51 protein-coding genes, 1 tRNA gene and 1 riboswitch (2 of these 53 only partly in view) are annotated in these 57671 nt (G+C 59.6%); of the genes, 29 read left to right on the forward strand and 23 right to left on the reverse strand.

Going from position 1 to position 57671, the window contains the following annotated elements; translation table 11 throughout:
- On the forward strand, window positions 1-881 hold the 3' portion of the coding sequence (locus GLS_RS07435; protein ID WP_041111741.1) for a TonB-dependent receptor. Its footprint begins 2008 nt before the window's first position; only the last 881 of its 2889 coding nucleotides appear in the window; its start codon lies off the left edge, out of view; the stop codon is at window positions 879-881.
- Window positions 881-3688 carry a glycoside hydrolase family 31 protein gene (locus GLS_RS07440; RefSeq protein WP_052327522.1) on the forward strand — a complete coding sequence of 936 codons (2808 nt, stop codon included), beginning with the start codon at window positions 881-883 and terminating at the stop codon, window positions 3686-3688. Before GLS_RS07435 ends, GLS_RS07440 begins: the two co-directional genes overlap by 1 nt.
- Here the strand turns inward: GLS_RS07440 and pnuC are convergent.
- Genes pnuC through GLS_RS07455 form a run of 3 tightly spaced genes read right to left on the reverse strand, consistent with a single transcriptional unit; the run spans window position 3674 to window position 7862 of the window.
- Complete coding sequence (pnuC, locus tag GLS_RS07445; RefSeq protein WP_041111742.1) at window positions 3674-4237, reverse strand: nicotinamide riboside transporter PnuC; 564 nt, start codon at window positions 4235-4237, stop codon at window positions 3674-3676. The genes GLS_RS07440 and pnuC overlap by 15 nt on opposite strands.
- A complete protein-coding gene (locus tag GLS_RS07450; protein ID WP_041111743.1) occupies window positions 4228-5382 on the reverse strand; it encodes a phosphotransferase enzyme family protein in 1155 nt (384 codons plus the stop codon). The genes pnuC and GLS_RS07450 overlap by 10 nt, the downstream gene beginning before the upstream one ends.
- A 2-nt stretch (window positions 5383-5384) precedes the next feature.
- Window positions 5385-7862, reverse strand: coding sequence for a TonB-dependent receptor (locus tag GLS_RS07455; RefSeq protein ID WP_041111744.1), 2478 nt, complete (start codon window positions 7860-7862; stop codon window positions 5385-5387).
- Window positions 7863-7954: 92 nt separating this feature from the next.
- A riboswitch (TPP riboswitch) is annotated at window positions 7955-8086 on the reverse strand.
- A 169-nt stretch (window positions 8087-8255) separates the two neighbouring features.
- Between GLS_RS07455 and GLS_RS07460 the strand changes: the two genes are divergently transcribed.
- The 3 genes from GLS_RS07460 (at window position 8256) to GLS_RS07470 (ending at window position 11669) form a co-directional block, all read left to right on the forward strand.
- Window positions 8256-9710 (forward strand): methyl-accepting chemotaxis protein, encoded by a 1455-nt coding sequence (locus GLS_RS07460; protein WP_226986543.1) that lies wholly within the window; start codon window positions 8256-8258, stop codon window positions 9708-9710.
- Window positions 9711-9840: 130 nt separating this feature from the next.
- Window positions 9841-11079, forward strand: a complete 1239-nt coding sequence (locus tag GLS_RS07465) for an MFS transporter (protein ID WP_041111745.1) — start codon at window positions 9841-9843, stop codon at window positions 11077-11079.
- Window positions 11070-11669, forward strand: coding sequence for a YdcF family protein (locus tag GLS_RS07470; RefSeq protein WP_226986544.1), 600 nt, complete (start codon window positions 11070-11072; stop codon window positions 11667-11669). The genes GLS_RS07465 and GLS_RS07470 overlap by 10 nt, the downstream gene beginning before the upstream one ends.
- Before the next feature lie 3 nt (window positions 11670-11672).
- On the opposite strand, the gene GLS_RS07475 is transcribed toward GLS_RS07470, so the two are convergent.
- Window positions 11673-12932 carry an AGE family epimerase/isomerase gene (locus tag GLS_RS07475; protein WP_041111746.1) on the reverse strand — a complete coding sequence of 420 codons (1260 nt, stop codon included), beginning with the start codon at window positions 12930-12932 and terminating at the stop codon, window positions 11673-11675.
- A 156-nt stretch (window positions 12933-13088) separates the two neighbouring features.
- Between GLS_RS07475 and rpe the strand changes: the two genes are divergently transcribed.
- The 3 genes from rpe to GLS_RS07490 are packed head-to-tail and all read left to right on the forward strand — an operon-like array spanning window position 13089 to window position 16559.
- Window positions 13089-13766 carry a ribulose-phosphate 3-epimerase gene (gene rpe, locus GLS_RS07480; RefSeq protein ID WP_041111747.1) on the forward strand — a complete coding sequence of 226 codons (678 nt, stop codon included), beginning with the start codon at window positions 13089-13091 and terminating at the stop codon, window positions 13764-13766.
- Entirely contained in the window at window positions 13763-15415 is a 1653-nt protein-coding gene (locus GLS_RS07485) for a heparinase II/III family protein (protein WP_041111748.1), read from the forward strand. The genes rpe and GLS_RS07485 overlap by 4 nt, the downstream gene beginning before the upstream one ends.
- Window positions 15416-15440: 25 nt before the next feature.
- Window positions 15441-16559, forward strand: a complete 1119-nt coding sequence (locus GLS_RS07490; RefSeq protein WP_041111749.1) for a glycosyltransferase family 4 protein — start codon at window positions 15441-15443, stop codon at window positions 16557-16559.
- 7 nt (window positions 16560-16566) lie between these two features.
- Here the strand turns inward: GLS_RS07490 and GLS_RS07495 are convergent, their stop codons facing one another.
- The gene (locus tag GLS_RS07495) at window positions 16567-18945 is read right to left on the reverse strand and encodes a flagellin N-terminal helical domain-containing protein (protein WP_041111750.1); all 2379 of its coding nucleotides are present in this window, start codon (window positions 18943-18945) and stop codon (window positions 16567-16569) included.
- 386 nt (window positions 18946-19331) lie between these two features.
- Between GLS_RS07495 and GLS_RS07500 the strand changes: the two genes are divergently transcribed.
- From GLS_RS07500 to GLS_RS07510, 3 genes are read left to right on the forward strand one after another with little or no spacing between them, the layout of a single operon-like run.
- A complete protein-coding gene (locus GLS_RS07500; RefSeq protein ID WP_041111751.1) occupies window positions 19332-20075 on the forward strand; it encodes a (Fe-S)-binding protein in 744 nt (247 codons plus the stop codon).
- Complete coding sequence (locus tag GLS_RS07505; RefSeq protein ID WP_041111752.1) at window positions 20072-21595, forward strand: lactate utilization protein B; 1524 nt, start codon at window positions 20072-20074, stop codon at window positions 21593-21595. The genes GLS_RS07500 and GLS_RS07505 overlap by 4 nt, the downstream gene beginning before the upstream one ends.
- Window positions 21592-22185 carry a LutC/YkgG family protein gene (locus GLS_RS07510; protein ID WP_041111753.1) on the forward strand — a complete coding sequence of 198 codons (594 nt, stop codon included), beginning with the start codon at window positions 21592-21594 and terminating at the stop codon, window positions 22183-22185. The genes GLS_RS07505 and GLS_RS07510 overlap by 4 nt, the downstream gene beginning before the upstream one ends.
- Here the strand turns inward: GLS_RS07510 and GLS_RS07515 are convergent.
- The 9 genes from GLS_RS07515 to GLS_RS07555 form a co-directional block, all read right to left on the reverse strand.
- On the reverse strand, window positions 22170-24695 hold the full coding sequence (locus tag GLS_RS07515) for an excinuclease ABC subunit UvrA (protein ID WP_041111754.1): 2526 nt from the start codon (window positions 24693-24695) through the stop codon (window positions 22170-22172). The genes GLS_RS07510 and GLS_RS07515 overlap by 16 nt on opposite strands.
- A gap of 66 nt (window positions 24696-24761) precedes the next feature.
- Entirely contained in the window at window positions 24762-25184 is a 423-nt protein-coding gene (locus tag GLS_RS13610) for a J domain-containing protein (RefSeq protein ID WP_052327523.1), read from the reverse strand.
- A 95-nt stretch (window positions 25185-25279) separates the two neighbouring features.
- Window positions 25280-25885 carry a response regulator transcription factor gene (locus tag GLS_RS07525; RefSeq protein WP_041111755.1) on the reverse strand — a complete coding sequence of 202 codons (606 nt, stop codon included), beginning with the start codon at window positions 25883-25885 and terminating at the stop codon, window positions 25280-25282.
- Window positions 25882-27006 (reverse strand): sensor histidine kinase, encoded by a 1125-nt coding sequence (locus tag GLS_RS07530; RefSeq protein WP_148295907.1) that lies wholly within the window; start codon window positions 27004-27006, stop codon window positions 25882-25884. Before GLS_RS07530 ends, GLS_RS07525 begins: the two co-directional genes overlap by 4 nt.
- Window positions 27006-27557: a hypothetical protein gene (locus GLS_RS07535; RefSeq protein ID WP_080691923.1), complete on the reverse strand. Its 552-nt coding sequence runs from the start codon at window positions 27555-27557 to the stop codon at window positions 27006-27008. Before GLS_RS07535 ends, GLS_RS07530 begins: the two co-directional genes overlap by 1 nt.
- Before the next feature lie 107 nt (window positions 27558-27664).
- A complete protein-coding gene (gene tyrS / locus GLS_RS07540) occupies window positions 27665-28915 on the reverse strand; it encodes a tyrosine--tRNA ligase (RefSeq protein WP_041111757.1) in 1251 nt (416 codons plus the stop codon).
- Window positions 28916-29021: 106 nt separating this feature from the next.
- A complete protein-coding gene (locus GLS_RS07545) occupies window positions 29022-30428 on the reverse strand; it encodes a hypothetical protein (protein WP_041111758.1) in 1407 nt (468 codons plus the stop codon).
- A complete protein-coding gene (locus tag GLS_RS07550; protein WP_080691924.1) occupies window positions 30425-31342 on the reverse strand; it encodes an ABC transporter ATP-binding protein in 918 nt (305 codons plus the stop codon). The genes GLS_RS07545 and GLS_RS07550 overlap by 4 nt, the downstream gene beginning before the upstream one ends.
- A gap of 118 nt (window positions 31343-31460) precedes the next feature.
- On the reverse strand, window positions 31461-32126 hold the full coding sequence (locus GLS_RS07555; protein WP_011252909.1) for an alpha/beta hydrolase: 666 nt from the start codon (window positions 32124-32126) through the stop codon (window positions 31461-31463).
- A 137-nt stretch (window positions 32127-32263) separates the two neighbouring features.
- Here GLS_RS07555 and GLS_RS07560 point away from each other — a divergent pair, with 137 nt between their 5' ends.
- From GLS_RS07560 to GLS_RS07580, 5 genes are read left to right on the forward strand one after another with little or no spacing between them, the layout of a single operon-like run.
- Window positions 32264-33364: a cysteine desulfurase family protein gene (locus tag GLS_RS07560; protein WP_052327525.1), complete on the forward strand. Its 1101-nt coding sequence runs from the start codon at window positions 32264-32266 to the stop codon at window positions 33362-33364.
- A 22-nt stretch (window positions 33365-33386) separates the two neighbouring features.
- Complete coding sequence (locus GLS_RS07565) at window positions 33387-34529, forward strand: cysteine desulfurase family protein (RefSeq protein ID WP_041112772.1); 1143 nt, start codon at window positions 33387-33389, stop codon at window positions 34527-34529.
- Window positions 34530-34551: 22 nt separating this feature from the next.
- The gene (locus tag GLS_RS07570; protein WP_011252912.1) at window positions 34552-34866 is read left to right on the forward strand and encodes a ferredoxin family 2Fe-2S iron-sulfur cluster binding protein; all 315 of its coding nucleotides are present in this window, start codon (window positions 34552-34554) and stop codon (window positions 34864-34866) included.
- Window positions 34867-34871: 5 nt separating this feature from the next.
- Window positions 34872-35957, forward strand: a complete 1086-nt coding sequence (gene mnmA / locus GLS_RS07575) for a tRNA 2-thiouridine(34) synthase MnmA (RefSeq protein WP_041111760.1) — start codon at window positions 34872-34874, stop codon at window positions 35955-35957.
- On the forward strand, window positions 35957-36604 hold the full coding sequence (locus GLS_RS07580) for a glutathione S-transferase family protein (protein WP_041111761.1): 648 nt from the start codon (window positions 35957-35959) through the stop codon (window positions 36602-36604). The genes mnmA and GLS_RS07580 overlap by 1 nt, the downstream gene beginning before the upstream one ends.
- 16 nt (window positions 36605-36620) lie before the next feature.
- Here GLS_RS07580 and GLS_RS07585 read toward each other — a convergent pair whose 3' ends face one another.
- The gene (locus GLS_RS07585) at window positions 36621-36833 is read right to left on the reverse strand and encodes a hypothetical protein (RefSeq protein ID WP_041111762.1); all 213 of its coding nucleotides are present in this window, start codon (window positions 36831-36833) and stop codon (window positions 36621-36623) included.
- A gap of 160 nt (window positions 36834-36993) precedes the next feature.
- Here GLS_RS07585 and GLS_RS07590 point away from each other — a divergent pair, with 160 nt between their 5' ends.
- The 4 genes from GLS_RS07590 to GLS_RS07605 all read left to right on the forward strand — a co-directional run bounded on the left by GLS_RS07590 (window position 36994) and on the right by GLS_RS07605 (window position 41272).
- Window positions 36994-38082: a DNA topoisomerase IB gene (locus GLS_RS07590; protein WP_041111763.1), complete on the forward strand. Its 1089-nt coding sequence runs from the start codon at window positions 36994-36996 to the stop codon at window positions 38080-38082.
- Between the two features lie 33 nt (window positions 38083-38115).
- Window positions 38116-39297: an SMP-30/gluconolactonase/LRE family protein gene (locus tag GLS_RS07595; protein WP_041111764.1), complete on the forward strand. Its 1182-nt coding sequence runs from the start codon at window positions 38116-38118 to the stop codon at window positions 39295-39297.
- Between the two features lie 147 nt (window positions 39298-39444).
- Window positions 39445-40704 (forward strand): cation:proton antiporter, encoded by a 1260-nt coding sequence (locus tag GLS_RS07600; RefSeq protein ID WP_041111765.1) that lies wholly within the window; start codon window positions 39445-39447, stop codon window positions 40702-40704.
- Window positions 40705-40837: 133 nt separating this feature from the next.
- Window positions 40838-41272: a hypothetical protein gene (locus GLS_RS07605; protein WP_041111766.1), complete on the forward strand. Its 435-nt coding sequence runs from the start codon at window positions 40838-40840 to the stop codon at window positions 41270-41272.
- Here the strand turns inward: GLS_RS07605 and GLS_RS13275 are convergent.
- Window positions 41243-41584 (reverse strand): hypothetical protein, encoded by a 342-nt coding sequence (locus GLS_RS13275; RefSeq protein ID WP_148295908.1) that lies wholly within the window; start codon window positions 41582-41584, stop codon window positions 41243-41245. The genes GLS_RS07605 and GLS_RS13275 overlap by 30 nt on opposite strands.
- 14 nt (window positions 41585-41598) lie before the next feature.
- On the opposite strand from GLS_RS13275, the gene GLS_RS07610 reads away from it, so the two are divergent.
- On the forward strand, window positions 41599-41796 hold the full coding sequence (locus GLS_RS07610) for an AbrB/MazE/SpoVT family DNA-binding domain-containing protein (protein WP_008851648.1): 198 nt from the start codon (window positions 41599-41601) through the stop codon (window positions 41794-41796).
- A 2-nt stretch (window positions 41797-41798) separates the two neighbouring features.
- Window positions 41799-42218 (forward strand): PIN domain-containing protein, encoded by a 420-nt coding sequence (locus GLS_RS07615; RefSeq protein ID WP_041111768.1) that lies wholly within the window; start codon window positions 41799-41801, stop codon window positions 42216-42218.
- 68 nt (window positions 42219-42286) lie between these two features.
- Here GLS_RS07615 and GLS_RS07620 read toward each other — a convergent pair whose 3' ends face one another.
- A complete protein-coding gene (locus GLS_RS07620; RefSeq protein WP_041111769.1) occupies window positions 42287-43507 on the reverse strand; it encodes an SMP-30/gluconolactonase/LRE family protein in 1221 nt (406 codons plus the stop codon).
- 353 nt (window positions 43508-43860) lie between these two features.
- Here GLS_RS07620 and GLS_RS07625 point away from each other — a divergent pair, with 353 nt between their 5' ends.
- From GLS_RS07625 to GLS_RS07640, 4 genes are all read left to right on the forward strand, one after another.
- The gene (locus GLS_RS07625) at window positions 43861-44256 is read left to right on the forward strand and encodes a plasmid mobilization protein (RefSeq protein WP_041111771.1); all 396 of its coding nucleotides are present in this window, start codon (window positions 43861-43863) and stop codon (window positions 44254-44256) included.
- A gap of 32 nt (window positions 44257-44288) precedes the next feature.
- Window positions 44289-46160: a hypothetical protein gene (locus GLS_RS13525; RefSeq protein WP_226986545.1), complete on the forward strand. Its 1872-nt coding sequence runs from the start codon at window positions 44289-44291 to the stop codon at window positions 46158-46160.
- 326 nt (window positions 46161-46486) lie between these two features.
- Window positions 46487-49039 (forward strand): hypothetical protein, encoded by a 2553-nt coding sequence (locus tag GLS_RS12980; RefSeq protein ID WP_052327527.1) that lies wholly within the window; start codon window positions 46487-46489, stop codon window positions 49037-49039.
- Window positions 48999-50444 (forward strand): hypothetical protein, encoded by a 1446-nt coding sequence (locus tag GLS_RS07640; RefSeq protein ID WP_041111772.1) that lies wholly within the window; start codon window positions 48999-49001, stop codon window positions 50442-50444. The genes GLS_RS12980 and GLS_RS07640 overlap by 41 nt, the downstream gene beginning before the upstream one ends.
- Before the next feature lie 223 nt (window positions 50445-50667).
- Here the strand turns inward: GLS_RS07640 and ftrA are convergent, their stop codons facing one another.
- Window positions 50668-51666 carry a transcriptional regulator FtrA gene (gene ftrA / locus GLS_RS07645; protein ID WP_041111773.1) on the reverse strand — a complete coding sequence of 333 codons (999 nt, stop codon included), beginning with the start codon at window positions 51664-51666 and terminating at the stop codon, window positions 50668-50670.
- 118 nt (window positions 51667-51784) lie between these two features.
- Between ftrA and GLS_RS07650 the strand changes: the two genes are divergently transcribed.
- The 3 genes from GLS_RS07650 (at window position 51785) to GLS_RS13280 (ending at window position 54327) form a co-directional block, all read left to right on the forward strand.
- Window positions 51785-52399 carry a glutathione S-transferase gene (locus GLS_RS07650; RefSeq protein WP_041111775.1) on the forward strand — a complete coding sequence of 205 codons (615 nt, stop codon included), beginning with the start codon at window positions 51785-51787 and terminating at the stop codon, window positions 52397-52399.
- Window positions 52400-52415: 16 nt separating this feature from the next.
- A complete protein-coding gene (locus GLS_RS07655; RefSeq protein ID WP_041112775.1) occupies window positions 52416-53102 on the forward strand; it encodes a glutathione S-transferase N-terminal domain-containing protein in 687 nt (228 codons plus the stop codon).
- Between the two features lie 217 nt (window positions 53103-53319).
- Window positions 53320-54327 (forward strand): hypothetical protein, encoded by a 1008-nt coding sequence (locus GLS_RS13280; RefSeq protein ID WP_148295910.1) that lies wholly within the window; start codon window positions 53320-53322, stop codon window positions 54325-54327.
- Between the two features lie 154 nt (window positions 54328-54481).
- On the opposite strand, the gene GLS_RS13530 is transcribed toward GLS_RS13280, so the two are convergent.
- From GLS_RS13530 to GLS_RS07680, 5 genes are all read right to left on the reverse strand, one after another.
- A complete protein-coding gene (locus GLS_RS13530; protein ID WP_041111777.1) occupies window positions 54482-56122 on the reverse strand; it encodes a DUF6538 domain-containing protein in 1641 nt (546 codons plus the stop codon).
- Window positions 56123-56213: 91 nt separating this feature from the next.
- A tRNA-Leu gene (locus GLS_RS07665) sits at window positions 56214-56299 on the reverse strand.
- 7 nt (window positions 56300-56306) lie between these two features.
- Window positions 56307-56990, reverse strand: a complete 684-nt coding sequence (locus tag GLS_RS07670; RefSeq protein ID WP_041111778.1) for a M48 family metallopeptidase — start codon at window positions 56988-56990, stop codon at window positions 56307-56309.
- Window positions 56991-56994: 4 nt separating this feature from the next.
- Entirely contained in the window at window positions 56995-57486 is a 492-nt protein-coding gene (locus GLS_RS07675; RefSeq protein ID WP_041111779.1) for a YcgN family cysteine cluster protein, read from the reverse strand.
- Window positions 57483-57671, reverse strand: partial view of a hypothetical protein gene (locus GLS_RS07680; RefSeq protein ID WP_041111781.1) — the end only. 219 nt of this gene lie beyond the right edge of the window; 189 of the gene's 408 nt are visible here — the last part of the coding sequence; its start codon lies off the right edge, out of view; its stop codon occupies window positions 57483-57485. The genes GLS_RS07675 and GLS_RS07680 overlap by 4 nt, the downstream gene beginning before the upstream one ends.

The following is a 57671-nucleotide window of genomic DNA, read 5'->3' on the forward strand; positions in this document are numbered from 1 at the left end:
CGTCGAGCAATTTTGCCCGCCGGAATGGCAGTTACATCAACCCGCTGCCGTCATTCGATATCGTTCATCATTTCCCGATGAGCATCAATCTGCACGCCTCCTACAGCCGCTCCATCGGCCGTCCGACACCGTCCAATATCGCGCAGGCCGAAAAGATGACCTGCGGTTCGAGTGACGAGACCAGTATTGCGACCTGCACGATCAGCATGGGTAATCCCAATCTGCGTCCCCGCAAGGCCCATAACTTCGATGTGGCGCTGGACAAGTTCTTCGATCATGGCAATGGCGTTCTGAGCGCGACCTTCTTCAGCAAGATCATCAGCGACGACATTTACAACCAGACCAGCATCTACTCGCAGGACGGCGAAATCTACGAGAGCACGACGCCGATGAACGCGACGAGCTCCATCCTGCGCGGTGTGGAGTTTTCGGCCCTCGACCGGTCCATCGCCGTCCTCGGGCAGGTTTTCGATCTGTCGGTCAATGCCACCTGGATGCAGGGGCACATGCACTACTACGAAAACGGTGTGCTCATGCGCACCAATCACCTGATCTATCAGCCCGATGTTCTGGTGAACGGTGCCGTGACCTGGCATATCCCTGCCATCCATGGCGGCCTGCGGGCGACTGCCAACTACAACGGCAAGTTCCTGACCGGTCTCGGCACGACGCCCAACGACAATACCGGACAGGGCGATACCTTCATGCTGAACATGGCGTTCTGGCATCGGGTCTACAAAACGGTCAGCTTCAAGTACGAAGTCCAGAACCTTACCAATACGCATTTCAATAACGTTACCGGCTCAAAACTTCAGTACACGGACAATACGAACTATCTGGGTCGTGGCGTCTATTTCCATCTCATCATGGATTATAATTGATGCCTGAAATGCTCGCGCGGCAATGGTTTTGTCCGCGTGTCAGGATGGTCGGGGTCTGGACGGCCCTGATGCTGTCTACCGCACTGGCGCACGCGGCAGGGCACGGAAAGCCGGCTTCGCCGGTGGCGGACGCCGGGGCGGTCGTCAGGTTCGGAAATGCCCGGTTTACTGTCCTGACCGACCGTCTTGTGCGGATGGAATGGCCTGCTGACGGACGGTTTGAGGACCGGGCGTCCCTGGCCTTCATCAACCGTCGTCTTCCAGTACCGCATTATACGCAGGAGCATCAGGATGGGGCGCTGGAACTTCGGACCGCCTGTCTGGTGCTGCGTTACCATCCGTCCGGCGATGGAAAACTGACGGCTGAAAATCTGTCGGTTGACGTTACATGCGGGACGGTCCGGCCGCACTGGGTGCCGGGACAGGCGGATGATGCGAACCTTCTCGGCACCACCCGCACGCTGGACGGCTCGAATGGTGCGAAGCTGAAGGAGCCGATGGAGCAGGGGCTGGTCTCCCGCAGTGGATGGTCTGTTGTCGATGATTCCAGCCGTCCGCTGTTTGACCGTGACTTTCCGGCGGCAAAAGCAGGGTCTGGCATAGGGACATCGCCGCTTTCATGGCCCTGGGCCGTAGCACGGCCGGATGGTCCGCGGCAGGACCTGTATTTTTTCGGGTATGGTCATGATTACCGGGCCGCGCTGGCCGATTTTACGCGCGTGGCTGGAAAAATTCCGCTTCCGCCAAAATTTGCGTTCGGGGTCTGGTGGTCGCGTTACTGGGCGTATAGCGATCAGGATCTTCTGGGGATGGTGTCTGCCTTCGCGCAGCACGCCCTGCCGCTGGATGTGGTTGTCGTGGACATGGACTGGCATGTCTCGCAGGACCAGCTGGTCGCGCGCGGTCTGAGTGACCTGTCGAAGAACAAGCTGGGCTGGACTGGCTATAGCTGGAACAGGATCCTGTTTCCCGATCCGGAAGGTTTTTTGCAGCGGATGCATGATGCCGGCGTGAAAGTTTCGCTGAACCTGCATCCGGCATCAGGCGTGCAGCCCTGGGAGGATCGCTACCGGGAGATGGAAACCGCGATTCGTCTTCCTGCGGATCACGGGCCGTACATTCCTTTTGCGCCGACGGATCCGCATTATGTGGACGCGTATTTTTCCGTGCTGCATCGTCCGCTGGAAACGCAGGGCGTGGATTTCTGGTGGCTGGACTGGCAGCAGCAGAACAGGACGGATCTGCCGGGGCTTAATCCGACATGGTGGCTGAATTATCTCCACTTCATGGAGCAGGCGTCCCAGGGCGCACGGCCGCTCGTTTTTCATCGCTGGGGTGGGCTGGGAAACCATCGCTATCAGATCGGCTTTTCCGGCGACACGCATGCGAACTGGGCCAGTCTGGTGTTTCAGCCGTGGTTTACGGCAACGGCGGCGAATGTGGGTTATGCCTACTGGAGCCATGATATCGGCGGCCACGCGCCGGGGGCGGTAGGGCCAGAGCTTTATACGCGCTGGATCCAGTTCGGCGTCTACAGTCCGGTGTTCCGGACGCACACGACGAAAAATCCGGATGCGGAACGGCGCGTCTGGGCCTATCCGGAACCGTATTCGGATATCATGCAGGACGCGCTACGCCGCCGGGCGCTGCTGTTTCCGTATCTCTATACGGAAGCGCGCCGCACCTATGACACCGGCGTCGCTTTCCTGCATCCGCTCTATTACGACTGGCCGGAAAATGACGAGGCCTACGCGACCAGAGGCGAATATGTCTTTGGCGAACAGATGGTCGTCGCCCCCGTTACGGCTCCTTCCGATCCCCGGACAGGTCTGGCGGAACAGACGCTCTGGGTTCCCCCGGGCACATGGATTGATGCAAGCAGCGGCGCCCGGTTGGAAGGCCCGCGCCTGCTGAAACGGCATTATACGCTGGAGCAGACACCGGTTCTGGTGAAAGAAGGCGCGATCGTGCCGCAGCGTGTGGCTGCAACAGGGGCGGATGCCAGCCTTGCCGCAAGACTGGGTGTGGAAGTCTGGCCGCTCAAACCCGGACAGAGCAGCCGGTATGATGTTTATGATGATACGGGGCAGGGGACGTCTTATCAGAAGGACGTCTCGGCGCGTCTGCCGATACAGGCATCTCGCTCTGCGGATGGCTCGGATCTGCGGATCGTCATCGGGCCTGTTCAGGGAGCGTCTGCGCCCACCCGTGTCTATGAACTGCGTCTGCCCGCAGACCTGCCGCCGCAGAGCGTGCGTGTGAATGGACATCCGCTGGCATTTACTGATCGGGTTAAGGTGTCGGGATGGCGTTATGACGGGAATACGCTGACCACGATCATTCCCGTAGCGGCGAGTACTGTACGGAAGCCTGTTGTGATCGAGGTGTCCCGGTCGTCGGTTTCTGGAGCAGGCCGTGAGGGGCGGGATGGATTTCAGGGACGTCTGATCCTGCTGCGTGCGGCCTATGACGCGCTGGCTCCGTTCGAGCGGTTGCACGCTGCCCCCGATGCGCTGGTTCTGGCAATGCAGACCGGGGATCGCATGGCGTATCATCCGGCCAGTGCCCAGAACGAACTGGCATCATTCAACGGGCGCGTTCCTGATGCGCAATCGGCGGTCGCAGCGCATGCGGACATGCTTGCGAAGGCCGTGGATCAGAAATTCAAACAGCTCTTCTACGGGATCGACAGGCATGATGCGCAGGCGATGGCTGAAAGAGCGATTATCCTGCACGCAGCCCTGAACCGCGCCCGGTCCCTCATGACAGAGGCGGTTTCCTCTGGTTCAGAATTACGGGGTGGCTGACGGATCGGGCTTCCACAGGCGGTATCCGTTGACGGCGAGCAGGACGAAGCCGGCATACAGGACCGCCGTCGGGTAAAGGCCGCGGCTGATGAACAGCGCGACATAGGCGCTGTCCACCACGATCCACAGGGACCAGGTTTCGCGATAGCGCATGGTGTCCCAGCACTGGGCAAGGATGCTGTAGGCCGTGAGGGTGGCATCCGTGACGGGCATGGGATCGTTGGTGAAGCGGGTGAGGACGAAGGCCCAGACTGCGCTTCCCGCCGCGCCGCAGAGCAGTCCGTTCAGAAGGGTACGGCGTGTCGGGCGGCGGACGCGGATCCGGCCATCCGGTTTTTCCATCCGGCGCCAGTGCCGCCATCCGTAAATGACGTAGAGGCTGAAGGCGATCTGAAGTCCTGCATCGGCATAGAGCCGCGCTTTGAGGAACACCCAGCAGTACAGCCCCGCTGCCGCCAGCGAGACGGGCCAGCAGATCATGCTGCGACGTGACGTCAGCCAGACGGCGAGTGCGCTGAGGACAGCACCCAGAATTTCGATCAGGGACATGAGGGGGCCTGAAGGGTCCGGGTCAGCCAGCGCAGGAACTGCTGCCCGGAGGGCGAGGCGAACCAGTGCGCGTGGCCCAGAAGATAGTCCGTATAGGCCGCTTTCACGCCCGCCCGGTCGTGGACCAGCGTCTCGTAATAGGCGACTTCGGAGAGGGCATATTCGACGTGAACAAGCGGCAGGAAAAGGGGCACCAGACGGCGTTCTTCGCGGGAGAGCGCATATTGCGCCAGATAGCCGGACAGGAACGCTTCGAGCCGTTCATGAATGACGGAACAGTCGTTCTGGGGTTCGAGCCATGCAATGGCGGTGCGTTCGATGGCGACCGCAAGATCATAGGCGGCGCAGGTCCGGTCCGACATGCCGAAATCGAGAATGCCACAGACCTGTGCGTCTGCTCCGGTGCCGCTCCAGAACAGGTTGGAGGGATGCCAGTCACCATGGCCCCAGCGGGGCTGGATCGTGCCGAGATGGGGTTTCAGTCTCTCATGAAACGGCAGCAGGGCGGCGGGGATATCCTCACGCCAGGGATGACGGGTCAGGGCCTCTATCAGCCCGGCCTGTTGTGGAATCCAGCGTTCCAGCCCGGCCATCAGGTCAGGGGATGTGACGACTTCGAATGTCGAGAGCAGGGGGCGGCGTGAAGGACGTGCGGGAGCGTCAAAGCTTCTGGCAGCCTCATGCAACTGGCCTAGATGCATACCGCCGGAAAAGGCGTGCCGGATATTGTGGAAAGGCTCCCAGGACTGCACGGTTTCGTACAGGTCATGGCCGGGCATGATGGAAAAGACTTCGTATGCTGACCTATCGAGATCGAGGGCGGCCTGGCCGGTTTTCGTACGCCATGTCTGGCCGACCGGAACGCCCTGTTCGGCCAGATGCGCGATGAAGCGGTGTTCTTCCCCAAGAGCTGTGGCATCGCGCAGGCAATGGTCGTGACGTTTGACGAAAACCCGACTCCCATCTTCCAGCGAGACGACGCCCGTTGAGGAAAACGGTCGCCGTCCATGCCAGACGACCTGTCGGGCTGGGGCTGGAAGCGGGAAATGGGACAGGACCTCGCAGGCTTCGGCATCCGACAGTGCCGGCCAGTCCCGTTTGTTTTCGGGACCGTTGACGCCGAACTGTCCGGATGCCTCTGCCATGCTCAGAATCCTGTGGAGGCGGTGAACAGGGCCGCGAAGCCGCCACCGATATAATAGCTCGGGGCACTGCCGGCGATGGTCGTGCCATAGACGCCGGTCGTGTCCTTGGCGTTCAGGGTGGGGCTGGCCACGCCGGAAAGATAGTGCTCGTTCGTGATGTTGATGAAGTTCATCCGCAGGGTCGGCTGATGCAGATGGACGTGATCCGAAAAGCGGTAGCCGATGGCGAGATCACCCGTCGTATGATCCGAGACGCGCTCGTCATTCATGAACGTGGCGTACTGGTGGCCGGTGTAATGCACGGTGGCGACGCCGAAGATGTGTCCGTCATCGTAGCTCAGCCCGGCCGCGGCCTGAAGGGTTGGGCTGCGGACAGCGATCTTGCCACGGGTGCGCAGAAGGTCCCCGCCGGACATCAGGTCATTGTCGATGGTGGCGTGCAGGTACTCACCCGAAACATAGGGGCTGAAATGGTGCCAGGGGCGCAGGCCGATTTCCACATCCACGCCGCGTGACGTCTGGCCGCCGGCATTCATGGTCGTGCTGACGATGGAGCCGTTCTGCACGGCCTGGGTGGAGATCTGGCGGTTGGTGAAGTTGTAGTTGAACAGCGTCAGGCTGCCGATGATCCAGCGCCCCGTCCGGCGATATCCCAGCTCTTCGGAAATGGAATATTCGTTGCGGACATCCGTGGAGCCGGTTCCGTACATCTCGCCTGATGAGGGGTCATAAGTGTTGTAAAGTGCGGTCTGGTCGGGTGCGCGGAAATTGGTTGTGGCGTTGAAGAAAAGCTGGTTCTCGCCATCAATCCGCCAGCGCACGCCCAGACGGGGCAGGGGCTCCATGCTGTTGGACGCGACATGGTACTGCGGGCCCGGCAGGCTGTTCGTGCCGTCGCGGCTCATCATGACGGCCTTGAAGCCGAGATCGATGGCCAGATGGTCGTGCAGCAGGGACATGTGGTCGCCGACGAACAGGGCATTGGTCTGGGAAATGGTATGGAAACTGCCGCCCAGAAGCCGCTCGCCGTTTGACAGGCGGATCACGTCCTTGCCGTTTTCTGCCCAGATGTCCGGGGCATATCCATTGGTCTGGACGGCTGTGAACGGCTGCTGCTCGTTGTCGTCGCCGTAATCGTACCAGTAACCGAGGACGAAATCGTTCCAGCCGGTCTTGTAATGCAGGGCGCTGGTAAAGCCGGAGCGGTAGCTGCGCTGGGTATAATCCGCGCGGACCACGCCGACGCCGTCCTGCGCGCCGGGCAGGTTCAGCGTGTCGGACAGGGCCTGCGTGCCCTGATAGAGACCGGAGGTGGACATCGTGCTTCCACCCGGCCAGTTGCCATAGGCGAACTGGGCGTAAGGCGTGACGTCCAGGGACAGACGGTCTGTCAGTGTCAGGTGAACGGGCGCTCCGCCATAAAGCGTGCGTTCTCCGTCACGCCACAGGCGCCAGTAATTCGCGCCGTTTTCGGGATTGCTGCTGTCATAGCGGGCCAGAAGGTTGTTCTGGCCTTTGATGCCGTCCGATTTCCAGCTTTCCATTGTCGGTTCGGGATACCAGCTTGTGATGGTCGTGTTGAAAGAGCCAAGGAGACTGGCGCGGTTGCCCTGTCCCCATTCCTTGAGGAACTTGAAATCGACGTGCTGTTTCTCGTCGCGTCCGGGTCCGCGCCAGTTGTCGGTTGCGCCATGGGAATAGGACACGAAGCCACGGATGCCGGTATGGGCGATGTCGCCGGTATCGAGGCGGATGAATTCGCGGTTGGTGTTGTAGGACCCATAGGACACGCTGGCATCGCCACCGGCCTTTTTGGCGGGGTCGCGGAATGTCAGGTTCATCAGGCCGCCGGCCGCGTTCAGAACGGGACTGTCGAGATCGGCCGATCCCTGCGCCAGGGCGATTTCCTGATAGTTCTCGCTGTCCGCGAACTGGCTCGGCGTGCCGGAATAATAGGCCACGTCATTCAGCGGCATGCCTTCGAGGACATAGCCGATGGCGCTGTTATCGAGACCGCGGACGGTGATGTTCGTATTTGGTGAAAAGCCCATCGGATCGGATGAGGCGACATTGGCGCCGGGCAGCATGGAGGCAAGCTGGAAGGCCGTTGCCATCGGGGCCTGTTTGGAAATGAAATCCTGACTGACCGTACTGACGGATTTCACGCCGTCCTGCAGATGGATCAGTCCGCCCCCCGGCTGGTTGCCGGGAGCGCTGTCCGCAATGCGGTGCACGATGATGTGCTCGGCTCTGGGGGACTTGACGGCCTGCGCTGCGGTCTGCTGGACCGGTGGTTTGGTCGTAGCCGGGGTATCGGCGGCACGCGCGACCGAAAAACAGACCGTTGTGCCGATCAGGACGGGCAGAAGGCTGCGGTATCGCGAACGTGAAACGGGAGACGCGGGCGTTTCCCGGGTCGGGGGGCAGTATGGTCTGACAGACGCTGGGGCCGGAAGGGCCGGGAATTGTCTGTGTGCCATGATGAGAGACTCCTCGCCTGCAAGCAATGAGATCTCAGCTCTGACAGGAAAGGTTCAAGCTGCTGGCTGCGTTGTGCATGGGCATGCGTCGGGCAGACAGCGACCACCATCCCTCCCCGCCAGTATGAACTGGATCAGGTTCAATGGGTCACTGCGCCGCATGACTTTTAAGGGTCACACCAGCAGAATCTCAGCCCCATGCCGGAGCCCCCCACGGTGAAGCGTCACAAATCCTCTCTGGAAGAGAAATTGTCAACATGACGGAGCCGTCTGAAGCCGGGCGTCGCATACGGGCGGGGGTATGTTGCAAACAATTTCGAGAGGGATATTCATTTTTTATTAATAGCGGCAGATATAAATTTACAAACACTCACGCCACTCCATGAACATAGCGTGAGACCCGAGGTCAAAAAGGCTCTCATGCTGAACTGGATTGAAAAAACCGCCTATGTCCGCCAGAAAATCAAGGTACTCTTTGCCGTTCTGATTCTGGTTTCTGTGCTTCAGTTCATGGTTGAGCAGGTTTTTCAGCATCTGTTCGTGCATTATCGACATGAACAGACCCTGTCGCAGTGCGCGGGACTGCTGTTCCAGATTGCCCTGACGCTCCTGATCGCCAGATTTGCCATCCGTATCGTCGCGGTTCCCTTCGAGGAGATCACGGCGGCCACTGAAAAAGTGGCCGGGGGCGCGCTCAACATTACCATTCCGTGCCTTCATCATCAGGACTGCGCCGGGCGTCTGGCCCGGTCCCTTCAGTCCTTCCGCGAAAACAGCCAGAACCAGCTGAAGCTTCAGGAAGTTTCGGCCAGCGAGGCCCGTGAGGCCGCGCGTATCCAGAAGGAACTCTCCGGAAAGAGCGAAAGCATCCGTCGGCTGCAGAGCGAAACGATCGGGACGATCTGCGCCGGGATGGAAATCGTGAAGAAGGGGGACCTGACCTTCACGTTCCAGGAGCATTTTCAGGACCGGTTTGAAGAGTTCCGGCGGGATTTCAATACACTCATCCATATTTACCGCACGGCGATTGCCCGGATTTCCGATGCGACGTCCATGATTGCCAACGGGACGTCGGAAATCGCTTCGGCTTCCGCGGAACTGAGCGAGCGGACAGAACGGCAGGCCGTCAACCTTGCCCAGTCCGCCGCGTCGCTTAACAGCATTACGCAGACAGTTGGCAAAACCGCCCGCTCCGCGGTGCAGGCGCGTGAGACGTCTCTGGAAACACGGGCCCAGACGGTTGTGATTTCGGGGGTCATGCATTCGGCCAATACGGCGATGGGGGAAATCCGGGCTTCCTCGCGGCAGGTCGAGAGCATTCTGGGCCTGATCGAGGAGATCGCGTTCCAGACCAATCTGCTGTCGCTGAACGCGGGGATTGAGGCGGCGCGCGCCGGTGAGGCGGGGCGGGGATTTGACGTGGTCGCAAAGGAGATCAGGGCTCTGGCCCAGCGTTCGGCCAAATCAGCCCAGGATATCCGCAACATCATCACGTCCTCGGGGCGTCAGGTGGAAGAAGGTGTTCATTTCGTCGGCGAAGCGGATCGGTCGATGAAGGTCATCAGCCAGCATGTGGACGGGATCACGTCACTGCTTGAAGAGATTTCCCGGTCCACGACGGGTGAGGCTGAAAGTCTTGAGACGATCAACAAGGCCATCAACGAAATGGACCAGATGACCCAGCGGAATGCTGCGATGGTGGAAGAGGTCAACGTGGCGTGCCGGAACCTGAGCAACGAGGCGAAGGATCTTTTTGCCGAACTGTCCAGATTCCGTTTTGCTCCTGCGCAGCCGTCCGATGACTGGATGCATCCTGCAAACCTGAGTCTGGCTGCGGCAGAAGTCTGAAAAGACGGTCCCGGCCGGGCCGGTGGAACATTATCGCGACATGCCTCGACATCGGGCCTGATATTCCCGACACTGGCGGCATGCCGGCTCGTCCCTTGTGCTCCCTTGCCCAGAATGACGGATCCTGCCCATGATGGGGCAGGCTTTCCGTTCTCTGGGGAGACGTAACTACCGCATCTGGGCCATGGGGGCCCTGGTCTCGAATATCGGGACCTGGATGCAGATGACGACGCAGGACTGGCTGGTTCTGACGGAACTGACCCGGCATGATGCGACGGCTGTCGGCATCGTCATGGCGCTTCAGCTCGCGCCACCGCTCCTGCTGATTTTCTGGACCGGGAAAATCGCCGACAGGGTGGAGAAGCATCGCTTTCTGCTGCTGACCCAGGCCGCACTTGGAACGCTGGCTATTGCGCTGGGGGTTCTGGTGGTGACGGGCCTGATCCGGTTGTGGGAAGTGGACCTGTTTGCGTTTCTGAGCGGCTGTGTGGCGGCGTTCGACAGCCCGGTGCGGCAGATTTTCGCGGGCGAACTGGTGGGTGAAGCGGATCTGGCCAACGCCGTTGCGCTCAATTCCGTCTCTTATAATGCAGGGCGCATGATCGGGCCGGCCGTGGCGGGGTTCTGTATCGCGGAACTCGGTTCGGGCTGGTCGTTCATTCTGAACGGGCTTTCGTTTTATGGCGTGCTGATGTCGCTCCTCTCCCTGCGGACACAGGAACTGCATCGTCTTGCGCCCGTCAAACCCGAAAATGCGCATCAGGAAAAACAGGATCTTCTGACAGGCGTGCGCTACGTCTGGAAGCGTGATGACCTGCGGACCATCCTGTTCATGCTGTTTCTGCTCGGGGCGTTCGGGCTCAATTTCCCGATCTATATCTCAACCATGGCCGTCAGCGTCTTTCACGTTGGGGCGCATGGCTATGGTGTTCTGAATTCGGCCATGGCGGTCGGGACGATCACCGGGGCCCTGTTCGCGGCCAGCCGTAAGACCATGCAGTTTTCCGCCCTGCCGCAGGGGGCCGTCGTTTTCAGTCTGGCCTGTCTGCTGGGCGCGCTTTCGCCGGGATACTGGGCTTTTGCCGTCACGCTGGTCATGGCCGGCATGGCGTCGCTGACCTTCACGGCGGTCAGCAACAGCTACATGCAGCTGGCAACTGATCCGGGCATGCGCGGTCGTGTGGTGTCGATCCGTTTTGCCGTCTTTGCAGGATCGTCTCCGCTAGGGGCACCGCTGGTGGGCATGGTTGCGAACTGTCTGGGCCCTCGCTGGGCGCTGGGGGTGGGATCGCTCTCCGGGATTCTGGCGGCCGGGGTGGCACTGCTTTACCTGCACCGGTTGCAGGCTGGAAAAGAGACATGTTCCTGACGTCCCGGGGCATGATCCTCAGAAGACTGCGTCGGGGACTGGCTGGTGCCGTGGTGCTGTTCGGTCTGTTGCTGCTCTGGATGGGATGGGTCGCGTTCCGGGGTGTCTCGGCTGTGCCGGTCCGCTCGGAAATGGCGGTTATCCTTGGAACAGCCGTTACGCAGAACGGGGAGCCTCGTCCGGCGCTGCGGGAGCGGCTGGAAGAAGGGCTGCGGTTGTGGCGTGCCGGGTTTGTGCGGACGATCATGGTGAGCGGTGCGATCGAAAGCGGCAACCATCAGGACGAGGCCCGGATCATGGCGGACTGGCTGATAGCCAGGGATGTTCCGGCTTCGGCAATCATTGTGGATTCGCACGGAAACAACACCTGGCTGACGGCCCTGCATGTCGCCCGGTTGCATCCCCAGGGCGCTATTGTGGTCACGCAGTGGTTTCATGTCCTGCGGTCGGAATGGGCGCTTCGCCGGGCTGGGGTGAAACCGGTCTCGGGGGCGGCGCCGTGCCGCTTCCGGATGGTGGAACTCTGGTACCTGTTCCGGGATTCCGTGGCGCTTCCGGTCTATGTGCTGACGAAAGCGCCCTTGCGTTAGCGATCAGTAGGGAACGCCAATCTGTTCGATGGCAGTCGCGAGAGATGGCGCAAGCGGCATCATCGGGGCGAGCGTGGCCTGATAGGCGTGGTACAGGTCTCCCTTGCCCTTGTAGATCGTCTCGGTGGGTTCGCCTTCGGGGCTGACTTCGTTGAACCAGCTTCCGAAATCGCGGTCGATCAGGGTCGTGTCGATATAGTCCCAGATCATGCGGTACCAGTGCTCGTAATGGGGATTTCCGGTCCGCTTGTAGAGGTTGATGGCGGCCGTCAGAGCTTCGGCCTGCGCCCAGTGGATGCGGCTGCGGTTATGCGGGCCGTGCTCCCAGTTGATGGTGTAGAGCATGCCCGGCCGGCCATCGGCGTTCCAGCCGGTGTTCATCCCGGTTTCGAACAGGGCCTGGGCGTCATGCAGCATCCATTCCGGCGTGGCCAGGCCGTGACGCAGAAGGGCGGCTTCCAGCTTCAGGGTCAGATGGGCCCACTCCACGAAATGCCCGGGCGTCATGCCGTAGGGGCGCAGATCATCGTTGGGTTTGTCGCTGTGATAGTCCCGCATGAGCGTCCAGTTGCGGTTGAAATGCTCCGGCATCGCGAATCCTTCTGCCGCAGCCAGTTCATGCACGAAGCGCGTGACGATGCGCCGGGCGCGATGCAGCCATTTCACGTCTCCCGTGACGTCCGCCAGCGCCATGAAGGCCTCGGTGGAATGCATGTTGCTGTTCGCACCCCGATAGTCTTCCTCGTCCGACCAGTCCGGGGCGAAGCTTTCGCGCATGACGCCTTCCTCCTCGCTCCAGAAATGGGTCTCGATCTGATCGATCGCATCCCGGAGCAGGTCGCCTGCGCCTTCCGCCCCGATCAGGACGGCCGAGGAGGCTGCAAGGGCTACGAAAGCGTGCAGGTAAGCCTGCTTGCGATCATTGTCTTTGTCCGCGAAATGCTGCCAGCCGCCGTGAGCATCATCACGGAAATTCGTGCGCAGGGCATGGATTCCATGGGCGACGAGCGGCGCGCTTCCAGGGAGGCCCTGAAGTTCCGCCACGGCATAGGCATGGACGCAGCGCGCGGTCAGCGTGGCTTCGGGTTTCGCATTTTCAGGCAGCGTGCCTTCCAAATCCAGCCCGGTAAAACCGCCGTCTATGCACCCGCCCTTGCTGAAATCCAGAAGGCGGCGACCCTGCATTTCCAGCCATGCCCGGTGAGAGGGGCGGCGGATCCAGCTGTCGCGGCTGAGGAGGGTGGGGGAAAGGCGGTCGGTCATGAGGCACTCCGGGCAGGTCGACAGATGTGGCTATCAGGACGTTTCAGGGACGCCGGGGTTCCGGAAGGGTATGTGAACAGACATGATGCTCACGAAGATGCGCACGGATGCGGATGTGGCTTGCGTCGCGCGATGGGTTTGCCGATACAGGAGAGTATGACTGACCGGCCCTCGATCATCGTCGCTCCCAGCCTTCTGGCTGCTGACTTTTCCCGTCTCGGGGAAGAGATCGCCTCCATTGCGCGTGCGCCCTGGCTTCATCTTGATGTGATGGACGGGCATTTCGTGCCAAATATCTCGTTTGGCCCTCCGGTTATCGCTGCCCTTCGCAGGCATACGGATGCGAAATTCGACGTGCATCTGATGATCGATCCGGTGGACCCGTATCTGGAAGCAACGGCCAAAGCGGGTGCCGATCACATCACGGTGCATGTCGAGAACGCGCCCCATCTGCACCGTTCGCTTCAGACCATCCGCGCCCTGGGCTGCCGTCCCGGAGTTGCCATCTGTCCGGCGACGCCTGCCGTGGCGCTGTCGGAAGTCATGGATCTGGTGGACATCATCCTCGTGATGACGGTCAATCCGGGATTCGGTGGCCAGAGTTTCCTCGACAGCCAGCTTTCCAAGATCAGGACGCTCGCGGAAATGATCCGTGAGAGCGGTCGTGACATCATCCTCGCCGTGGATGGTGGGATCGACCCCAGTACGGCACCACGCGTGGTCGAGGCCGGTGCCACCATGCTCGTTGCCGGATCGGCCATTTTCGGAAAAGAGGACCGGGACGCGGCCATCAGGGCGCTTGAAGGGCCGTTCGTGGAACAGATTACCGGATGACAGGCAGTCGCTGGCTTCGAGGTCTTCGTCTCTCCCTTGCCCGTCTGCCCTTCGGGGGGCCTGCTTCCGAAGGCCCAGTGCATGCGTTCCGTGATCCCTGGAAAGGCAATCCGGATCAGGGTGCGCGCCTGATTGGCGGCCATTTCCGTTTCGACCGACAGGATTATCCGCTGCCGAACGGAAACTGGGAGCGTGGTCCCTGGCCGGAGCCGGTGCGCGAATGGCTCCACGGATTCAGCTGGTTGCGGGATCTGCGGACCCTCGGGAGCGACAGGGCCCGTCTGACCGCGCGGGGACTCGTCAGTGACTGGCTGGCGCATCCGCCAACCGATCCGCTGGTTCGCGATGCGTGTGTCACGGGGTCGCGTCTGGCGTCGTGGCTGTCGAATCATGAGTTCTGCCTGGCCTCCGCCGATCCGCGGCTTCAGCAGCGTCTGATGGAACGGATGCTGGTGGAGGGCCGGACCATCGCGGCCCTTCTGCCTCTGCCCCCGCAGGGTGCGCGTGGCCTGATGGCATTCCGGGGACTGCTGGCGGCAGCCATGGCGATGCCTGAGCAGACGGGGTTCATGTCCCGATTCCTGCGCTATCTGCCCGGGGAACTGGAGCGGCTGGTTCTGGCGGATGGCACAGTGGTGGAGCGCAGCCCGGAGGCGCAGTTTCTTGTTGCGCGGGAACTGGCGGAAATGTCCGTCATGTTTCGCACCGCCCATGCCAGTGTTCCGCCCTTTATCGACCGGGCGCTGGACAAGGTCTGTCCCGTTCTGCGGGCGATGCGGCACGGGGATGGCGGTCTTGCGGTCTTTAACGGAGCGAACGAGCGGCACAGTGCCGCTGTGGAAGACGTTCTGGCGCAGGGCTCGCGACAGAAGCTAATTGCGCCTGCCATGCCGCAGGGAAAATTCACGCGGCTGGCACTCGGCAAATCACTGCTGCTGGTGGACAGCGGCCCCCCCCCGCCAGCCGGTTTTGACAACATGGCGCATGCCGGAACGTTGTCCTTCGAGTTCTCGCACCAGCGTCATCGCCTGTTCGTGAATTGTGGAAGTGCCGTTGTCGGGGCCTGGCGGGATGCCATGCGATGCAGTGCCGCGCATACGGTACTGGTAGCAGATGGTCTGTCGTCCGCGGACTTCGGACCGGATGGCGGCATGACGCGCCGGCCGGTTACCGTGTCCTGCGATCATCAGACGGATGGTTCCGCGCACTGGCTGGATCTGTCGCATGATGGCTACCACGCGCCGCTGGGCGCAAAATGGACCCGTCGCCTGTATTTCGGCTCCGATGGTGAGGATCTGCGCGGGCAGGAAATCATTGATGGGGAACGCAACATCGACTTTGCCATCCGCTTCCATATCCATCCGGATGTGAAAGTGACGCAGGACGATGAGGACATCATTCTGCAGGTTGGCGGGACGATCTGGCGTTTCAGGCAACGCGACGGGGTCGTGAGGCTGGAAAACGACGTTTATCTGGGACGGGGGAAGCGCGAAGTCTGCCAGCAGATCATCATTACGCCGCGGGCCCTTCCTGACGTGGCTCCGTCAGAAGGAGAGGCCGCGCCGGCTGATGAAAAAACTGGCGCCGAGAAGGCGGTCAAACGGACCCATCAGAGCGTGACCTGGCTGCTCGAACGCATCCCGGAATAGGCTGTTTCGTGTCCGGGATGCGATTGTGAAGATACTTGAAATCACCAACGTGGATTTTGCGCTCCGGCAGTTCCTGCTGCCGCTGATGCGGGAGCTGTGTGATGCCGGGCATGACGTTCAGGGGGCCTGTGCCGAAGGCTCCCATCTGGAGCCTGTGCGGGCCGAGGGCTTTACCGTGCATGGTGTTCCGATGGCCCGCTCCTTTTCACCGGTGGCGCAGTACAGGGCCTTTGTTGCTCTGGTGCGGCTGATCCGGCGGGAAAAGCCCGATCTGGTCCATGGGCACATGCCGATCAGCGGCATTCTGGCGCGATTTGCCGCGCGGCTCTGCGGGGTGCGTGTCGTGGCGTACACCTGCCATGGCTTCCTGTTCAATCAGCCGGGATCATGGCGTCGCCGAATGCTTTCCCTGATCCTGGAATGGGCGGCAGGGCGCATAACGGATCTGTATATGACGGTCTCGCGCGAAGAGGCGCGGGACGCACGCCGCCTGCATCTGAACCGCAACCCCATAGCGATCGGCAACGGTCGTGATCCCCGGCGCTACCATCCCGATCCGGAGACGCGGGCACGCTTGCGCAGGGAACTCGGGGTGCCGGAAGACCGGCCGGTGGTCATCGTGGTGTCGCGCCTGGTGCGGCATAAGGGTCATCCCGAACTGCTGCGTGCGATGGAAGATGTGCCGGAGGCGGAGCTCTGGGTGGTCGGGGAGCGTCTGCCTTCGGATCATGGCGCGGATCTGACGGCAGCCTTCGCGTGCGCGCGCGACCGTCTCGGCCCGCGTCTGCGGATGCTTGGATATCGTGAAGACGTTCCCGAATTGCTGAGGGCCGCAGATGTGTTTGCGCTGCCCAGCCATTTCGAAGGGCTGCCCATGTCGGTCATCGAAGCGATGCTGACGGGATTGCCGGTTGTGGCGACGGATGTCCGGGGACCGAGAGAGCAGGTGCTTGATGGCAAAACCGGATTTCTGGTTTCGCCGGGCCTGTCCGGGCCTCTCGCAAAGGCCCTGCGCACACTGACGCAGGATGCAGCGTTAAGACAGAAGATGGGTGCGGCCGGAAGGCAGGTCGCGCTTGAGGCGTATGATGAACGGCATATCCTGAAGCATGTCGTGGCGCTTATGGAAAAAGCCGGTTCCTGACGCCCTGTCAGCCCTGGAAAAGCTTGAGGATCATTGAGGACTGGCCATCCATGATCGAAAGGGACTGCACGGCGAGCTGCTGTTTGGTCTGGGCGGAAAGAAGCAGAACGCTCTGTTTTGCCAGATCGGCGTCGGTCAGGGCGGATATTCCGGTCGTGATGGCGTCCTGCTGGGCGGCGGTGTTCTTCGTCAGCTGCGAAATGAGGTCGGTGCTGTCGCCAAGGTTGGCGTTGATGGACGTCATTTTCGAAATGGCAGCTGTTACGGCTCCGATCGCGACCTGATAACCGCTGACCTGCTGGCCTGTGATCGTACTTCCAGAAAAGTTTCTGCTGTCTGCGGCCAGCAGAAAGCTGTTGGCTGGTACGGACTGGTAGACGGAAAGATAGGTATCCAGCGTACTGTCATAAGGGTGCTGGATGTTGCTGAAGACAGAAGGCGCTGCTGGCGTTGCCCAGACAGGCGTTCCGTCATCGGCGGTGACCGTGCCGGAAGGAAGGGAGCCCGCGATATTCGAACCGCTTGCAACGATGGAAAGCGTGCCGCTGTCGATGCTGCTGGAGGCCGTACTGATCCCCAGGGAGGTCAGCGTGTCGACGATCGGGGTGAACAGACTGTCCTGATACGTGGAAGGGGACGTCATGTCGGGTGTGACGTTCACGGCCACGATATTCTGCGTCTCTCCCTGCGGAAAGTCGGAAGATGACGAGACGGCATAGGTCAGATTGCCGGTTGTTCCGTCCTTTTCAAGGCTGACATACATGGGAACGCCTGTAGGAGTCGTGGAGATTGCGAAGACCGTACTGCCACCACTTTGGGAAATGATTTTTGAAGGTGCCGGAATGCCGGTGGCGGCATCCACGGTCATTGTCGGCGTGCTATCGACCAGGGACTGGAGACTGCCGGCGATGGTCTGCGAACTGGAAAGCTTTCCGTCGCTGGTCGTCTGGTTCAGGACGAGCTGGTAGCCATCCTTTCCGGCAGCGGTGCCATTCGTGTTGAAATCCATCCGGGTGGCAATGGGATCGGCGAGACTGGCCTGGGCAGAGCTCAGGCTGACCTGCTGCCCGTAGGTGGAAACGAAGCTTTCCGTTGAAGGTGTGGTCTTGATGTTCCCGCTGCTGTCGTAAGCCAGGGTGCCATCGTCATTTCTCTGGGCGACGGAGACGGTTTTGGTATCACTCGACACGGCAACGATGTGGCCGGACAGAGGTGCCGTGTTGATGGCGTTGGTCAGGGCGGAGACACTGGGGCTGGAAGACAGGGATGGCGCGTAGATGTTCCCGCCGCTGATGGTCAGTGCGCCATCGGTGCTGCTGCGGTCGACATGGAAACCCTGGCCGGAAATGGCTGTCATGAATGTGTCGGAAATGGCCTCGTCGTCCATTTTCCCCGACCCGGCGGATGTTATGGTGACGGGGGTGATCACGCTCTGTGCGGTGGGATTGCCCAACGCATCGAATGCCGAACTCACGGTATAGACCGGATTGCCGTTGCTGCCCTGCGAGACCTGAATGGCTTCGCCGGAATTCAGCGTATAGAATTTCACACCATTCGGGTCAGTATACTGGGACGTGATGACGGTGTTGCTGCCGGATGTCAGGTCGCCGGTGCTCGGATCCCACTGAAGATCCGCTCCCCCTCCTATGGCGGTATTGATCGTGGCCAGCGTGGATGTCCCCGGATTATTGGCTCCGGTATCGCTTTCCTCGGCGACGAACTGGTACTGGACCGCCGGATCCTGGGCCGTTCCGGTGCCTGTGGCCTGGGCGATGTTGTGCAGGGTCAGGGTTGTGGTCTGGGGGCCGGCAATGACCAGGGATTCCGGGTCGAACGGAATGGTGACACCGGCCTGATCGACGTTGAGGCCTGAAAGGCCGAGCCCTGCGGAGGTGGCATTGTTGCCGGCAATCTTGAGCGTTCCGCCATACACGTCCAGGGAGGTGGAGGCGGTATTGTAATTGACGCCGCTGACAAGGGCGCCCGCCAGAAGATTGACGCCGTTGAATGTGGCGGATGACGCCATGGAGTCGATCTGGGTCAGTGTCTGGGAAATCTGGGTATTGATGGTGCTGGTGTCGATGCCGGTATTCTGTCCTTCGCTGATATTGGCGGCGAGGGAGGTCAGGGCATTGTTGATGAGCGTGCCCTGGGCGCTGGCCGTCTGGACAACCTGTCCGAGAACATTCAGGCCCTGTGAAATGCCGGTCAGGGCAGAGGACTGGGCCTGCATGGTGTTGGCAATGGAATAGATCGCCGGATTGTCCGAGGCGGTCGAGACGCTCTTTCCGGTTGAGACTGCTGTTTCGGCCTTGTTCAGCGCAGTGGTGGCCTGGGACAGGGCCTGGAGCCCGGAGAGAACGGCGGCATTATTCACACTCAGCACGGATCTGTACTTCTCAGAAAACGCAGGATGTTACGAGGATGTCAGCCTCGATATAATTTTCCGTTAATGGCAGGACTGTCTGTCTTTCAGGGGCGAAAAAAATTCTTCCGGACATTCTATATCGAAGGGATTTGGTATTGGGGATGGAATTGCACGGCCGGAGAATTTTAATGGAGGCATGAATTAATACTTAAGGATGTGAAATACATTTATTCATTGTAATTTGCAAAGCATCCATAATTCACTATTCTGTTTTGGTGTTATTATCAGGACTAAAATACTCTGGTTATGATGACTTCGATTCTCCCGTAAACTTGTCTTTTGTTTCTGCGCTATTTTCATGAGACTGTCGTCGCACGAGATGATTGAAGACAAAGGTATTCCCCATGAAGGTCGGTCTGTTCGTTCCATGTTATGTGGACATGTTTCACCCCGAGACAGGAATTGCGACTCTGGAACTGCTGGAGCGCTTTGGGCTGTCCGTTGAATATCCCGTTGACCAGACATGCTGTGGCCAGCCCATGACCAATACGGGCTGTGAGCGTGAAGCGGCCAAGACGGAAGAGCTGTTCGTCCGTAATTTCGAGAAATACGATTATATTGTCACGCCGTCCGGAAGCTGCACGAATCAGGTCCGCAACAACATGACGGCCATTGAGCAGGGCGATGCCGTCAAACATGTTCGCAGCCGGACCTACGAGCTGGTCGAGTTCCTGCATGACGTCCTGAAAGTCGATGCCTTTCCCTGGGCCGAGTTTCCGCATCGTGTTGCGCTTCACAACAACTGCAACACGCTGCGGAATCTGCGGATCGCCAGCATGACCGAGCGCCGTGAGGAGCCGTTTTCCAAGCCAAAAGCGCTCCTGAAAATGGTCAAGGGGATCGAATTCGCCGATCTGACGCGGCCTGACGAATGCTGCGGCTTTGGCGGTACGTTCTCCGTGTTCGAGGAAGGTGTCTCGGCCAAGATGGGTCAGGACAAGGTTACGGACCAGCTGAAATCCGGGGCGGAATATGTCACGTCCTCCGACAGCTCCTGCATGATGCATCAGGAAGGCTGTGCCCGGCGAATGGGCGCCAATCTCAAATACATCCACATCGCCCAGATCCTGAATGGAGCACGCGCATGACCGCCGAACTGCATGAAGAACTGACCGATCCCCATGCCGATCAGCTGGATCACGGGGCAGCATCCTCCCGGCCGCTGAAATCGCGGATTTCGGAGCCTCAGCCCCGTGGTGCGAAGATCCACGGGAACCGGCCGGTCGATCAGTCCGAGGCGGCAAACCGCTTCATGGCGGCGACCGAACACGAGGCCATGCATGACGCGCGTCTGTGGGACCTGCGCCAGAAGCGCGACAAGGAAATGCATGGGATCGAGGAATGGGAAGAGCTGAGAAACCTGGCCTCGGGCATCAAGGAGCACACGCTTTCCAAACTCGATTACTATCTTGAGCTGTTCGAGAAAAATGCGACGGCCAACGGGATCAAGGTCCACTGGGCCAAGGACGGGGCCGAGCATAACGCCATTGTTCTCGAGATCCTGCGTAGCAAGGGCGTCGAGCGGCTGATCAAGAGCAAGTCGATGCTGACGGAGGAATGTGGCTTCCGGGAGTTCATGGCCGAGAACAATGTCGAGGTCATCGAAACGGATCTTGGCGAGCGTATCCAGCAGCTGGATGATGAAGCACCCAGCCATGTTGTCGTGCCTGCCGTGCACAAGCTGCGGACCGATGTCGCGAGTGTTTTTGCCAAAACAATCGGTTCCGATCCTGACAATGCGGATGCCCATTACCTGACGGAATGTCAGCGCGAGGCCACGCGCCCGCTGATCCTGTCGGCGCAGGCCGGTATGACGGGCGGCAATTTTGTGGTTGCGGAGACGGGCACGTTCGTTGTCTGCACCAATGAGGGCAATGCGGATCTTTCCGCCAACACGCCGCCGCTGCATATCGCATCCATCGGGATCGAAAAGCTGATCCCCGGACTGGATGATCTGGCCGTGTTTGTGCGCCTGCTGTCGCGCAGTGCGCTGGGATCGCCGATCACGCAGTATACGTCCCATTTCCGCGGCCCCCGCAAGGGAAGCGAGATGCATGTCGTGCTCGTGGACAACGGCCGTTCCGCCCGGCTTGGGATGGAGAAGTTCTGGCCGGGGCTGAAATGCATCCGCTGCGGCGCGTGCATGAATACCTGTCCGGTCTTCCGGCGCAGTGGCGGTTTGAGCTACGGGGCAACCTATGCCGGGCCGATCGGGCTGATCATCGATCCGACTTTCAACGTCCACAAATACCGCAACCTGCCATATTCCTCGACAATGAACGGCAGCTGCACCAATGTCTGTCCGGTGAAGATCAATATTCACGAACAGATCGCCGACTGGCGCAAGACGCTGGCGGGCGAGGGGGAAATCTCCCCGGTCAAGAAGGTCATGATGAAGGCGGCCGGCGAGGTTCTGGCATCGCCGGTGGTCTATCGGGCAAGCCTGCCCCTGGGCCGCAGCGCGCTGCGGCATCTTCCGCATTTCATGCTCTACAACAAGCTCAACACCTGGGGCCGCAAGCGCGACATTCCCGAAACGCCCAAACAGACGTTCAATGAATGGTATCGCAAGAACCGGAAGCAGCAGGACGAAGGGAAAAAGTCATGAGCGGTTCACGCGAAGCCATTCTGGACACAATCCGGAAAAACCACGTTCAGGGCGACCGCGCCCGACCGACTGTGCCGCTGTTCGATCAGGCCGCACCAGCCGACCTGAAGGCACTGTTCCAGAAGTCGCTTGAGCGCATGGGCGGCAAGATGCTGACCCCCGATGCGGCCGATCCGATGGCGCCTGTGCGTCAGGCTATCGTCAAGCCGGGACCGGTTCTGTCCTGTGTGCCGGAGTTCGAGGGGGATATGAAGATCACGCCCCAGACGAAGCCGACGGATATCGCCCCGGTCGAATATGCTGTTCTGCGGGCGGCGTTCGGTGTGGCGGAGACGGGATCGCTGTGCTTTACGGAAAAGCAGCTTCTTGTGAACACGACGGGTTTTCTGCCGCAGCATCTGGTGATCCTGCTGGACCCGTCTCAGATCGTGTACAACCTGCACAATGCCTACCAGCGTCCGGAATGGACGCAGGCGCATTATGCCGTGTTCCAGAGCGGTCCGTCAGCGACGGCGGATATTGAGGGCGTGCTTGTGCATGGTGCGCAGGGCGTGCGCTCGCTGAGCGTGCTGTTTCATCCGGCGTCCTGAGGTTCGGGGTGAACGTAGCGGCGGAGGAACGGGGCGGTGACGCTGTGTTCCGAGGCCGCGACGGTCTCCGGTGTTCCTGAGGCCACGATCCGGCCGCCCTTGCGTCCTGCACCGGGGCCGAGATCGATGATCCAGTCACTGGCGGCTGCTACGCGCATGTCGTGCTCGGCCAGAACGACGGTGTTGCCCTGATCGACCAGGGCCTGAAGCTGGAGCATCAGCCGGTCCACATCGGCCGGATGCAGGCCGGTCGTGGGTTCATCCAGGACATAGAGGATGTGCCCGTTGCGCTGTTTCTGAAGCTCGGTCGCGAGTTTTATGCGCTGCGCTTCGCCGCCTGACAGTTCGGTGGCGGGCTGTCCGAGACGGAGATAGCCCAGTCCCCCGCGGCGCAGGGTATCGAAGCCGCGCGCCAGAGCCGGCACATCCGCAAAGACGTCACAGGCATCGTCGATGCTCAGGCCGAGTACGTCCGCGATGCTGTGCCCGTTCCACAGGACTTCCAGCACTTCGGGTTTGTAGCGGCTGCCGTGGCAGACGGGGCAAGGCGTCTGCACGGTGGGCAGGAACAGAAGCTCCACATCGACTGTTCCCACGCCCTCACAGCGCGGGCACCGTCCCTTGGCGACATTGAAAGAGAACCAGCCGGCATCGAAACGGCGTTTCTTCGCGTCCGGCGTTTCGGCAAACAGGCGGCGGATCGTGTCGAACAGGCCGGTATAGGTGGCGGGATTGGAACGCGGGGTGCGTCCGATCGGCTTCTGGTCGATCATGACCATGCGTTTGATCGGGCCGGTTCCGCCCGAAACGTTCCCTTTGGGCTCGCGGTGTTCGGGGGGCGGGGCATCATCCGTGCTGTCGTCGTCGGGGTCGATGTCCACTTTCTGGCCGAGAGTACGGGCCATGATGGAGACGAGGGCCTGCCCGACGAGACTGGACTTTCCGGACCCTGAAACCCCCGTCACCGAGACCAGCACGCCGAGCGGGAGTGTCAGGGCCAGATGGTCCAGGTTGTTCCAGCAGATATCGGTCAGTTCCAGCGTGCCGGTTGGCTTGCGGACAGGTGTCGTGCGGGGCTGGACCGTGCCGAACAGGTAAGGACGGGTGCGGGACTCCTTCACGTTCCGCAATCCTTCTGGCAGGCCGCTATAGAGAATACGGCCGCCCCGTTCGCCGGCATCCGGGCCGACATCCACCAGCCATTCCGCGCGGCGGATCACGTCCGGATTATGCTCGACGACGATCAGCGAATTGCCCGCATCGCGCAGCCCGTCCAGTGCCCGCAGAAGGGCCTGCGTATCGGCCGGATGCAGGCCGGAGCTGGGTTCATCCAGCACATAGACCACGCCGAACAGGTTCGAGCGGATCTGCGTGCCGAGCCGCAGTCGCTGGTATTCGCCGGGCGAGAGTGTCTGCACGCTTCGGTCAAGCTGGAGATAGCCCAGACCCAGATCCAGCAGCACGTCGATGCGCTCGATCATCGCTTCCACCATGCCGCGCGCGGCTACGGCCGTGGCGTCCTTACCGTTGGCAAGGGTTTTGGCGGATGTGCGGAGTGAGGCCGCGATGTCTTCGAGCGTGCGGTTCGAAAAATCGGCGATGTTCAGCCCGTCGAATGTGACGCGCAGCGCATCGGGGTTCAGGCGCTGTCCATGACACACGGGGCATGGCGCGGAGACCATGAACGAGGCTGCGCGCTTGCGCATCTTCTCGCTCTGTGACTGCGTGAAGGTGTGCAGGACGTAGCGGCGTGCGCCGCTGAACGTGCCGTTGTAATCGGCCGGGATGCCGCGTTTGATGGCGTCCACGACCTGAGCGTGGGTGCGTCCCGGATAGACGGGTTCGGTCGGTGTTTCCTCGGTGAAGAGGATCCAGTCTCGCGTCTTTTTCGGCAGGTCGCGCCAGGGGCAGTCCACATCCACGCCCCGGGTGATGAGAATGTCGCGGAAGTTCTGTCCCTGCCATGCTGTGGGCCAGGCTGCGATAGCGCGGTCGCGGATGCTCAGGCTGTCATCAGGGACGAGCGTCTTTTCCGTAACGTCATAGATACGCCCCAGCCCGTGACATTTCGGGCAGGCGCCCATGGGGGTGTTGGGGGAAAAGGATTCTGCTTCCAGTCGTGACAGGCCGGGCGGATAGGTGCCTGCGCGGGAATAGAGCATCCGCAGCAGGTTCGAGAGCGTCGTCAGGCTGCCAACGCTGGAGCGGCTGCTGCTTCCGCCACGCTGCTGCTGAAGCGCGACGGCGGGCGGTAGTCCGTCGATGGAGGCCACGACCGGAACCGGCATCTGATCGAACAGGCGCCTGGCATAGGGGGAGACGGATTCCAGATAGCGCCGCTGGGCCTCGGCATAGATCGTCCCGAAGGCGAGGGAGGATTTGCCGGACCCGGATACGCCTGTGACGACGACGAGCTTGTCGCGCGGCAGGTCTACATCCACGTTTTCCAGATTGTGTTCCCGCGCCCCTCTGACGCGGATCATCTCATGGGGCGAGGGCGTCTGGGACATGGGGCACTCCTGATGATGTCCGCAGGAGTGTAGACCCGTCAGACATCATAGTACACAAACCACGCTTCAGAAGCCGCGGCTGAGGCGTGCTTCCTGAAAGGCGGCGTTGATGAGCTGCGTTTCGCGCATGGCCAGTTCGCGAATTTTTTCTCCCATCGCGCCGACCTTGTCCGGGTGGTACTGGCGGATCAGATCGCGATAGGCGCGTTTGATTTCATCAGGCGATGCGAATTCGCTGACGCCGAGGACTTCGAACCATGTCCGGTCCGCAGGCGGCTCATCGATCGGGTCTTCCGCCGTTTTCTGATCGGTGTTTCCTGCATCCTTTTTCCCCGGGATCATCTGCATCACGATGCCCAGAATGACCAGGGCTCCAAGCGCAAGGATGATGAATTTCGCGAAAGCAAAGATGAGCCCGAACACAAGTCCCAGATGCGTCAGGACCCAGTAGACAAGAAACGCTGCTCCGATGAGCGCGAGAAGCTGCATGAAAAGTCTTCCGCCAGTAGTTGCAGGCTATCCTATCATGGCTGGGTGGACTTCAGGGAGCGACTTCTTTCTCCGGACTGTCCTTCCTGTCCCTGTTAGAGCCAGCCGTTTGCCCGGGCGATCCGGCCGGCCTCGATGCGGTTGCGGGCATCGAGTTTCTGCACGATTTCCGAGAAGTAGTTGCGGACCGTGCCGGAAGAGAGGGACAGTTCCTCGGCGATTTCGCGGTTGGTGCGTCCGGCTTCGGCGAGGCGGAGCATGGCGCGTTCGCGTTCGGAAAGCGGGTCGGGCAGGGCGTCCCACACTGCTTCGGCCAGATCGGGCGCGATGGCCCGGCCGCCTGCGGCGACCTTGCGGATGGCGGCGGCGAGCTGCGTGATGGGTGCGTCTTTGAGCATGTAGCCGCGCACGCCGGCCTGAAGCGCGCGGCGCAGATAGCCGGAGCGGCCGAAGGTCGTTACGATCATCACGCGGCTGGGCAGGCCTTCCTGAAGGATTTTTTCCGCAAGCTCGATGCCGGTGACGTGGGGCATTTCGATATCGGTCAGGACGACATCGGGGCGGTGTTCGCGGATCAGGTCGAGCGCCTCGCGCCCGTCGGTCGCCCGGCCGACGATCTTGATGTCGTCTTCGAGTTGCAGCAGGGCCTCGAAGGCATCGAGGAGCATGGTCTGGTCTTCGGCGAGGATGAGGCGGATCATGGGAGTGTCGTTGCAGTCAGCTTGAAGCCCTGGGGCTGGGGGGAAAGGGTCAGCGTACCGCCCGAGGCGGCAAGCCGGGCGCGCATGCCGCGCAGGCCGTTGCCTTCGACGATGCTGTGGGCTGGTTGTGGGGCCTGGAGCGGGCCGTCGTCTTCGAGGGTGAAGGTGTGGATATGGCCTTCCGCGTTCTGCTGGAAGGTCAGGGTACAGGTCCGGGCGTCGGAATGGCGGATGACATTCGTGACGGCTTCGCGCAGGGCCAGGGCGAGCACGCTGTTCTGCGGCTGATCGGCGGATGGTCCGGGGCCATTCAGAACGAGCGTGATGCCGGCCGTATTCAGGGCCTTGCGGGCACGGTCCAGTTCGCGCTGAAGCGACGCACCGTTCATGCCGGCGACAGCTTCGCGGACTTCGCGCAGGGACGTGCGGGCGATCTGGCTGATTTCCGCGACTTCCTGCCGCGCACGGGGGGCGTCGGACGTGAACAGGCGGTCGGCCAGTTCGGCTTTCACGGAAATGACCGTGAGGGAATGACCCAGAAGATCATGCAGGTCGCGGGCGATGCGTTCGCGCTCGGCGGTCGTGGCGAGGGTGCGGATCTCGTTCTGGGCTTCGCGCAGTTCGAAATTGCGGATGCCGAGCTGCCACTGCACCAGCGTGCCCATATAGGTGATGATGCTGAAAAAGGCGCCGGGGATGACTTCCAGCGTGGTCTTGTGGCGGAAATGCCCGGAAATGATCAGGACGACCTGAAGCAGGATGACCATCGTGATGGACTGCCGCTTTCCGGGCAGGCGGGCGCACATCCCGGCGGCGAAAATGCAGTAGACTTCCCAGTCGCCATGCGTCCAGGCGCAGGCATAGCCGATCAGGTCGGTCAGGATGATTTCGCCGTAGCCGTAATACCGGTCTTTCCGGTAGGGCGCGAAATAGACCAGCAGGAAGACCAGCATGGCGGCTGTGGAGAACAGGACGCCGGCAAGTGTGGGGCGGTGATAGCCCAGCAGCCATGGGACCGGATAGAACAGCAGGTAGCTCAGATAGGCCACCAGATACTGGTTGAAATGCGGCCAGGGTGTCTTGCGGTCCGCCAGATGGCGGGAGAGGGAATCTGCGGCCATCAGGCGAGGGTGGTTGAGGATGTGTCCGGGGTCAAGAATACGCCCGAACGCCATAGTCGCATCGCGCTTCCAGCCCAGATGGCGATGGCCGTGCCGAAACCCGCGACTTCGAGATGGTGCGGTTCGGGCAGGAGCATGGAAAGGCCGGAAATCAGAACGATGGCGCCGCCCATGACGATATGAACCGGTTCTCTCAGGGCGCAGCCCAGCGGAATGTAGGACAGGCCGATGATGGCCCCGAGAAGCGGATAAAACAGGTCCACCCGGTGATGGGCATGTGTCCATGATGCGGCGATGAAAATCCCCACGAAACGCAGGATCTTGATGCGGCGCGTCAGTTGCGGGTCAAGGGAGATTTCGGGGTGTCGCAGCACAAGGTCGCGCCGGATGAAGCCCAGGACGAGAAGGATCGTCGGGATGGTGAGGATTGCAACGGTCAGGGGGATGGGAAGCATGGCCGCCTGTGCGCCGCGTGCGGCCCAGAGAGCCGCAAAGGCCAGACCTGCACAGTCGGTCAGCAGGCCACGCCAGTTTTTCCGTTCTGTCATCATCCGCGTTCCGTCTCTGCCGGGGCTACCCGCCGTGAGGATGCCCGTTCCTGCGCTGAAAAACAGGGTGCAGTGTCAGGTGTTGCGGATGACATCGGTCATGACGGGGATCAGACCGGACGGAGCAGGATGTGCTTCTTCTTGCCGGACGAGACCTTCAAAACACCGTCCCGCAGGTCGTCGAGCGTGAAGGTCTGGTTCTCATCCGAGACCACCACGTCATTGACGCGACCGCCGCCGCCACGGATCAGGCGACGTGCTTCGCCACCACTGGCGGCGAGACCGGCTTCCTGAAAGACGCGGAACGCGGGCAGGCCTTCGGCGATCAGGTTGGCGGGCAGGTCGATTTCCGGCAGGGCAGCCTGTGTGGAGCCCTGCTCGAAGACGCGGCGGGCCGTCTCGGCGGCTTCTTCGGCAGCGGCGCGGCCGTGGCAGATGGCGGTGGCTTCGGTCGCGAGGATCTTCTTGGCCTCGTTGATCTCCGAGCCTTCGAGCGCGCCCAGGCGTTCACATTCCTCAACGGGAAGATCCGTGAAGAACTTGAGGAAGCGGCCGACATCGGCGTCTTCGGTGTTGCGCCAGAACTGCCAGTATTCAAAGACCGGCAGCTTTTCCGGACGCACCCAGGTCGCGCCCTTGGCGGACTTGCCCATCTTCGCACCCGAGGACGTGGTGACGAGCGGGGTGGTCAGGCCGAAGATCTGCTTGCCGTCCGTGCGACGCGTCAGATCGATGCCGGAGACGATGTTGCCCCACTGGTCCGACCCGCCCATCTGCAGGACGGCGCCGTGGCGGCGGTTCAGTTCGCGGAAATCATAGGACTGGAGGATGGAGTAGTTGAACTCCAGGAAGGTCAGGCCCTGTTCGCGTTCCAGACGCTGGCGCACGCTGTCGAAGCCCAGCATCCGGCTGACCGAGAAATGCACGCCCACATCCTGCAGCAGGTTGATGTAGGAGAGCTTGTCCAGCCAGTCGGCATTGTTGGCGAGGATGGCGCCGCTGGACGGGTCTTCATCGCTGAAGGTGATGAACTGGCGCAGGGATTTTTCGATCCCGGCGATGTTGTGCGCGATCGTCTCGTTCGTGATGAGGGAGCGGGCCTCGTCGCGGAAGGACGGGTCGCCGATCTTGGCCGTGCCGCCGCCCATCAGGGCGATCGGGCGATGGCCGTGCTTCTGGAGCAGGCGCAGCGCCATGATGGAGAGCGCATTGCCGACATGCAGGGAGTCCGCCGTGGGGTCGAAACCCACATAGGCGGTGATCGGTCCGGCCAGCATGGCCTCGTCGAGGGCGTCGAGGTCGGTGCACTGGAAGATCAGGCCGCGGGCCTGGGCTTCGAGGAGGAACGGACTCTTTGGCATGGGTCGGTCTTGCTACGCTGCTACAGGGAAGGAAAGGACGCGGACCCTAGCATGACCGGCGCCGGAGCGGAAACTCCGGCAGCAGCCATGGCGGTGGGCTAGGTGCTCATTCCGTTTCGTAAGGCCAGTCGGTGCGGGCCATGCGGGACGGGACGACGAAGAAGCAGAGTGCGCCGAGGGCAGCGAAGGCCAGTGCGACCGGCCCGAAGATGCGGCTGCCCAGAATGAACGGATTGCAGAATTGCAGCACGAAGGCGGGCGCGACGGTTGCTGCAACGATGACACCCTGCGGAGGCTGCTTCATGACGAGGAAGGGCAGCGGGCAGCAGAACGTCACGCCCAAGGTGGCAACCAGAAGTTCTGCGGCGTCCAGCAGGGCATGCGAGGGCGCGAGCGGCTTGAACAGGGTGACCGGCAGCATGAGGCTCAGCGTGCGGAGCGGGGCCGTCATGAAAACCCTGTTGGCCTTGGCGGTGAAAACCGCCCGCACGAAGTCCAGCCGGCTACCGAAGCGACCCGTTGTCAGAAGCAGCGGCCAGTGTTTGCGGTTGCTGATCCAGGCGTCCTGCAGGGCGATCAGGATGGTCATGCCGGGAGTCAGATGCGCGATCCGGTTGCCGAAACTGCCATGTCCGAGCGGCAGGCTCCCCATGATCAGGACCGCGCAGGCGGGCATGAACAGGCTGGTCAGGAGATCGTTGCGCAGATTGGTCGGCGTGGCGGGAGCGAGGAGCATCTGCCGTAACTGGTAGAAGCTGAGATCCCGCGGGGCGACACGGGGCGTCGTTTCGGGAAGTGCAAAATCCGGGGCCGAGGCAGTGAAGCCGTCCGTGGGGGCCATCATCGCCGGGGAATGCAGACGGTTCGGCAGCGTCATGATGGCGGCCGTCAGCAGTCCCATCATGGCGAGATCGGCCGGGACGGTCAGCAGGGCGGGGCGTGTGAGGGCCCAGAGCGGAAAATCGGTGGCGAAGGTCAGGAGCATCAGGCCGAGCAGCAGGCCGACGCCAATGACCGCCGTGATGCCTTTGATCTTGCGGGATGCCTGCTGCGGCGGGGCATACCATTGGATGACGGCCGGCACGGTATTGAGAAGCGTGTAGAACAGCGTGTCATGCAGGGGCAGGCCGCTCCAGGCGAGCAGGCCGGAAAGGGCGAGGATGGCCACCATGGACATCAGGGCTGCCGCGCGGGCCTCGGCCTGGAGCAGGCCGGGGATGGCGGGGGCCTGGGATGCGCCGATCTGGTTGCCGGAATGGGTCTGAAGGCAGTTCTGCACAAAGGTTGCGGCGATGGCCGCGTTGAAGACATTGGCGTGTTTGAGCGCCTTTTCCAGACTCTGGGTCAGGAGGGCGGTGTGCAGTTCATGAGCCGTCAGGCCCGCCAGTAGGATGAAGATCACCGCCGTGAAGATCATCGGGTTGCCAACGAGGAAAACGCGCGTTCCGTACAGCCGCAGGGCGCGGATCATGTCGCTGCGTTCCAGGGCGCCCGAGGGCAGGAAGCTCCTCATGCCGCGGCGTCCGGGGTTTCGGTGGGGGTGCGGGGCGCCGTGATTTCCAGGAAGGCGTCTTCGAAATCCGGGATGACCGTCAGGGTACCTTCGGGAAGGATCAGGTCTCCGGTCCAGCCATGCACCAGCAGCGCATCGGGACGCTGGCCGAGGATCTGGAGATCGGCGGGCAGGGCGGCGAGGAGCCGGTCGGGCGTAGGATGTTCGAGCCAGCGCGTGGTAGCGCGGAAGGTCTCGGTCGGGACGTCGAGCACGACATGTCCCTGTCGGACGAAGAGCAGGCGTGAGCACAGGCGTTCGAGATCGGACAGGATATGCGACGAGATCAGGATGCTGGCGCCGGTCCGCTGCGTGTAGGTATCGAGCAGGTTCATGAAATCGCGCCGGGCATGGGGGTCCAGACTGGCGACGGGTTCGTCCAGAACCAGAAACTCGGGGTTGTGACGCATGGCGAGCACGATGGCCAGACGCTGTTTCTGGCCGCCCGACAGGGAGCGCACCTGCTTTTTGGGGTCGAGGTCGGCCCAGGCAATCAGGGCTGGATCCACAGGGGGAAGTTCCCCGTAAAACGCCGCGATGTAGTCCATGAGCTGGGCGACGCGGAAGCTGCCGAAACCGGTCATGGTCTGGGGCACGAAACCGGTCCGCGCCCGGATTTCGCGGGGGAGGGCCGCGATGCTGTGACCGAAAATGTCGATGCTGCCGCCATCCGCGAGCAGGAAGCCCATGAGGCATCCGATCAGCGTGGATTTGCCCGCCCCGTTGCGTCCCAGAAGGGCTACGGTTTCGCCCTGCGCGATGGAGAAGGAGACGTCATCCAGCGCCCGGAAGCTCCCGAAGCTCTTGGTGAGGTGCGAGACCTCCACAGGCAGGGATGAGGCGGCGGCGGGGTGCAGAATGTTTCGGTCTTGCATGAAATATCCGGTTACATATTTGTCTGGACGGAGCAAGGGATTGTGCAGCCCGAATCAAAAAAGGCTCTCCGGAAGGGAGAGCCATTTTTGAAGTGTCTGACGGGGCGGATGTCCCGGATCAGTCTGCGGCCAGAGCCAGCGCTTTGCGGCCACGCATCGTGTTCACGTGGTCTTCGAGGGCTTCGGCAACCCGGTCGGCCTGCTTGGCGAAGATGTGGTCGGCGTCTTCGAAGATGCGATAGTCGACGGTCACGTTCTTCTGGGTGTTCAGCTTGTCCACCAGCTTGCGGATGCCCGGTTCGGGAGCCATTTCGTCCCGGCCGCCGGCAATCATCAGGCCGCTGCATGGACAGGGGGCCAGAAAGCCGAAATCGTAGTCGTTGGCCGGCGGGGCCACGCTGATCCAGCCGCTGATCTCGGGGCGGCGCATCAGGAGCTGCATGCCCACGAAGGCACCGAAGGAATAGCCCGAGATCCACAGTTCCGTGGAGTTCGGATTGACCATCTGCATCCAGTCGAGGGCTGCCGCTGCATCGGAAATCTCGCCGATACCGCCATCGTAACGGCCCTGGGACCGGCCCACGCCACGCGAATTGTAGCGCATCACCGAGAAGCCCATCTTCTCGAAGCTGCGATACATCGTATAGGTGATACGGTTGTTCATGGTGCCGCCGTGGAGCGGATGGGGATGCAGCACCAGGGCAAGCGGAGCGTTGGGTTCGCTGGAGTGGTGGTAACGACCCTCAAGCCGGCCGTCGGGGCCGGCGAACATCACTTCAGGCATGAATACTCTCGCACTGTGTCAGGCAGGATTGGAACTCTGCCGTCCGGTGACGCAGTGTATATCGATTCGCAAAACCCGATTTCCACCAAAATCGACACGGCGTTGCGATTTCCGCCAGTTTGTCCAATCTGGAAAACATGATGACTGCACTCAAGACCGTCTCCGGGACGACCTATCTGGATGCCAACGCCACTGAGCCTCTGCGCCCCTGCGCGAAGGAGGCGGCGCTGGAGGGGATGATGCTGTCCGGAAACCCGTCTTCGGTGCATGCCGAGGGACGGGAAGCGCGGCGGTTTCTGGAGGATGCCCGCAGCCGGGTTGCAGCGGGTTTCGGGCGGATTTCCGGCACCTGCGTGTTTACATCCGGGGCGACGGAAGCCGATGCGATGGCGGTTCATGCTTTCGGACAGGAACGCCGAATTTTTGTTGGGTCTACGGAACATGATGCCGTTCTCAAGGCCGCGCCGGGGGCTGAAATCCTGCCCGTGAACAGGGACGGGATTCTGGACGTGGAACACCTGCGCGCGCGGTTGCAGGAGACTGGTCCGGCGCTGGTCTGCGTGATGTCCGCGAATAACGAGACGGGGGTGCTTTCGCCGCTGGAGGACGTGCTGGCGGTGTGTCGCGACTCGGGAGCACATCTGCATGTTGATGCCGTGCAGAGCGCGGGGCGGGTGCCGTTTGTGCTGGACGGATGCAGTGTTGCGGTGTCCGGGCACAAGATGGGTGGGCCAAAAGGGGCGGGCGCGCTGCTGCTGGCGGAAGACGAGCCCATGGACGCGTTGGTGGCTGGTGGCGGTCAGGAGCGGGGACGCCGGGGCGGGACGCAGGCCCTGCCAGCCATTCTGGGAATGGCGGCGGCGTTCGATGCGGCGCGTGCGCAGGACTGGGCTCCGGTGCAGCGTCTTCGGGATCGTGTCGAAGCGGCTGCGAAAAATGTTGGCGCGCGAGTTGCGGGTGAGACTGTGGCGCGGTTGCCGAATACGAGCTGCCTGATTCTGGATGGTGTGGCGGCGCAGGTTCAGCTCATGGCGCTGGATCTGGCCGGATTCTGCGTCTCGGCGGGGTCGGCCTGTTCGTCGGGGAAGGTGTCGTCCTCTCATGTCCTGCGAGCGATGGGGGAGACGGAGGGCGCGTCGCAGGCCATTCGTGTTTCGCTGCCCTGGAATGTGCAGGAGGCCCAGGTCGAGGCGTTCTGTGAGGCCTATGAGGCGATGGCGCGGCGTCTGCGGAAATGAGACGGGCAAAGGGGCAGCGGGCATGATCTATCTCGATTATCTTTCAACGACGCCGTGTGATCCGGCAGTCTTGAAAGCCATGCTGCCCTGGTTCGGGGAAGATTTCGGTAATCCGCACAGTCCGCATGGGCCCGGGCGGAAGGCGGCGGCAGCCGTGGAGCGGGCGCGGGAGAGCGTGGCGCGGCTTCTGGGCGTGGAGGCTCGGGAGATCGTGTTCACGTCTGGTGCGACGGAGGCCAACAATCTCGCCATCAAGGGGGCTGCGCGGCATCTGGCGCGGCTGGGCGATCCGCGGCGTCGGATTGTCACGGTGGCGACGGAGCATAAATGCGTTCTGGAATCGGTGCGTGATCTGGAAAGCGACGGCTTTGAAGCGGTCGTGCTGGGTGTGGACGGCGAGGGACGGGTTGATCCCGAAGCCCTGCGGGAGGCGCTGAAAGTGCCGACGCTTCTGGTCAGCATCATGGCGGCGAATAACGAGACCGGGGTGTTGCAGGATATTCCGCAGCTTGCGGCGATTGTGAAGGAGAACGGGGCGCTGATGCATGTCGATCTGGCGCAGATGGCGGGGAAGATGCCGGTATCGCTGCGGGATGTGGATCTGGCGTCCGTCTCCGCTCACAAGATGTATGGTCCCAAGGGGATCGGCGCACTTTATGTCCGGAGAAAGCCGCGTGTCCGGCTGGAGCCGCTGTTTTCCGGGGGCGGTCAGGAGCGGGGGCTTCGGTCCGGGACGCTGCCGACGCCGCTGGTCGTGGGGTTCGGGGAGGCTGCGGATCTGGCGGCTGCGGGCCTGGGTGATGAGGCGGCGCGTCAGGTTTTTCTGCGGGATGATCTGTGGGCGCAGCTTCGCGAAGGTCTGCCGGGGATTGCGCTGAACGGAGCCGGGGCGCCGCGTCTGGCGGGGGCATTGAATGTCTGTCTGCCGGACGGAGTCCGGGCGCTGGACGTTCTTGAAGCCTGTCCGGATGTCGCCGCTTCGACCGGATCGGCCTGCACGGCGGCGGAGATTGCGCCGTCCTATGTCTTGACGGCGATGGGACTTTCTGCGGAGAAGGCGTCCCGGTGCTTGCGCCTGTCGGTCGGACGCTCTACCTCCAAGGCCGATATTGACCGTGCGGCCTCTCTTTTGATCGCAGCTGCCCGGGCGTGCCAACCCAACTGAAACCGGAAAAAGCGGACGAACTATGCCCAAGATGACCTTTATCGAGCGTGATGGAACCCGTCGTGACGTTGACGCGCCCGTCGGCCTGTCGGTGCTGGAAATCGCACACAAGCACGACATTGACCTGGAAGGCGCCTGCGAAGGTTCGCTGGCCTGCGCGACCTGCCATGTGGTTGTCGATCCGGAATGGGCCGCCAAGCTGAGCGCGCCGACCGATGACGAGGAAGACATGCTCGACCTGGCGTTCGGTCTGGAAAAGACGTCCCGTCTGGGCTGCCAGATCGTCATGACGGACGCGCTTGATGGCCTGACCGTCCGCCTGCCGAAGGCGGGCTGAGCATCATGCGGATCCTCGTTGCCATGTCGGGAGGCGTGGACAGTTCCGTAGTGGCCGCGCTGCTCAAACGGCAGGGCCACGAGGTGATTGGCGCGACACTCCAACTCTACGACCACGGACAGGCCGCCAAGCCGGGCGCGTGCTGTGCGGGGCGTGACATCATGGATGCGCGCGCTGTGGCGGACCGTCTGGGCTTTCCGCACTATGTGATTGATGCGGAAAGCCGGTTTCGCGACAGCGTGGTTGAGAGTTTTGCCGATGCCTATGCGCGCGGCGAGACCCCGGTTCCCTGCGTGGCCTGCAATCAGGGCGTGAAGTTCACGGACCTTCTGGGCATGGCGCGGGATCTGGGCTGCGAGGCCATGGCGACCGGGCATTACGTTCGCCGTGTTGAAGGGCCGGAGGGTGTGGAAATGCATCGTCCCGTCGATGCGGAACGGGACCAGACCTGGTTCCTGTTCGCGACGACGAAAGACCAGCTCGATTATCTGCGCTTTCCGCTGGGCGAGATGCCGGACAAGGCGCATGTCCGGGCGCTCGCACAGGAACTGGGGCTGGAAATCGCGGCCAAGCCGGACAGTCAGGACATTTGCTTCGTACCCAGTGGCTCCTATGCCGAACTGGTCGAGAAGCTGCGTCCGGAAGTGCGTGGCGAGGGCGAGATCGTGGACGAAGACGGCCGCGTCCTTGGCCGTCATGAAGGTGTGGCGCGCTACACGGTCGGGCAGAGCAAGCGTCTGGGTGACATCCACACCGCGACCGGCGAGCGCCAGATGGTGACGCGCATTGATGTGCCGAAGCGGCGCATTGTGGTCGGGCCGCGCGTGCAGGCTTCGGAAGCCGACAGCCGCCGGACCGTGCGTCTGCGGGATATGAACTGGCTGATCGACGCGCCGGCGGAAGGCGTGCGCTGTGGTGTGCAGATCCGGGCGCGGGAGAAGCTGCGCGAGGCTGTCGTGAAGCCGCTGGAGAATGGTGGTGCGCTGGTGGAACTGACCGAGGCTGCCATGCCGGCGCCGGGTCAGGCCTGTGTGCTGTATGATGGAAGCCGCGTGCTGGGTGGTGGCTTTATTACTGCGGGAGACGCCTGATGGCTGGGGTGCTGCTTCTGGGATCGCGCCGGTATTCATCCTGGTCGCTGCGGGGCTGGCTGGCGGTGCGTCTGGCCGGGCTGGATGTGACGGAAGAGGTCATCCCGCTCAAGGGTGGGGGCCAGACGACCGAAATCCATGCGCGTTCGCCCAACCGGCTGGTGCCGTATCTGACGCATGACGGAGCGGATGTCTGGGAAAGTCTGGCCATCTGCGAATACTGCGCGGAAATTGCGCCCTCGCTGTGGCCTGAAGACCGGATCGTGCGGGCCCATGCCCAGAGCATCAGTGCGCAGATGCATGCCGGTTTCCGCCCGATCCGCCAGAACTGCTCTATGGATGTGGAGCGCGTTCCGGCCCCTCTGCCGGAAATCAGCGAGGAACTGGCGGCCGATGTGGCGCTGCTGAGTCGTACGCTTAAGGGCGCGCTTCTGCGCTCGGGCCAGCCGACACCGTTCCTGTTCGGGGAGCGGATGACGGTGGCGGACTGTATGTATGCGCCGATCGCCATCCGGATTCATACGTTTGAACTGGATGTTGATCCGGTCGTGAAAACCTGGGTGCGGACGATGCTCGATCATCCGCTGATGCGGGAATGGTACGAACTGGCAGCGGCTGAACCGGCGGAGTGGCGTCTGGTCTACTGACGTTCAGTGGGCGCGCTCAGTGGTGAGCGAAGCTCATGCCGGTCTGAAGGGCGGTTCTGAGGACTTCGCCCCAGATATTGCCGTTGCCTCCCATGCCACCACCCTGATGACCCCGGACAGTGTAACCGGAATCATCGTCATTGGCGGCGGCTGCCATGTCGGCAGGCGAGGAATGCGAGGCACAGGCTGAAAGCAGAACGAAAACGGCCGCGGCGCAGGTTTTTTTCACGGGGACCGGTTCCTCCTGTTTCCCTGCCGGAAAGAATGCGTCCTGTCCTCATGACTGTCATGTCAGGAACCGTAAGGAAGCGTAATCGTGCCGGCTGCGGGATGGAAACCTGCGCCGTTCTGTAACGCTCTATGTCTGTAACGGGCATGAGGCTTCAGGAATGAGTGCGGCGGACAGTCACGAAACGGATGCGAAAACGCAGGCGCGCAGCGCGGGCCTGCACTATGTGGACCGGTCCATGCCGGGGATCACGCGTCGCCGGGCCGGGCGCGGTTTTGCGTTTTATGCACCCGATGGCAGCCATATCGTGGACCCTGGGATTATCGCCCGCATTCGCCGTCTGGCTATTCCGCCGGCTTATCGGAATGTCTGGATCTGCCCTGATCCGAAGGGACATCTTCAGGCTGTGGGTGAGGATGCGCGTGGACGGCTGCAATACCGCTATCACCCGCTGTGGCAGGGTGTGCGGGACGAGGGCAAGTTCGGGCACATGCTGGTTTTTGGTGAAAAACTGCCGCTTCTGCGGGAGCGCGTGGATCAGGACCTGCGGCGGCACGGGCTGGACCGGGAGCGGGTGCTGGCCGCCATTGTCCGTCTCATGGAACGCACGATGGCCCGTATTGGCAATGATCGATACGCCAAGGAAAACCGCAGCTACGGGCTGACGACCCTGCGCCATCGTCATGCGACAGTGCACGGGCGGCATCTCACGCTCGATTTTCGCGCCAAACACGGGATCGAGCAGCATCTCGAACTGGACGATCCCCGACTGGCCCGTGTTGTGTCCCGCCTTGAAGACCTGCCGGGACAGCGTCTGTTCCAGTATGTCGATGCGGAAGGCGTTCGGCATGACATTCATTCGCAGGATGTGAATGCCTATCTTCAGGACATTACTGGGGCAGACATCACGGCTAAGGACTTCCGGACCTGGGCCGCAACACAGCTTGCGGCTGTCACGCTCTGCGCGTTCAGCCAGTACGATACGAAAGCCAGGGCGAAGAAGCAGCTTGTTGAGGCTGTGAAATCCGTGGCGGCGAAGCTTGGCAATACACCAGCAGTCTGCAAGCGGAGCTACATCAATCCCTGTATTCTGGACGGGTATCTGGATGGCAGTCTGCGAAAAGCGTTCAAAAGCCGGGCGCAGGACGTTCTGGATCATGAAGGCTATGGGCTGACGGCGGAGGAAGCGGCCGTTGCGGGGTTCCTTGCCAGCCGTTTACCCGATCTAAAATCCGGCCCGTCATCCTGACGCCGCTGACATATCCACAAGAGGAGTCCTGACGTGTTTCAACCTGATCGCCGTTCTGTTCTTCGTGGCGCTGCTGCTGCTTTCCTGAGCGGAGCGGTGGCACGCGCTGCGACGCGTGAGCCGCATCCGGCTGATGTCATAACGCAGCCGGTCCGTGATTTCGGCCCGCATGCCCCGCCAGCTTTCGTACCGGATCCGGACATTCTGACGCTGGATACGTCTTTCAGCGATCTGGTGTTCAAGAACGGCAACATCGAACGCGTCTGGAGCGGTGGTGGCTGGCTGGAAGGGCCGGCCTGGGTCAGTGAAGGGCGGTTCCTGCTCCTGTCCGATACGGTGCGCAGCACGCAGTACCGGTTTTTGCCGGACGAGAATTTGATGACGACCTATCGGAAGGAGAGCTTCAACAGTAACGGCAATACCGTGGATCCGCAGGGACGTATCCTGACCTGCGAGCATGGTCTGCGCCGTGTCATCCGCTGGGAGCAGGACGGGACCTGCACGGTGCTGGCGGATAAGTTTGAGGGGCAGGGGCTGAATTCCCCCAACGATATCATCGTCAATCCGGTGGATGGGAGCATTCTGTTCACCGATCCGGCCTATGGGGACTGTCTGGCGGAAGGCCATCCGGATGCTCCGGGTGGGCGGGCCAACCGGGACGGCAAACTGCACTGGAATATCGGTACCGAAGCCACGACCCAGTTCGGCAGTGCAAAGCGTCAGGCTGACCATACCTTCCGTATTGATGGGCAGACTGGCAGGCTTGAATCGGTGCTGAGCGAGGAGCAGGTGCCAGGGCCGAACGGGCTTTGCCTCTCGCCGGATTTCAAAACGCTCTATGTGATTTCCACAGCGCCCGATCCCGGCCTGACCGGGCCGGGCGGGGACCGGAAGATCCGGGCGTTCGACATGGTCAATGGTCGCCCGCAGAACGGCCGCGTGTTCTGCGACATGACGCTGGAAGGGCAGAGGCTGGTGCCGGATGGCATGAAGGCGGATGTGTTCGGCAATCTGTGGTGCGGGGCCACGGGGCCGTATGGTCTGTGCGGTGTGTTCTGCTACAGCCCGGGCGGGAAGCTGCTGGGGCGGATCCGGTTGCCGCATGGGGTGTCGAACCTGACATTTGGTGGGCTCAAGCGGAATGAGCTCTACATGTGCGCGGCGGGGAGCCTGTACCGTGTCATGCTGAACACTCAGGGCGCGGCATTGTGTTGAATTTTCCCTGTCGGGGAATGGATCACGGCGGTTTTCACAAGAAACTCCGGGGGGCTGTTGGCAGTTAAGCAGGCTGGATCTGTTCGCCTGCGGTTCGTCACGCTGTAAGGCGCTGCCGGAGCGGACATCGGGGAGGAAAACGCGGACATGAACTCTCTGGGGCTGTTTGCTCTGCTGCTGGCTGTGGCAACACTGCTCGGAATCATCAATTACCGGACCCTGAAACTGCCGCTGACCATCGGGATCCTGCTGATCTCGATGCTCATCTCCCTGATTGTCATGATCCTGAACCCGCTGTTTCCGGGCTACGACCTGCAACAGGTCCCGCAGTCCCTGCTGGGAACGATCAATCTGCCCCGGACGCTGCTCGATGGGGCGCTGTCCTTCCTGCTGTTTGCGGGAGCGATGCAGGTCGATCTGGGCCTGCTGCTGTCGCGCGGGAAATCGGTTGCGGCGCTGGCCATTCTGGGGACGTCCCTGGCCGTGGGGCTGCTGGCGGTTCCGGCGTGGCTCATCTTTCCCGTGTTTGGACTGGCGGTCCCCTTCAGCTGGTGCGTGCTGCTCGGAGCGATGCTGGCGCCGACCGATCCGGTTTCAGTTGTGGGCATGTTGCGGCGGCTGGGGCTGCCGCCGGCTTTGCAGGCGACATTCGCGGGTGAAAGCCTGTTCAATGATGGTGTGGGTGTCGTCATTTTCGGGACCATGATCGGACTGGCGACCGGAGAGACGAGTTCCGTCTCGATCGGGGATTTCGTGCTGCGCTTTCTGGTCGAGGCTGTGGGCGGCGGTCTGCTGGGCGCCTTCACGGGCTGGCTGACCCTGCTGCTGCTGCGGGGCGTGGAGGACACGCAGATCGATCTTCTGGGTTCTCTGGCGCTGGCGACGGGGACATACAGCCTGGCAAACGGGCTGCACATGTCCGGGCCGATTGCGGTCGTGGTGGCGGGCATGAGTCTTGCGGGCAAGGCGGGTCATCGGGCCATCACGCAGAAATCTCGCGAGGAAATGGTGGTGTTCTGGAACCTGATCGATGAGATCCTGAACGCGCTGCTGTTCCTGCTGATCGGGTTCGAGCTTCTGGAAATCCGGCTTCACCTGGCGCCGCTCCTGACGATGCTGGTGGTCATCCCGCTTTCGGTTCTGGTGCGGGGAGCGAGTGTTTTCCTCTCCACCATGCCCGTGCATCTTCAACCCGGAGAGCGGGGTCGTGCTCTGGGCGTTTTGACCTGGGGCGGGTTGCGGGGAGGCATTTCCGTCGCGCTGGCTCTGGGGCTGCCGGCCGGGGAACTGCGCGAGACGCTGCTTCCGGTCTGCTATGGGGTCGTGGTCTTCACGATCATTGTTCAGGGGCTGACGATGGGGCGGGTGGTGCGCTGGCTTTATCCCGAGACGGCTCCGCCATCCTGAAGCGCCATTTCCGCAAAAGGTGTTTGGCTGCCTCTGTGGGTTCTGCCGGGGTGCTGTGATAGATTCGGAAAACAGACGGTTCTGTTGGAGTATTTTGCAGATGGTAGGCTTGAGGCATTTCAGGGGTTTCACGATGGCGACGGCGCTGGTGGCAGGGCTTGTCGTGCCTCAGCTGGCATCTGCCACGCCGTTTGCGGGTCAGAAGGCGTGCTGGGATTCAAACGTGGGCGAGGACCCGCGTCCTGAAATCAGCTGTCAGAGCCTGTCGCCCGAGTTCCTGCGCAAGCTGGAACATGCGACCCCGGCTCAGGTGAGCAAACTGTTTGCCGTTCCTGGAAAAGACGGAAAACCGACCTATTTCGAAGGCGTGGGCAAGATTCCGGGCTTTCACAACGGGTATGTCGACCTGGTCTATAGCAAGGGGCATGTGACGAGCGTGAGCGCGGTGACGACCGAGTTCCAGAACAACGGCATGGCAGGCCCGGAAATGGATTTCCGCTGGGATGCCGTAAAGGGCGAATGCTCGGATTTCCCCGGCTCAACCCAGCGCTGCAATGCGGTTGAATAAGCGCGGGGTAATGATCTGCTCTGCTGTCATCCGGCCTTTAGCGTGAAAATGAAGGCTTCTTGGCTTCAGGAGCACAAAAATCATTTCAATCAGTTCTGAAAGGTGGTGCGAGCTGCGGGACTCGAACCTAGTGTTGCGGGATGCGTCCCACAGCCAACCACTTGAAAAGATGTCGAAAAATCCGACGCCAGTCTTTCCATGACCAAATCTAAGCCCATTCTCTGGCAAACATTCTGGCAAGGCAAGCCTCTCCTGAGAGTGGATTTTTCTTGCAGAGCGATGGATATCTAAAATAGATATATGTTTATCCATAAGGGGAGGGTGTCATGCAGGTCTCAAAATGGGGAAACAGCCTTGCGGTACGTATTCCAGCCCATATCGTCAGGCAGTTGGGTTTGCAGGAAGGCGATAATGTTGAGGCGGTCTTTTCTCGTCTCAAAAGCCATGAAGAGGCTTTGCAGTCTCTGAAAACGATAGGCCGTAAATTACCCAAGGATTTTCGCTTTGAGCGTCCTCAGGACTGAGCATGTCCATTTTTCTCGACACCAATATCCTGCTCTATGCCTGCATGGAGCAGGACGTAGAGAAAACGCGCATTGCCGTGGCGCTTCTAAGTCAATCGGACTGCCATATCTCGGTTCAGTCCCTGAACGAGATGACGAATACGCTGCGCCGTAAGACGAAACTGTCTTTGGATGATATCGGGGAACTTGTTTCTGACATCAGAAGTCTGACCACGGTGCATGACCTGACAACAGGCGTTTATGCACGAGGTTGGGCGATTGTGCGTCGCTATGGCTTGCAGACCTATGACAGCATGATCCTGGCCTGTGCCATTGAAAACGGCCTCGAAACAGTTCTGTCAGAAGATATGCAGGATGGTCTGTCAGTGTTCGATATGACCGTTATCCGGAACCCGTTTGCGCCTGCACAGGCTGCCGGATAAGCCAGAAATTCTCTGGGCATTTATAGTCCAGTGTATTTTTGGAAGAGTGTAGGGTCCCTCATATTATCTCAAGAGGGCGCAAATCCCTGTACACCGACCTGAAGTGTGAAAAGAGATCCAGCCGCGCACATAAAGAGGTGGTCACGTTTTGGACCACCAAAGGTCAGGTTGGAGCAGCCTTGAGGGAGCCTGATCCGTCCAATCAGCTTTCCTGCCGGATTGAAAACCATTACGCCGCACAAGCCGAGAGGGCCGGAGGCTCCACACCACAGATTTCCAAAAACGTCTATGCGGATGCCGTCCGGGTTCATCTGTGCGCCATTGAGCTGCATATTGGTGAAAATACGCCCATTGCTCAGGACGCTGCCATTAACATCATAAACGTGAATGGCCTGGTCTCCTCCAACTGTCTGACCGGGACCCTTGGGTGTGGAAACGAGGTAGAGCTTTTTATAATCCGTTGAAAAACACAGGCCGTTCGGGTCACGAATATCTTTTTCCTGAAGGATAGATGTGAGCGTTCCGTCTGGAGCAATTCGAAACACATTGTCAGCCTGACGCTTTGTGCCACCAATTTCGCCAATGAGTTCGCGCCCGATATTCCAGCGAATTTTTCCGTCTGGATTTGTCGGTCCTCCCGGTGCGTCAGGATGGCCTTCGGTCAGGTTCGTGCCGTAGCCTGGGTCGGTGAACCAGACACTTCCATCTGGATGGGGTACGACATCATTGGGAGAGTTCAGGCCCTGTCCATTATATCGGTCGGCAAGAACTTTGACGCTTCCATCATGTTCCCAACGGACCACACGTCGGAAAAAGTCCTCGCAGACAATGAGGCGTCCCGTGAAATCGAAACAGTTACCGTTTGCAGCATAACTGTCAGGACGAAAGTCTGAAATCGCGCCTGTTTCCCACGTATAACGCAGGGCACGGGAACGGATGACGTCGTTTAAAACTAGAAAGCGCCCTTCGTTACTCCAGGCCGGTCCTTCCAGCCAGCCACCCTGGTCCCATACGCGACGGATGGGAGATGCAAAATAGGTCAGGTCTTTAAAGGACGGGTCGAGAGTGATGACATCCGGGTCCGGCACATAGCTGGGGCCTGCCTGTGTTCCCCATGCCCGCGGGGGCTGACTGACGACGCTCGGAGGTGAAACGCTGCCTGGAACGCTGGCGGCTCGGACACTGCTGAAGCCCAGAAGGGAAATTCCTGCGACGCCGCTTAGAACGCTGCGTCGCGTGAGGTATTTTTCGGATTGGGTTGGTGCCTGAAGCGAAAGGTGGTCAGTCATGAAATTTTCCTCGGGTCATCCGTGTATTTTCATGAATTGCGGCGCAGAGAGAAATCAACATCGCGTAATTAAAAGAAAATATCTCTATGGTTATTCCAATATTTTTAGAGGCAGTGAGTTCCAAACGTCATTTTTAATAAAAACCCGGAGAACGATGCATTGGCTCGAGTGAAATAAAATAATTACAATTTTCTTCTCTCTTATTCTGAAATCCGATTTCTGAATTGCTATCCTGTTCTATGAGGCCTTCTGTCCTGAGCCAGCAGTGTCAAACGGCTACCCAAGGGTAACCATTCGACAGCCGGCAAGGGGGAATGCTTCCCCCGTTGACCCCTAGACCAGGACGCCCCGCCATGCCTGAGATCCCATCCTTATCCCGTACCCGGTCCTCCCGCCTGTCTGTCCGGGCATCCCCTGATGAGCTTGAACGCTGGACCCAGACCGCCCGGTTTCTTGGTCATGCCACGACTGCTGACTGGGTCCGTACTCTGTTGCAGGATGCGGTCCTGTCGCATCGTTATGGCGGAACCGTCGATATAGAGATCCGGAAGTTGCGGGGCGAGCTGGGGCGCATCGGCAACAACCTGAATCAGCTCGTTCATGCGGCCCATCTCGGGAAGGCCGTTGCCTGTGGTGACACGTTGCAGGAAATTGACTGCCTGAAGGACCGGACCGATAGCCTGTTGCGCAGTCTGCGTTCCGGGCGCCCCCGTCGGCTTCGATCTGCTTCCGTTGCTGTCATGCACTGAACCGGCACTCAGGTCTTCGCAGGTGCGACGCCATGATTGTGCAAGAAAGCCGGATCAAGACCAGGAGCGGATATCAGGCTGTCTCAAGGCATGTCCTGTCCGGCCCGAAGAATGAAGCCATTCGCATTCTTTCCGGGAGCGATTACCTGCTGAAAGACTGGATGAAAGAGGCGAGGCGGGAAAACATCCGGTACGGCCTACGTCATATTGCCTTCAATCCATCCGAATACATGAGTGATGGGCAACTGACCCACTTCGCCAACCAGATCTGTCGGGAACTGGGCGCTGACCCCGAGCGCCTAACACTGGTCATCCATCAAAAGGATGGCGGCACACATGGCCACCTGCTTCTTCCTGAATGGCAGGACGATCATGTTCTCAGCAGCAGGTTTACATGGCAGCGCCTGGAAAAGCTGGCACGGCTGGAAGAACTGCGGTTGGGTCACGCTCTCGTCTCTGGGCGCCATGATAAAGCAATCGCAAGGGCCTTGAGGGAAGCCGGAAATCCTGAGGCGGCGGACAGGATTGCTGCTCTAGCTCCGGAAGACAATGCTGCACGACCAGTCTCGGCTTACACATCGCAGGCCCGGAGGATGACGGAGCGGCAGGACTTCGACCTGCCTGCGGCCAGACACGAGATCATGACGTTCTGGGAGAAGTCCGGAAATAACCTGAAGACGTTCCGCCAACTGCTGGCCACGAAAAACTGGCGCATGCGATCGGGAGACCGGACAGATCGGCGACGGAAAGCCCATGTCATCGAAACAGCGGATGGCGTGTTAATCGGGTCATTCACACGACTGACCAAAGTTCGCATGAAAGATTTTCGTCTTCTGCTGGAAGAAGAGGCTTCCAGACCATCACCTGTGGATCTTCGACCTGTCGTCAAACGTCTGGAACGACTGGAAAGCTGGCACCAGCAGCGGGAAGAGCGGAAACATGCAGAAAAAGACCTGATCTGGGCTCCGCCAGCCTCATTGTCCGCGCTGGACCGGCAAAAGCTCCAAGAGCATGCACAGAGGGAAGTGAATACTCTCCGAAAGCGCCTACCTCCCATCGGCTCACCTCGACACCCGGAACAGTTCAGCGAGGGATTCCAGATTTATCTGAAAGACTGGAAACAGGAGATGCAGGCTGCCCGAACCGTCCTGAATGCCCGACATCCGCTGGAACGGCGCTACGGGCCGGAAAGTTCTCTTGATATCCAGACCGATTGCATCCTGCGGATGATGAAAGAAGGGTGGTTAAAACTGAAGCAGGCCCATCAGGCCGTTGCCCAGGCGCGACAGAGACTGGATGAGCTGGAAGCCCGGAAAAGCCTGTTCCCTCGGAAGAGCAGGATATCTGAGGCGGAGGAACAGTACCGCCAGGCGCTGGCCCAGCTGGCCGAGATCCTGCGGTATCTCGTACAGTTCATTCTTTATCATCTGGAACTGAGCAGCCAGAAACCTGACCCGCTCCAGATCCCGTTTCCCACAGAGCGGGAAACGACATGGCAGGATTATCTGCAAGACCGACGCGAGTTGCTCCAGACCCTACTCAACGAGAAAACCCGTCGCGTCTGGATCAAAGATCACTGCCGTGAGGCGGAACACAAACGGGCCCAGATTATTGCACAATGGCATGCGGACCGTGTGACGCACTGTGATCAGGCGCAGCAGATCATTGCCCGGCTTGAGCAACTGGCGCGGCTTCCACGCCAGCTTCCCGAGAATATTCGCTTTGCGGTCAGGGATCTGAAACGACAAGGGCAGTTCCAGGTGGCATTGAGGGAACTGGATCATTTTTACGACAGGAATACTCCTGTCTCTCTTCCGTCCGATCATCGTGCTGATGCCAATCGATCGCCTCAGCCAAGGGTGTTACAAGAGATGGCTTCCCGTAGGTCCTCTCTATCTCCATAGGAAATGGGTAAGCATTCGACTGCTTTCGCTCTCAAGGCAGACATCCACGCTGTTGTGAGGGGCCTCCAAAAGCCGACCTTGCTAAGAGAAGGGTAATAGACCAATTTTGGGGCATTGTGCTCGGTCGGTCTCTGAGCGCGATAGCTTCGATTATGGGGGGGCGTGTCAACATAGCTGCCCTTCAAGGCTCAGGCTGCCGCATTAAAAATTTACCCTAAATTCATCGATCAACGGCTTGAGATGAACGACCAGAAATAGCGCATTCACAATCCTTGCAATGTATTATCTCTGTGCCAATATTGTATGGAACAACTGTGCCGGGGCAGATGCGCGACATCGAGGATACCATCAAAGCTGGTGAGCGTAATCGCGACACGATGGTGCTCGTAAGTAATTATTGCGCGAGTGCACGTGTCGAGAAGTTCGGCGGAACAGGGATGATCGAACAGGCTACGGGCCTGCCGATAGGACATCACGGCATGCGCTGCGATTTCGCACCTGAAGGCGGAATGGCATGCTGGGATCTTCGCGACGCTGTCATCGATTTCTACGATAGGAATTGCATCAGTTGCCAGCACCGTCAGCCCCTACGGCTGCCGAACCTGCTTGAGATCATTGCTGAGCGCGACCGTGCACGCGCCGCCCGAGAGGCACGCGACGCATTGGACGCTGAGCTGGCGGCAAAAGCACTTGAGGCAAGGAACGCGGTCCGCGCGCTCCTTGCCCCAAACCTTGGTGCGATCGCCCTTACTTTGCTTGACGATATCGGCCTGTTTGACGCCCATCGCACTGCGGAAAATTTCGAACGTGTAACCCAGAGCGCGCGGCTCGCACCCGAGCATTTCACTCCCGAACTGGTGGTATATGTTTCCGAATTGGCGAAGGACCAACCCTGGTTCGCCGAGGCGGCACTTATCATCCTTGATGCCGTCGGTGCCGATGACGCCGCAATAGTCACTCTGGCAACTACGATACTTCATCGGGGACATACGGTTCGCTCCGCAGTGGAGAAGCTCCTGCCACGCATTCATGTGGTTTCTGCCGACGTCATCCCTGACATTGTCGACTCCGCCATTAACCTTGCCGATCCCGACGACCGTGATTTTTTCCATGGCGGTAGTGAGCAGCGCATGTCACGCGATTCCGCGTTTCTCGTGGCATTGCATCAATACTTTCCCAGTGAAGTGATCGCAGCGATTGAGTGCATGCTTTTGAGTGGCAAGCGGGCGTTGGTCGAGCGTGCCGGCCGCGGTTTGCATGCGTTGAGGGGCTCAAACGCGAAGGTTGCGGCGCCCATTTTGCGAACCTTGATGTCAGTCTATGTCCGCGCCCCATCGCTGGTGAGCGACCTGAAAGACGATGACGACCGGCTTCCCGATCTGGCCAAAGCCATGAATGATGCGTTCGATGCCTTGCCACAAGAGGTCGATAGACTGCTCCAATCGCTTTACGAGGGAGCGCCACCCTCCCACCGCGCACGGGTCATGATGGCATACGCGCTCGCCGTCCGTGTCGGATACAATGAGCCGCCAGTCCCGGCCACATCGCCGCGCCATTCCCTCGCACTCCCTCGTCTTATCTGGGCGACCACAGTCGAGCGTGACGATAAGGTTCTCGAAGAAGTGACATCGGCGTTTCGCGCAGGTTCGAGGGGGTTGGAGCTTGTGGTTCGAGAGCAGCTCGATGCGTTCGTCGGCGCACTCTTTCTGCTGGATGACCGACTGGCGGAACTGGACGCCGAAAAAGGGCAGCCCGGAGATGATTTTCTGGCTACCATGGAGCGCAGGAATAGGCGTTCTATGATGCGCGGACTGATAGATGAATTTGTCGAATGGGCAAGTAAGGCGGCGGCGGGTGACAATGCATCGGTGGCCAAGATCGTTGGCATGTTCGACACCATTCCGGATGGGCGCGACAATCTTCGTGGCGCGTTGCTAGGCGCGACGAAGGCGCTTTCCGGCGATCTTGCCGGATTGAAGCTGGTGTTGCCACACCTTTATACTGCTCTCGTCGGATCATCAGTGCTGGGCCGATCTTATGCGGCAACCGCCGTCGGCGAACTCCCATATCGGAGCAGGACGAATATTCCTGATCTCCTGTTCGAAGCGTTTGGCGCCTTGTTGTGGGATCAATATGTCACCGTCCATAAGGCAGCGGTGAATGCCTTCCAGCGCGCAACCCTGCCCGAGCAGTTTCGGCCTAACGCAGCCCTAGCGATCCTGAACCTGATTCATTATTATCGAGTCCAGTCGAACGAGGACCAGTTCCTTGCAAAATGCGTTCGCATTCTGTCCGGTATGGTTGATCTCTTTGGCGAAGGAAACGCAAAAATTAGGCGCTATCTGATCGAAGTCGCAATGGGCATCGAGCCGCTATTTCTGAGCTCCGATATACAGTCGTTGTCCTATAGCCTTGGTTCCGAGCCTGAGTTTGCCAAGCTCGCCGCGCGCATGATCCCGCATCTTGCCGATCGGCACAATCAGTCCGATGCGGCTATGAACCTCCTGGGCCAAGTGAGTCCTGATGGTTTCAGGACCAGCGCTCAGGCCTTTCATGATGCAGCGATTACAGTGCTGAATGACGACCTTAAGACATCACTTGGCATTGTAGACGCGTTTCTTCGAACGAATATGCTCGACGAGGCTGATGCTCTCGTGACCGCGCTTCTGGAAAATAATGGTGACACGATAAGAATGCGACGTCGTAGGACGTTGCTGCGCTGGCCGCAGCTCGCCCTGCGTTTCGAGCGTGCTGTTTCTGCTCGGGATATGGACGCGATTGGGGAAACAGGTCGCGCCTGGAGCGAGGCCGCTGCAGTCGACACACAGGATCGGGAGGATGAGCGTGAACGTCGTGCTCGCTCAGGCCTACCCTTCTAGGATCGCCGCGATCGAAGCGATCGCCGTTTATCCGGACACTGCAGGCGGCGATGAATTGCGCGCTCGGGCCGAAGACGTGTTGTCTGCTGCGCAGCTTTTCGGATCAGCAACCGCAGCGCAGGACTGGCAAGCGTTCGCGTTCTCACTCAAAATCTTGGGTCTTCTCGCTGACTGGAGTGAGGCGGTGCATAACGCAGCGGTTGATGCTGATCGGTTTCTTCGTGCGGGTCGGCTTCAATATCGCACCTTCGCCGCCGATGCTAATCACTCGGCCTATGGATTGGCGCTCGTTGCTGCGCTTGCCCCGATCAATGACGATCTCGACGTCTCTTCGGTGCCGGCGCTACGTGGCGCGGTTGCACAACGGGAAATGCCCGTCGCCATCTTCGGCATCAAGAAGCGCAATTTCGAACCGCTCACGGCTGACGGGGTGTCTGCCAAGTCTGAAGAGATCGCCGTTGCTTTTCTAGAGTTCATGATCGACGGAAAGCCCGCAGATACAGTGCATAATCTGAGCACGGGACAGGTTCATGATCTAGATCTGACCATTCGGGTTTCGAAGTGGCCCGAATACGCCGAACGGCTCGTGATAGAACCCGTGTCAATCGAGCCTCCCAGCACTTGGGATTTTCCCCCTTTTGAGTTCTTGAAGCCTCATGGTCCACCGCCCTACGTGTTTCAACGTCAGGGCCGGATGGCTTTGCACGCCTCGCAGGGGTTTAATGCGAGGCCACTTGAATTCCGTTATTCAGCTGAGTTTCAGCCACTACTGAAGTACGACGAAGCGATCGTGCTCGCTGGCCAGCGAACGCTTCGTCTCGATGGTACTGACACATCGCGCCACCCGCTGACCGGTTATAGCGAGTTGGATATGAAAATCATCCAATTGCGTGAGAAGATGCGCCTTGAGCCACTAATTTCGGAAGCCCATGTTCGCGACCTGCTAACGTTGCTTACCCCGGTCGCGAACCTCATGGGCCAGTCGGTGCAGGACAAGCGCTATCCAAAGCCGATCGACGAGGCCATGTTCCAAGCTGATTTTCAGTCCTTTCTGCGCTCCAATACCGTCATTGGCAGTGAGCTTGAGGTTCAAGGTGAGATTGCTGGTGGCAAAGTTGACCTCAGCTTTCGAGGGATTAAGATCGAGCTCAAGTCAGAGCGTTTAAAGAGACTTCTCCCTGATGATTGCAAGAAATTTGCAGAGCAGGCAGCAAGTTACGCAGTTGGAGCAGGCCATCGGATAGCGCTTCTGTGTGTGTTGGACTGCAGCCCAAAGACGACGCCCCCCTTTCCGGTAGCAGATGGACTGACAATCATTACTATCGAATCCGGAACTAGCCCCGTATATGTCGTGAGTTGCTTGTTTCAGGGGGGGCTTGCCCGTCCAAGCGATCTGTCGCGATGAGCCCGCAGGCCTAAAAGACAGAGAGGTTTTTTTGACGGAAAATATCAGTATTTGAGCTTCTAAACAGACATTCTGCTTCCCCCCCCCATAGCGACCGGAATGCTTGCATTGTCTATCCGTAGAAAAAGAGGTTCGAAGCAAATCCATCGGATGAAAGCTTCGATTGCCGCGCACCTGGGACTAATTCTGATTTTGGATCTTAGAAATTAGCTCCAAGCCTGTATCAGGATTTCTGCATAGGGGACGTGGTCGCTAGATCGTGCGCATAAAAGCGACACCGGTAACGGGCTGGAGAAAGTCCGGTTGCGGTCCGGAAATGCTGACGAAAATTGGTCGTTGTGCCAAAGCCTGCGTTATGTGCGATCTCATCAACAGAGAGAGTCGTCTCCTCCAGAAGATCGCGAGCATAAGCAATGCGTTGCCGCTTGATCCACTCGCTTGGCGGCAGCCCGGTTGCTTCACAAATATGGCGATGAAGCGTTCGGACGCTGACATGAGCGATCTCGGCCATACGCTCAAGAGTCCACTTTTCGCCAATCCTTTTCTGCACCGTCTCAAGGAGTTCCGAAAGCCGTGCGCCTGACGGAGGAGGAACAGAGCGTTCGATGAACTGCGACTGGCCGCCGTCTCTGTGTGCTGCGATGACCAGTCTGCGCGCTACACAGTTTGCAGCCTTCGCTCCAAAATCCTTCCGGACAATATGCAGGCACAGGTCGAGACCTGCAGCACTTCCTGCAGATGTCAGAATGTCTCCTTCATCCACATAAAGCGCATCTCCTTCAACCACGATGTCAGGATATCGGGACGCTAATATTGAAGCATGACGCCAATGCGTTGTCGCTCGTTTGCCTGCGAGCAGACCGGCTTGTGCAAGCACGAATGCTGCACCGCAAATCGAGACGATTCTGGTTCCTGCCGCATGCGCCCGCCGGAGCGCGTCGAGCAATAAAGGAGGTGCCACAGCATCTGGACCCCGCCAGCCCGGAATGATGATCGTGTCAGCGCCGTCGAGAAGCTCCAGTCCGCCAGCTGCTTCAAGTCGCAAACCACCACCTGCTGCACGGATCGGCTCCGGTTCAGCGGCGGCCGTAAGGCAGCGATACCAGCCCGGCCCCATTTCAGGGCGTGAAAGGCCGAATACCTCGAAGGCGCAACCGAATTCGAAGATGCAGAGCTGGTCATACGCAACGATGACGATGAGAGGACTGGGGCCGTTTGGCATGATCCTTACGCTAATTGCCAATCCGGCCACTTACAACACCGTTGTCCGCTCGTTAGCATCGTCGTGAACGGGATCACCGATCCCTCAAGTAAATCATCTCGAACCCAGGATTGATCCCATGAAGCTGATCGGAATGCTCGACTCTCCTTATGTGCGCCGTGTCGCTATCTCCTTTCACCTTCAGGGCATAAGCTTCGACCACCAGCCCCTATCCGTATTCTCGGCGTTTGACACCTTCGCCACGGTCAATCCGGTCGTGAAGGCACCCACACTGGTCACGCACGATGGAACCGTGCTGATGGACTCTGGACTGATCCTTGAGCTGGGTGAACGACTGGCGCCGCCACACCTCAAGCTGATGCCGTGCAATCTGGAAGCGTATATCCGGTCACAGCGGATCATCGGTCTTGCACTTGCAGCCTGCGAGAAGACAGTACAGATCGTTTACGAGAACAAGCTTCGTCCTCCCGAAAAGCAATACCAGCCTTGGGTTGATCGCGTTCATGCCCAGTTGATAGCTGCGTATCGGCTCCTTGAAGCGGAAGTCAGTCAGACCGACGCCTGGTTGGTTGACGAGCGACCGCTTCAGGCGGACGTCAGTAGTGCCGTCGCTTTCCGTTTTTCTCGCCATATGCTGCCACAGATCATCGAAGCCAAAGCTTATCCAGCCCTTGATGCTCTTTCCGCCCGTGCGGAAGCAACAGAGAGCTTTTCCGCGTTTTCTTTAGCGTGACACAGTGAGCGGATATATGAGCGATTTAATCGACCTCTATTACTGGCCGACACCCAATGGCTGGAAAATCACCATCATGTTGGAGGAGCTTGCTGTTCCTTACAGAGTGAATCTCGTTGACCTCGTTAAGGGTGAGCAATTCGAGCCTGCATTTTTAAAGCTTTCTCCAAACAACCGCATTCCGGCACTGATTGACCCACGGGAACCGAACGAAGAGCCAATTTCGGTCTTTGAGTCGGGAGCTATTCTCCAATATCTTGGACGCAAGTTCGGGCGTTTCTATCCGCGCGAAGAACGGAAGCGTGTCGAGGTCGACCAGTGGTTGTTCTGGCAGGTAGGGGGGCTTGGACCAATGGCCGGGCAGGCTCACCATTTCCGGCAGTATGCTCCAGTTCCGATCGATTATGCTATCAAACGATATACGAGGGAAGTCGAGCGCCTGTATGGTGTGCTTGAACGTCGTTTGGGGGATCGAAAGTATCTCGCGGGGGATTACTCAGTGGCCGATATCGCTTGTATTGGCTGGATCGTGCCGCATGAGAAGCAGGGTCAGCATCTTGGAAGTTTTCCCCGCCTGAAAATGTGGTTTGATACCGTGATGGCAAGGCCCGCTGTGATACGCGGTATGGCAGTCGGACGCGAGCAACGGGAAAAAACCGACCTTGCGGCAATTGCCAGCGTCCGGGGGCAGCATTCTCCCTGAGAGCAAAATTTTTTAATTACTAGCGCCAACCCGAGACAGCTACGGAATACGCAGAGAGGCTGCAAACGCCTTCATTATAGATATATATAATAGAGAAAATTTCGAGACTGATAGCGGACATAGTTGGTTTGTGTTAATTCAAACGTAAGATATCCAACAAGAACCGCTACACTTTTGTGTGGTTGAAAACGTAATATAAATTTAGGGTTTTGCAAAAATGACAGTCGCGGAGAGAAAATATATTTCTGAATTTGCTGTGAATTTATGCTCTGCACGCTGGCAGTTGATTTTACCGCATCAGCTAAATGCCGGTTCGAAAATAACTGACCCAGTAAGTCTGGAAATATCAGAGAATTGCCATATATATCTTATTTGTAAGCGTCCATCTTCTGTATTTGATCCAAATAATTTTTCATTCGATGGTAAAGTGGTGCGCGGGAATATTGTATATAAGATTGGAGGGGTAGAAACTTATCTACCTTTTGAACTCCCTTTTTGTTTGCCAGCAGGTGCGGTAAGCTTAGAATTAGCTCCATATCCTTGTCGTGAATTTGAGTGTAAGAACGCAAAGGGAGAGGTTTTAACCTATTTTCCTGCCATGGCATTAAGTATAAATGGAGTTATTTCAAATGCGTCTCTGCAGAAACTCGAAGTTCTCTATGTGGGGCAAGCATATGCAGAGGGAAAAAGGACGGCTATAGATCGACTAAAAAGTCATTCCACTCTACAAAGAGTTCTTAGCGACACCCATTATTCTTTCCCTGATGACGAAATATTGATCCTAACGTTTGAATACTCTCCATATAGGGTGATCTCTTGGGTAGACGGGACTGAAAAAAAGGCTATTTCTGGCGAAAAAGACATTACTCGCTTCGAAAGCATTATGGATAATCCATTATCAAAAGCCCAACAAATAAGTCTGGCAGAAGCTGGGTTGATCCGATATTTTCAACCTCATTATAATGTTGTTTACAAGGACAGCTTTCCATCATCAGATCAGGCGTTACTTGATAGTTGCTACCATTTGGATTTTTCCGCACTAATTGTGGAGATAGATACAGAAGATCTAGATATTTATTTGTGTTCTTTGAACATATTGCCCAATCAGCATCACATAGCTCAATTTAATTTGGTTGACACTTCTGTTCGGCGCGGTTTTTTCACTTTTATCGGAAAGGATGGGAAAGCAGTAGAGATGCCTAATGTTATTTCCAGATCTAAATAAATTATCGAAAAATTACTTTGAAAGGACATAGAAATAGACAAAGCGAAACGGCATTCTCCAAAAAATACTTGGCTTCATGGAGAAAATTTTAAATTCCGAATTCTCACATGCCTTTGTCGAAAGCCGACCTTCTGCTTTCCCCCCATTGCTGCCTTCAGGTGTCTGGAATTTCCATTGAGAAACTTGGGAATTCCAGTGCTTCGATGACGCTCTGGAGGTTCCGGACATCGATGGAACTGGTGTAATTCATGGTGCCCTGGCTACGATGGGAGGCTTCGTGCCCCAGGACCCGGTCGATCCAGAGTTCCCGGAAACTGGCGTCCTGATTGCGGAGCTTCGTCGAGCCCGTGTGCCGGAAACTGTGAAACGTAATTTCAGCCGGAAGGCCGAGCTTCGTTTTCAGTTTTGAAAACGCCTGCCCGAAGGACGCGCCACGGACTCCGTTTGTGGACGTGGCCAGATCGGGAAACAGGAAATGCTGGTCGGGCTTCAGAAACTCCAGGATGCCTGCCCTGATCAGTTGGGAGTGGATCGGAACCAGCCGGATTCCGGCCGCTGATTTTGGAGACCAGTCCTCTTCCAGATGGGGCCGGATCTGGAAGCAGGCCACGCCCTGCACGTTCTCAATGTCCTGACAGCGCAGGTTACAGATTTCTCCCAAGCGCAGGCCGGTATAAAGGGCAACATTGACCATCCCCGCATAAGTTCGTCTCGAAATGCCGCGATGCCCCCATTGCGCCTTACTTAAAAGAGCCAGCTCCTCATCGGTCCAGCAGCGGCGGTCTGTTTCCTTCGTCGTGTTGAACGACCATTTCATCCAGGGATTTTTGGATACGATCTCGCGTTGAACGAGAATGGACCAGAGCGCGGACAATCGGGAAAAATGGTTCTTCGCTGTCTTGCCACTCAGCGTTTTGAGGCCTTGTTCCCTCGCGACCTTCACCGCGTCCCGGATCGGAAGACATTTCTTTGCCTTCCCATGCGTGGCTGGCAGGCCCAGCAGCAGGTCTTTGAAGTCGCCTGCCGTCGTTCCGGTGATCTGCGTGACCGGGAGATCCCCAAACGCTTCGACGAACAGGTCAACGGTCGTTCTTGTGCCTTTAAGGGTGTCAGCACTTTTGCCAGCGTCGTTCAGAATGAAGCGCTGGGTCATGGCGCTGATGGTTTGGGACGAGGTCATGCGCTGTTTTTTAGGCGGCGACATTGTCGGCGTTGGAAGACGCGTCTCTGCGTCATCGGCCTGAGGCGCAGGAAGACGTTCCTGTGGCAGAGTTCCCTTGATCTCGACCACCATCTTCCGCAGTCCTGTGATTTCTTCCCTCAGCATGCTCTCCCGGGTCCGGGTGACGGCGTGAGTCACGGCATCCTGTTGGCGCAGTTCCCGCAGGAAGTCGTCCGTGTGCTCGAAATGCTGACCAATCACATCCAAAAAGCGCATGACGGTGTGGAGAAACTCAGCTTCCCGAAGTGTCTGCCCGGCTGATTCTGCCTTATGACGCAGGGTCAGTTCGTCAATGCAGACGGTATGATAGTTTTCGAGGTCTTTTACGAACTGCTCATAGAAGTGGATGATGTCGGCAGCGCTGAGCGTTTTTGCAGAAGGCTCTGTCGTCATACGCCGTATCTCCTGAAAACACTGCCCGGTCCGGGCATAGAGCAGGGCAGCCTGCTGCCGGGCTGCCAGCTTATTTGAGGTTTTCAGGGAGTGCGAGACCTCGCTTCGTCCCAGCAGGGGGCGCAGGTCTAACGGCACGGCGCGTCGGAAATAGTAGTTCGAGCCCACGAGTCGGAGCATGTGCTGACCTTTCCCATTCTGGGAAAGACTGTGGGAGAAACGCCCATTTCAACGCCGAATGGTGTTTTTCTCTATGTTTTCAATGGCTTAGTGGTGCGAGCTGCGGGACTCGAACCCGCACGCCCTTGCGGACTCGAGATTTTAAGTCTCGTGCGTCTACCATTCCGCCAAGCTCGCACAGCTCTCATGCTGCGCGCAGAAGAGCGGTACCGTTTTCTCTCAACCAGCGTTCCGCTGCAAGACGTCCTGTACGGCCCTGCGGAATAAAACGGTCGACCAGCGCCCAGAAATCGGAGCCGTGATTGAAGTGTTTCAGATGCGCCAGTTCGTGGATGACCACATAATCCCGGATCTCCGGGGGAGCCATCAGCAGGCGCCAGCTGAGCATGATGCGTCCCTGGCGCGTGCAGCTGCCCCATCGGGTCCGGACATCGCGCAGGTCGAGCCGGGCAGGGTGCAGATCCATTTTTGCTGAATAGGTCTGGAGCGTCTGTGTCAGGCGTTCCTTTGCCATGGCCTGAAGAAAATCGCGGACGCGTCGTTCCGTGTGTGAGGCTTCTCCGCTGACATGCAGCCCTTCCGCATCCAGCCAGCAGCCGCGCCGGGCCGTAGGTTCATGTAGGATAGGGATGCTTCTCCCTTCGATCATGACCTCTGAGCCGTCAGCGAGCGCCTGTTTTTCGGGCAAAGCGGCTAGAGCGTTGGTAATCCACTCCGTTTGCTGGTGAACAAACGCCAGTGCCCTGTCCCGGCTGATGCGCTCCGGAACCGTAATGATGACTTCCCCCCGGACAGGCTCGATCCGCAGCGTGATGCGTCTGGCCCGCGTCGAACGTTTCCAGATGAGTGGAACGGTCGGGGGAAGCATGGTCTCAGCCCTTGCGCTTCAGCGCATGACAGAGCGGGGAGCGGTCCGGCCATTCCCCGGGCCAGTCTTCCAGATGGTCCTCAAGTGGTCCGGCGCGGCGCTCGCTGATGCAGCGGTCCTGGACCGAGGCGCCGGAACTGTGCACGCCCTTTTCATTGCCTGTCCGCAGAGGGTGCCAGTCCGGAAGATCAAATCCGTCGCGCAGCAGGCGATAGGAACAGCTTGGGGGCAGCCAGTCGATTTCGGCCAGAAGTTCCGGCGTGAGGGTTACGCAGTCCGGGACCTTGCGATGGCGGTCGGCGTAGTCGGTGCAGCGGCAGGTATGCGTGTCCAGAAGGCGACAGGCGACGTTCGTGTAAATGACTTCTTCAGTGTCTTCGTCACGCAGCTTGTTGAGACAGCAGCGACCGCAGCCATCACACAGGGACTCCCACTGTTCGGAAGACATCTCGTCCAGAGGAATGGTTTGCCAGAAAGGCGCGGTGGGAGAAGTCATGGGTGGTCCAGCAGGGCGCAGGCGACGCAGAAAACGACCGCGAGCAGAATGGAAAGAAAAGCGGATGGCAGAAGGAGCGGAAACCAGATCAGGCGCAGACGTGTCGGCAGGTCGGCGCCCAGTCCGATGGCGGCACGGGTTGTGCCTGGCGGCAGGGTCAGCAGGGTCGCTCCGGTTGGGAAAAC

Source organism: Gluconobacter oxydans DSM 3504, from assembly GCF_000583855.1.
GTDB classification, from domain to species: Bacteria; Pseudomonadota; Alphaproteobacteria; order Acetobacterales; family Acetobacteraceae; genus Gluconobacter; species Gluconobacter oxydans.

Coding starts and splice junctions, on each gene's coding strand:
- GLS_RS07500 (WP_041111751.1), top strand. CDS start 19,332: ATGAAGGTCGGTCTGTTCGTTCCATGTTATGTGGACATGTTTCACCCC.
- GLS_RS07505 (WP_041111752.1), top strand. CDS start 20,072: ATGACCGCCGAACTGCATGAAGAACTGACCGATCCCCATGCCGATCAG.
- GLS_RS07655 (WP_041112775.1), top strand. CDS start 52,416: ATGAGCGATTTAATCGACCTCTATTACTGGCCGACACCCAATGGCTGG.
- GLS_RS07475 (WP_041111746.1), bottom strand. CDS start 12,932: ATGACCGACCGCCTTTCCCCCACCCTCCTCAGCCGCGACAGCTGGATC.
- GLS_RS13610 (WP_052327523.1), bottom strand. CDS start 25,184: ATGCAGCTTCTCGCGCTCATCGGAGCAGCGTTTCTTGTCTACTGGGTC.
- GLS_RS07625 (WP_041111771.1), top strand. CDS start 43,861: ATGCCTGAGATCCCATCCTTATCCCGTACCCGGTCCTCCCGCCTGTCT.
- GLS_RS07565 (WP_041112772.1), top strand. CDS start 33,387: ATGATCTATCTCGATTATCTTTCAACGACGCCGTGTGATCCGGCAGTC.
- GLS_RS07560 (WP_052327525.1), top strand. CDS start 32,264: ATGATGACTGCACTCAAGACCGTCTCCGGGACGACCTATCTGGATGCC.
- GLS_RS13280 (WP_148295910.1), top strand. CDS start 53,320: ATGACAGTCGCGGAGAGAAAATATATTTCTGAATTTGCTGTGAATTTA.
- GLS_RS07590 (WP_041111763.1), top strand. CDS start 36,994: ATGAGTGCGGCGGACAGTCACGAAACGGATGCGAAAACGCAGGCGCGC.
- GLS_RS07535 (WP_080691923.1), bottom strand. CDS start 27,557: ATGATGACAGAACGGAAAAACTGGCGTGGCCTGCTGACCGACTGTGCA.
- GLS_RS07580 (WP_041111761.1), top strand. CDS start 35,957: ATGGCTGGGGTGCTGCTTCTGGGATCGCGCCGGTATTCATCCTGGTCG.
- tyrS (WP_041111757.1), bottom strand. CDS start 28,915: ATGCCAAAGAGTCCGTTCCTCCTCGAAGCCCAGGCCCGCGGCCTGATC.
- GLS_RS07455 (WP_041111744.1), bottom strand. CDS start 7,862: ATGGCACACAGACAATTCCCGGCCCTTCCGGCCCCAGCGTCTGTCAGA.
- GLS_RS13275 (WP_148295908.1), bottom strand. CDS start 41,584: ATGGATAAACATATATCTATTTTAGATATCCATCGCTCTGCAAGAAAA.
- ftrA (WP_041111773.1), bottom strand. CDS start 51,666: ATGCCAAACGGCCCCAGTCCTCTCATCGTCATCGTTGCGTATGACCAG.
- GLS_RS07620 (WP_041111769.1), bottom strand. CDS start 43,507: ATGACTGACCACCTTTCGCTTCAGGCACCAACCCAATCCGAAAAATAC.
- GLS_RS07450 (WP_041111743.1), bottom strand. CDS start 5,382: ATGGCAGAGGCATCCGGACAGTTCGGCGTCAACGGTCCCGAAAACAAA.
- mnmA (WP_041111760.1), top strand. CDS start 34,872: ATGCGGATCCTCGTTGCCATGTCGGGAGGCGTGGACAGTTCCGTAGTG.
- GLS_RS07650 (WP_041111775.1), top strand. CDS start 51,785: ATGAAGCTGATCGGAATGCTCGACTCTCCTTATGTGCGCCGTGTCGCT.
- GLS_RS07485 (WP_041111748.1), top strand. CDS start 13,763: ATGACAGGCAGTCGCTGGCTTCGAGGTCTTCGTCTCTCCCTTGCCCGT.
- GLS_RS07615 (WP_041111768.1), top strand. CDS start 41,799: ATGTCCATTTTTCTCGACACCAATATCCTGCTCTATGCCTGCATGGAG.
- GLS_RS07675 (WP_041111779.1), bottom strand. CDS start 57,486: ATGACTTCTCCCACCGCGCCTTTCTGGCAAACCATTCCTCTGGACGAG.
- GLS_RS07510 (WP_041111753.1), top strand. CDS start 21,592: ATGAGCGGTTCACGCGAAGCCATTCTGGACACAATCCGGAAAAACCAC.
- GLS_RS07545 (WP_041111758.1), bottom strand. CDS start 30,428: ATGAGGAGCTTCCTGCCCTCGGGCGCCCTGGAACGCAGCGACATGATC.
- GLS_RS07555 (WP_011252909.1), bottom strand. CDS start 32,126: ATGCCTGAAGTGATGTTCGCCGGCCCCGACGGCCGGCTTGAGGGTCGT.
- pnuC (WP_041111742.1), bottom strand. CDS start 4,237: ATGTCCCTGATCGAAATTCTGGGTGCTGTCCTCAGCGCACTCGCCGTC.
- GLS_RS07550 (WP_080691924.1), bottom strand. CDS start 31,342: ATGCAAGACCGAAACATTCTGCACCCCGCCGCCGCCTCATCCCTGCCT.
- GLS_RS07640 (WP_041111772.1), top strand. CDS start 48,999: ATGAGCGTGAACGTCGTGCTCGCTCAGGCCTACCCTTCTAGGATCGCC.
- GLS_RS12980 (WP_052327527.1), top strand. CDS start 46,487: ATGCGCGACATCGAGGATACCATCAAAGCTGGTGAGCGTAATCGCGAC.
- GLS_RS07600 (WP_041111765.1), top strand. CDS start 39,445: ATGAACTCTCTGGGGCTGTTTGCTCTGCTGCTGGCTGTGGCAACACTG.
- GLS_RS07610 (WP_008851648.1), top strand. CDS start 41,599: ATGCAGGTCTCAAAATGGGGAAACAGCCTTGCGGTACGTATTCCAGCC.
- GLS_RS07440 (WP_052327522.1), top strand. CDS start 881: ATGCCTGAAATGCTCGCGCGGCAATGGTTTTGTCCGCGTGTCAGGATG.
- GLS_RS07470 (WP_226986544.1), top strand. CDS start 11,070: ATGTTCCTGACGTCCCGGGGCATGATCCTCAGAAGACTGCGTCGGGGA.
- GLS_RS07465 (WP_041111745.1), top strand. CDS start 9,841: ATGATGGGGCAGGCTTTCCGTTCTCTGGGGAGACGTAACTACCGCATC.
- GLS_RS07525 (WP_041111755.1), bottom strand. CDS start 25,885: ATGATCCGCCTCATCCTCGCCGAAGACCAGACCATGCTCCTCGATGCC.
- GLS_RS07515 (WP_041111754.1), bottom strand. CDS start 24,695: ATGTCCCAGACGCCCTCGCCCCATGAGATGATCCGCGTCAGAGGGGCG.
- GLS_RS13530 (WP_041111777.1), bottom strand. CDS start 56,122: ATGCTCCGACTCGTGGGCTCGAACTACTATTTCCGACGCGCCGTGCCG.
- GLS_RS07570 (WP_011252912.1), top strand. CDS start 34,552: ATGCCCAAGATGACCTTTATCGAGCGTGATGGAACCCGTCGTGACGTT.
- GLS_RS07670 (WP_041111778.1), bottom strand. CDS start 56,990: ATGCTTCCCCCGACCGTTCCACTCATCTGGAAACGTTCGACGCGGGCC.
- rpe (WP_041111747.1), top strand. CDS start 13,089: ATGACTGACCGGCCCTCGATCATCGTCGCTCCCAGCCTTCTGGCTGCT.
- GLS_RS13525 (WP_226986545.1), top strand. CDS start 44,289: ATGATTGTGCAAGAAAGCCGGATCAAGACCAGGAGCGGATATCAGGCT.
- GLS_RS07605 (WP_041111766.1), top strand. CDS start 40,838: ATGGCGACGGCGCTGGTGGCAGGGCTTGTCGTGCCTCAGCTGGCATCT.
- GLS_RS07530 (WP_148295907.1), bottom strand. CDS start 27,006: ATGGCCGCAGATTCCCTCTCCCGCCATCTGGCGGACCGCAAGACACCC.